The following is a 55,822-nucleotide window of genomic DNA, read 5'->3' on the forward strand; positions in this document are numbered from 1 at the left end:
CAGGAAGTCAGCCTGTCGGATTTCCGGGGCAAGAAGAACGTGCTCGTGGTGTTCTTCCCGCTGGCGTTCACCGGCATCTGCCAGGGCGAGCTGTGCAAGGTGCGCGACGAGCTGCCCAAGTTCCAGAACGACGACGCCGAGATCATCGCGATCTCGGTCGGCCCGCCGCCCACCCACAAGATCTGGGCCGCCGAACAGGGCTACACCTTCCCCCTGCTGTCCGATTTCTGGCCGCACGGCGCCGTCGCCCAGACCTACGGCGTGTTCAACGAGAAATCCGGCTACCCCAACCGCGGCACCTTCGTCGTCGACAAGGACGGCTACATCCGTTTCGCGGAGATGAACGCCCCCGGCGAGCCCCGTGACCAGGCAGCTTGGGAGAAAGCGCTCGCCGCGCTAGATTCATAACCCGTCGCCGCCGGTTACCCACCGGCAGCGCCCGGGCGTATAGCTCAGTGGTAGAGCTCTGGTTTTACACACCAGCGGTCGGGGGTTCGAACCCCTCTGCGCCCACCGGCACGCCCTCGGTCTCCCGCAGACCGGGGGCGTCTTGAATTGCGAAGCCCGCCGGCTAACGGTCCCTCACACGGGCGCGCCCCCGCTGGGTCCACGGCCGTGCACCGAACCCCTGACCGCGCCCACGCGAAAACCTGCGATAGATCTCCGTAACCGGACGCCGCAGCGCGGAAGTCGTTGCGCCGGGAGGCAATTGCGATAAGGATGGCGGAATGAGCACGGTGTCGGTGTCGACCGAGCTGCCGATTTCCGCCGAGGAGGCCTGGCGGCTGGCGCAGAAGCCGGAGATGTTCGAATACGTTCTGGCGCCGATCATTCGGATGACCGGACTGAACCTGCCGGAACGGCTGGAGGCGGGCGCGTCGGGGGTGGCGCGGATGTGGATGTTCGGCGTCATCCCCGCGTGGACCCACCACATGACCGTGGTACGGCTCGAACCCACCGAGATCTACACCAACGAGCACGGCGGCCCGGTGCGCGTCTGGAACCATCGCCTCACCTTCACCCCACTCGGCGGCAACCGCTGCCGCTACACCGACGAGATCGAGATCGAAGACGGCTGGCGCGCATTCGGCCTACGGCAGTTCGTCACGTTGCTGTTCCGGCACCGACAGCGCCGCTGGCGCACGTTCGCCGGGATCATCGCCGGCTGAGTGCAGCACCGCACGCGCGCCCACAGATTCAGCTGATCCGGTTTCCGCGCACGCCCTCCGCTCACCGCGGCGAGCGAACAACCTCCGCCACCCAATCGGCGTTGGGTTCGATCGCATACGGCTTGGTCGATCGACGATCGGTCCAGCTCGGTTCCAGAAAGGTTTCGGCGGCCCAGCAGGTGTGCCGGTAGAACCAGCAGTGATCGGCGGTGGTCTGGACCTCGGACCTGCGGACGATGACCCAGCCGCTGCCGTCGGCGCGCAGGCAATGGCTGCGGCCGTCGTCCGGACACTGCTGCGGGGTAAAACCGGCGGCCTTGTTCAGGACCTCGGGTTTGCCGTTGTTCTCGTTCTCACCGGCCAGCACCCGCAGGCGGTTCACCGGGAGAACCGAGCGCATGTCGCCGCCGTAGCCGGTGGTCCACACCGCGCGCACCCGCGGGTCGTGGTTGGGCGCCAGGTGAGCGACCGCACCGCCTTGGCTGTGTCCCCAGGTGGCGATACCGAGATCGCAGTCGACGGTGTCCAGCGCGCAGGCCGCGCGGAGCAGGCTGCGCGGTTCGTGCGGCGCGAACAGGCAGCGGGTCTGGTTTCCGTGATCGCCGGCCAGGGCGAGCACGGTGTTGTCGTAATCGACCATGAGGGCGACGAAGCCGCGGCGTGCCATCGCCGCGGTCACCGCGTTCGCGGCGGGGATATTGCCGAGCAGATCGGCCTGGGGGTCCTTGCCGAAATTGGTGCCGACGAAGTACAGGAACAGCGGATGGCGGTGGCCATCCGCCGACGCCGGCTCGAATCCGCGCGTCTGATATTCCCGTCGGCAGTCGGCGCTGTTGTCCACGGTCCCCGCGTATGTCGGCGGCAGCGCGATCTCCCGGATCGCCTCCCAGTCCTGCGCCGAAGCCACGCCCACCGGGCCGGAGCAGCCGAGCAGCAGGGCAACCAGGCCCAAGAGCGTCATCCGCCAGCACGAACGCCCAGCTGCGCGAGCGCGCGCGTCACCATTGAGCACCAGTTCGTTCGCCACGGCGCCGAGCCTAGTTGCGCCCCTGCGGAGTTCCGGTCCTACGCGCCGAGAGACGAGTCCTTTCTCGACAGCCGACACCCGATTCACCACGGCGGGCGGCCGACCCCACGGCACCACCACCTCGGCGCGAGCTTCTCGGTCGATCGTCCGCCCGGCCGAGCGCGGCGGCTCACCGTGTGGCCGGGCTCCGTTCGTCCGCGGGCGCTTCCTGCACCGCAGGCGAGGCGGGCTTCCCGCGTAGCTGTGCCGACCGCGCGAATGCGATCCACGCCAGCATCAGCAACGCCACCCACACGTAGGCGTCGCCGACCACGTGCTGCCCGATCGACCAGCCGAGCTCCCGATCCTCACCCTGCGGCACGTTCTCGTGCGGGGCGATGTAGAACACCCAGGCGGCGGCGATCACAGCCAGCGAGCAGGCGATCGCGGCCTGGCGTGGCAGCCGGCTCGCGTACGCGGCCATGATCAGCAGACCGGGCGCCACCCACACCCAGTGATGCGACCACGAGATCGGCGACACCAGCAGGGCGAGCAGCGCGTTGGCGAACAGCGCCAGCGGCGGCACATCGGCCACCTTGCGCATGATCGTGTACACCAGCACCAGCGCCAGCGCGGCCAGCACCAGCCACAGAGCGGTGAAGGCGATACCGGAGATCCCGAAGCGGGCGAGCACGCCCTGGATGGACTGGTTGGTGTGGAACACCGATCCGGACAGTCCGGACATGTTGCCGCCGCCGAACCAGTATTCGAACGATTCGCGCGGCAGCACCGCGAAGGCGAGGGCGGTGACCGTCGCGCCGGTGGCGGCGGCGGTAATCGCGGCCTTGTAGTCACGACGCACCAGGAAGTACAGCACGAACGCGGCCGGGGTCAGCTTGATCGCGGCGGCGATACCGACCAGCACACCGCGCGGCCACTTGGTCTTCTCGGGCAGGCAGTCGGCGGCGACCAGGCCCATCAGGATCAGGTTCACCTGACCGAAGTCCAGCGTGGACACCGTCGGCTCGAGCAGCAACGTCAACGGCAGCGCGGTCGCGGCCGCCCACCAGCCGAGGCCACGCTGGTGCGGCCACATCCGGCGGGCCACCAGGAACAGGGTCAGTGCGAGCGCGGCCACCGAGACCGTGAAGTAGCTGACGACGGCCACATTCCACGGCAGCAGCGCGAACGGTGACAGCGCGAGCGCCGCGAAGGGCGGGTAGATGAACGGCAGGCCGATGCCGAACGACGTTTCCGGCAGATCGCCGTACAGGTCGCCGCCATCGCGCAGGGTGTCGATGCCGATCCGGTAGACCTCGAGATCGATGAAGCCTCGGGAGATGTGATCCGACAGCCAGAAGGCGACGACGATCGCGAGCAGCACCGGAATACACCACGGCACTACCCGGACCCACCGTGTGGGCGATGTGAGCAGACTATGTGTCATAAGGAGGGGTGTGTGTTGTGTGGCCCCGGACTCGGCTGGGCGTCGTTCCCTGTCGATCCTGCTTCCCGGCGTGTTCGGATTCCGACCACCTCCCCACTGCTCGACGACCTCGGCAACCATACACAAACGTGGCCTGTCGATGGGAACGAGGTGCGTCCGGCCCGCGTCAGGTCAGCCCGTGCTCGTAGGCGAAGGCGGCGGCGGCGGTTCGCGAGGTGACACCGAGCTTGGTGAAGATATTGGACAGATGCCGCGCTACCGTCTTCTCGCTGAGCACGAGCGCGGACGCAATGTCGGTATTGCTGTGTCCGGCTGCCACCAAACGCAGCACCTCGAGCTCACGGGGCGACAGGCCGGCCGGCGCACGCGGGGTCAGCAGTGCGGTGACCTCGCGTTCGGCGGGCGCGGCGCCCAGTTCGGCGAAGACCCGACGCGCGGCGGCGAGTTCCGATCGGGCCGAATCCTCATCGCCGAGCGCTCGCAGCGCTCGACCGATATCGACCTGGCAGCGCGCCGTCTCGTACGGAGCCCCGAGCTCGGTCCAGATGCGGACCGCGCGACGCAGCTCCGGAACGGCCATGGCGCAGTCGCCGCGCGCTATCGCGACGCACCCGGCGGCCCGCGCCGCCATCGCATGCAATGGCGCGCAGCCGAAGTTCGCGGCGATCTCGGCCAGCTCGTGGCTCAGCGCCGCCGCTTCGTCCGTCTCCCCTGCCGCGAGCAGGATGTCTATCGCCGCGGGCAGTAGCCGGCAGCGGTGCACCGGGTCCGCCGCTTCGGCGACCAATCTGCGCACCGCTCCGAGCGCGGCGGCGGTACGGCCCCGGATCGACCAGAGCAGTGCCAGCCCGGGCTGTGGCTCATGCCCGTAATCGATCGCCCCGGTGTAAGCGTCGCCGGCCTCGTCGAACGCGCCGCGGATCCGCAAGACATCACCGCGCTCGGCCAGCGCAAGACCGGCTGCGGCCGGTGACTGGGCGATGAGGTAGCGGCGGACCGCCAGGGCGAACTCCTCGAGGGCTGCCTCGTAGGCGCCGTGCAGGCGCATCAGCTGCCCGCGGTGCACCGCGCATTGGCCGGTGAACAACACCAGGCCGGGTTGGTCGGCGCACCAGTTTGTCAACGCCACTGTCCATTGCTCCGCCCGGCCCAGGTCCGAGATCTCCTGGCAGGCCTCGATCATCGAGCAGTAGATGTGCCCGGCGAACATCGTCGAGACGCCGCCTGCCGCGATGCATGCCATCGCTTCGTCCATCAGCGCGAGCCCGCCCCGCACGTCCCCGCCGTACAGTGCCAGCCTGCCGTGCGCCGACAGGCCCATCGCGGTCAGGTCGGGGTCGCCGTAGCGGCGACCGTAGTCGATGATCTTGTCGGCGCATGCGGCCGCGGCCGGGTATTCACCGGCGAAGACGTTGCGCAGCATCACCGAAACCAGCACATAGCCATGTTCGACGACATCGTCGCCCACCTCGTCGAGTAGGCGCCGGGCCCGGCCCACCCAGCCGCCGGAGACCGCCGATTCGCCGGCCATCAGCAGGGTCTGTGCCAACCAGAACGCGCACCGGACGGCGGCGAGCCGATTGCCGTCGTCCACGTGCAGCTGATAGGCCCGCTGCATCGCCTGGATGCTGTCGTTGGTGTGGCCTGTGAGATAGGCGGCGGTGGCCAGCCGGGCGAAATCGTCGCCGCGCAAGGCCTCGGCGTCCGAGCCGGACAGCGCCTCGAAAGCCGCCACCCATTCCCGCCGCTCGTAGGCCTCACGAGCCTGCCGCAAACTGTCGACAACGCTCATAGCGCATCACCTGTTACAGGACGATACGCGCAGTTCGGCGCCGCGGTGGGCTCGCTGAGCGAGGCCCGGCCCGGCATCTCGTTGCCTGCCGGCGGGGCGGCGTTGCCGGATCGTCCGCTAGCGCCGCCGGACCGGCCCGCCCGGCCGGATGAACCTCAGGCCGCCGCCCGCACAGCGGTCTGCTCCCGTACCCGCGCATCGATCCGTCGCGCGACATACTCCGCGTCCCGACCGACTCCGGGAAGCACCATCGAGGAAAATGCGTACTGGAAACTCAAGCCGCAGAAGTACAGGCCGGGCATATCGTCGACCACACCGCGATATTCCTTCGGCCAGCCGTCCTCGCCGATGACGGGCAGATCGATCCAATCGAACACCTGACGGAACCCGGTCGCCCACACGACGTTCTGCACGTCGACGACCGTGCCGTCGTCCAGTTCCGGGAGCCCATCGCGGACTCCGCTCATCCGGGCGGTATTCCGGCGCACCCCGCGCTCGGCCAGGTCGGCCCGCTTGACCCGCAGCATGGGTCCGCCGTGCAAGCGCACCTCACGCATCGCCTTCCTGCCGATCGGGGTGCGCCGGGTGAGTACATGCCGCCATAGGAAAACCAGCACCGGCATGGCGAACCTGATGGCAGGGCGGTCCCACCGCACCGGGATCTGGCCGCAGTCGCGGCCGCAGAGGATGGTCCGGTGGGTGCCGGCCACTTCGTAGGCGATGTCGGTGCCGGAATGCGAGGCGCCAACCACCAGCACCGGCCCCGGCGCCAACTGCCCGGGCCTGCGGTACCGGCTCGAGTGCAGTTGGGTGATCGCCGGATCCAGTTCCGCGGCGAAGTCCGGGATGTAGGGCGTGCGGCCGAAGGTGCCGGTCGCGACGACGACGTTGTCGCAGGTGATGGTGTCGCCGCCGAGCCGCGCCACGAATCCTCCGCCTGGCCGGGCAGTCAAGCGATCGACACCGGTTCGCATACGCACCGGCAGATCCCAGTGCAGCGCGTACCGCTCCAAGTAGTCGGCCACGTCGTCCTTGCCCGGATAGCTCCACGGATCCGCGGACGGGAACGGCAGCCCGGGCAGCCCGTCGTACTTCGCGGGTGAGTACAGGCGCAGCGAATCGTAATGGCGCCGCCAGTTGTCGCCGATGCGGTCATTGCGGTCGACGATCAGCAATGGCCGGTGCCGTCGGCGCAGCGCGCTCCCGGTCGCCAGTCCGGCCTGTCCGGCCCCGATGATGAGTGTCTCGATGTGCTGGGTGGTCATGGTCGCCTCCTGAACCGATGGTTACGAGGCTCTCGACGCTATGGTTCGGCTGCGGGCGCATGCTTCGGGCGAATTGCCCATTCGAGTGGATGCGATCCTGCACGTAATCACCCATGTCCAGGCGCGCTGGATCCCGGGTACGGATCGGCTGCGGGTGCCGGCGACCGCTCGCGTTCTGCCGACGCGATATCGCTGTGGCGGTCCGCCCACGCCCGCTACGGCCCGGCTACCCCACGTCGCGACGCAGCCAGGTGATCTCCGCGCCCTCGCTGCCGCAGCGATAGACCTCGAGGTCTTCGTCCCAGGCCGTACCGAGGGCGCGGTCGAGTTCGGCGGCCAGGTCGTAACCGGAGTATTTGTCGAGTTCGCGTGCGGTTTGCAGCATCACGCGCAGGCGCATCTCACCGATGGTGACGTCGCCGTTGGCGCTGGTGGATCCGTGCCAGAGGCCGAGGGCCGGGACGAAGCTGTAGCGCTCGCCGTCCACGCCTTCGCTGGGGTCCTCGGTCACTTCGAATCTCAACACCGGCCAGGAGCGGAGGGCTTGGGCGATGCGCGCGGCGGTGCCGACAGGGCCGACCCAGTCGCTGGTTGCCCGCAGTTGGCCGGCGGCGGCCGGCTGGGCGGTCCAGCGGAGTTTGGCGGGGGCTCCGAGAGCAGAGGCGAGGGCCCACTCGATGTGCGGGCACAGCGCGGCAGGCGACGAGTGGATGTAGACCACACCCGCCGTCGCATCCGCGAACTGACTCGATGCGCGCACCACAGACACCTCCAGCTTCGACGAGGAACGTCTTCCCCAACGGTCCGTCGAACTGGCGTTGCCCGAGTGTACTCGAGTGTCCGGTGTTACACCTGTTACTTAGCCGACGAGTTGCTTCGGCGTGTCGCCTCCGCGATCACCGCATCGCTGAACGGCGGCCACACCGCCCGTGCCCAATCGCCGAAATTCTCGTCGCTCAAGGCGAGACACGCCAAACCGACTTCCGGGTCGACCCACAAAAAAGTTCCGGATTGGCCGAAATGGCCATAGGTTCGCGGCGAGTTCGCCGAGCCGGTCCAATGCGGGGTTTTCCCATCGCGGATTTCGAATCCGAGCCCCCAGTCGTTGGGACGTTGCGAGCCATAGCCGGGCAGAACGCCATTGCGTCCAGGGAACTGGACAGTCGTCGCCTCGGCGTGGGTCTCGGCCGAGATCAGCTGCGGACGCAGCAATTCCGCGGCGAAGCGCAGCAGGTCGGCGGCACTGGACCGGCAGGCGTGACCGGCCGATCCGTCCAGCACCGACGAGGTCATGCCCAGCGGTGCGAACACCGCGTCACGCAGGTATTCGTCGAACGCGATACCGGTCTGTCCGGCGACGAAATCGGCCAGCACGTCGAATCCCGAGCTGGAGTAGATGCGCCGCTGCCCTGGCTCGGCCATCACCTCGGTGGTGTCGAAGGCCAGCCCCGAGGTGTGCGCGAGCAGATGCCGCACGGTCGAGCCGGGCGGCCCGGCGGGCTGATCGAGTTCGATCGCGCCTTCCTCGATCGCGATCAGCACGGCGTAGGCGGCAAGGGGTTTGGTGACCGAGGCCAACCGGAAGACCCGGTCGGCGTCGCCCGCGACAGCGGTCTCGCCGTCGCCGAACACCACGCCGGCCGCCGCATGCCGGACCGGCCATTCGCTGATCTGCTCGAGTGCGCGCACGCAGCCGAGCCTACGAGACGAGCCCCGATACGATCGAGTAACCATGAGTGCGCAGCCCACGATCCACGGCGATGTGGCGGCCGGTTTCGGCCCCGTCGCCGACGCTTTCCGCCGCAATTTCACCCAGCACGGCGAGATCGGCGCCGCTGTGGCGATCTACGACGGTGCTCGGCCGGTGGTGGATCTGTGGGCCGGTCACCGTGATCGCGCACGGGCCGTGCCGTGGGAACGCGACACCATCGTGCCGGTGTTCTCCTCGACCAAGGGGATGGCGGCGTTCGCGCTCGCGACGGCGGTATCGCAGGGCCTGCTCGACTACGACCAGCCGGTGGCGAAGTACTGGCCGGAGTTCGCGGCGAAGGGCAAGGACGCGATCACGGTGCGGCAGTTGATCGATCATCAAGCCGGGCTGTCCGGGCTCGATCGTCCGGTGACGGCGGCCCAAGTCGCCGATCTCGATGGGCTGGCCGAGATCCTGGCCGCGCAGAAACCCGCGTGGCGGCCGGGCACCCGGCACGGCTATCACGCCTTGACTCTCGGCCTGTACCAGGGCGAATTGCTGCGCCGGGTGGATCCGAAGGGCCGCACGATCGGCCGCTTCTTCGCCGAGGAACTCGCGACGCCGCTGGGCTTGGACTTCTTCATCGGCCTGCCCGCCGAGCAGAGCCTCGACCGCGTCGCCGTCCTGTCCGCCACCAAGGGCCTGGACATCCTGCGCTATGAACGCGATATCCCGCTGCGCATCGGCGCCGAGGTCTACGCCAAACGCGGGTTGTCCTATGCGGCGCTGACCAATCCGCGCTTCGGCGCCCCCGCCCGTGCCGCGCGGCGGGAATTCCTCGACCTCGGCGTGGCCAGCCACGGCGGCGTCGGTTCGGCCCGTGCGCTCGCTGCCATCTACGGCGCCGCCGCCGGCCGCACCGGCACGCTTCCCATCGACGATGCGGTAATGGATCGACTGGCCGCCGACACCGCCGACGACGTCCCCGCCGACGATCTGGTGCTGCACACCAAGAGCCGCTACCACCTCGGCTTCCGGAAATCGCGCGGCGCGTTCCGATTCGGCTCCGATAAACGCGCCTACGGCACCACCGGCCTCGGCGGCTCCTTCGGATTCGCCGATCCCAGCACCGGATTCGGCTTCGGCTATGTCATGAACCGCCTCGGCATGGCCGTCCTCGACGACGTCCGCAGCCGCAATCTACGCGAGGCACTACTGCGTTGCGCCGGCTGATCCGACCGCCGATACCGCTCGGCGAGCCGATCCCGCGGAGTTGATCATTCGGATCGTCACGCTGCTCGCCGAGCGGTAATCGTCATCGATCAGCGTCGGTGTACTTGATGATGCCGCGGATGTTCTTGCCGTCCAGCATGTCCTGGTAGCCCTGGTTGATCTCCTCGAGGGAGTAGGTGCGGGTCACCATGTCGTCGAGGTTGAGCTGGCCGCTCTTGTAGAGCGAGAGCAGGCGCGGGGCGTCCTGGCGGGCATTACCGCCGCCGAAGATGCAGCCCTTGACCGTCTTCTGCAGCATGGACAGCAGGAAGCTGTTCATCTTCACCTCGCCGGCGTCCATGCGGCCCATCGAGGTGACGACGAGCGTGCCGGCCTTGGCGGTGAGGATCAGGCCTTCTTCGATGTAGTCGCCGTGCATTTCACCCATGGTGAGGATGACCTTCTCGGCCATCCGCCCTTCGGTGGCGTCCATCAGCGGCATGATGGCCTCGGCCATGCTGGCGTAGGTGTGGGTGGCGCCGAACTTCTGGGCCTGCTCCCGCTTCCACGGGTTGGGGTCGATGGCAACCACTTTGGAGGCGCCGGAGAGCACCGCGCCCTGCAGCGCGCTCATGCCGACGCCGCCGATGCCCGCGATGACCACGGTTTCACCCGGCATGACGTTGGCGACGTGGGTGGAGGAACCGAAGCCGGTGGGCACACCACAGCCGACCAGGCAGGCGACCTCGAACGGAATCGACGGATCGATCTTCACCACCGAGGTGTGGTGCACCGTCATGTACGGGGAGAACGTGCCGAGCAGGCACATCGGGATGACGTTCTCGCCCCTGGCCTGGATGCGGTAGGTGCCGTCGCTGATGGCCTGGCCGAGCAGCAGGCCCGCGCCGAGGTCGCACAGCGCCATGTTGCCCGCGACGCAGGCCGGACAGCGTCCGCAGGCCGGGATGAACGACAGGATGACGTGGTCGCCGACCTGGAGGTCGCTCGGCACGCCGGGGCCGAGTTTGGTGATCACGCCCGCGCCTTCGTGGCCGCCCATGACGGGGAAGCTCGGCATCGGCGTCGCGCCGGTGACGATGTGATGGTCCGAATGGCACATGCCCGCGGTCTCCATGCGGATCTGCACCTCGCCGGCGACCGGGTCGCCGATCTCGATTTCTTCCACCGACCACGGCTCATCGATCCCCCACAGGATCGCGCCCTTCGTCTTCATTCCTGTCGACCTCTCGCGTGCTTCAATGTGACTGCACCCACAGTACGAGAAAACTGTAACGCGTTCTAGTACCTGACAGAAAATTCATCTACTGCGCCCCGCGAGCAGCGCGAACACGTTCTATTATTGGAACCCGTTTTCAGCAGCGAGGCCGTCAACGGGCACGAGTGGGCACAGCGAAGCCACGCGATCGGCGCAGCACGGTTACTCCATCAAGCCGTGCGCCCGTTCGAACAGCTCGAGGGTGATGGCGTGCAGGAAATCGCCGACCTGTTTGGGCGCCTTACCTGCGAACGCCCTGGCGTGCGTGCCCTCGAGGACGATGCCGAGCTTGAAGCAGGCGAGCACGGTGTACCAGGTGACGGCGCTCAGATCGCGCTCGGAGAACTTCGCGTAATGGTCGACCATCTCCTGCGGCGTCGGCAGCCCGCCGACGGCGCCCAGCTTGCCCACCAGGGCCGCGCCGGTCGTGCCCGGCACCGGCCGGGTGGCGATCTGCCAGCCCAGGTCCAGCAGCGGATCGCCGATGGTCGACATCTCCCAGTCGACCATGGCGGCGACCTCAGGGCCGTCGTAGGAGAACATCATGTTGGCCAGGTGGCAGTCACCGTGCAGGATGCCGGGGGTCCACTGCGCGGGCCGGTTGCGGTCCAGCCACTCCCCCACCCGCTCGACACCGGGGATCTCCGGGCCCGGGTAGCCCTCGTTGGCCGAATAGGACTCGAGTTCGCCCATCCAGCGCGGAACCTGCCGCTCCAAAAAGCCTTCCGGCTTGCCGTAGTCGGCGAGCCCGAGTGCTCGGTAGTCCAGTGCGCCGAGGCGGGCGATCGCCTCGACGGCCGACAGGCCCATCTGCCGCCGGACCTCCGGATCGCCCGCGTGCAGTTCGGGCAGTTCGTTCTGGGGATTGAAGCCGGTGATCGGTTCCATCAGATAGAAGACGGCGCCGAGCACCGATTCGTCGGTACAGGCGGCGATCACCCGCGGCGCCTTCACCTCGGTCTCGCCCAGCGCGCCGAGCAGGCGGGCCTCCCGCCGGATGACCTCGTTGCTCTTGGCCCGCAGATGCTTCGGCCCGCGCCGCAGCACATAGTCGCGCCCACCGCGCCGGAACCGCAGCATGATGTTCTGGGTGCCGCCACCGAGTTCGGTGACCGCCTCGAACTCCCCCTCGGGCAGCCCCTGTTCGGTCATCCACTTCCCGACCACGGCGAAATCGACGACCTCGCGGTCCACACCTACCGGTTGCGCAACAGACATGCCCCACATTCTGCACCACCGCGCGCGCAAATCTGAAGGCAGCTGACAGCAGTTTCCTGATCGGGCCGGAGCGTAGGGTTCGGACCACCATGCGCACGCTGTTGATCGACAACTACGACTCGTTCACCTACAACCTGTATCAGCTGATCAGCGAGGTATACGGGATCGAGCCGACGGTCGTGCGCAACGATGAGGCGCGGGCGGTGCGGCAGCTGCGCCTCGACCGGTTCGACAACGTCGTCATCTCGCCGGGCCCGGGTCGGCCCGACGTCGCGCGCGATGTCGGCGTCTCGGCGGCGGTGATCCGCGAGACCGACCTGCCACTGCTCGGCGTGTGCCTCGGTCATCAGGCGATCGTGGTGGCCGAGGGCGGAATCGTCGACGCGGCGCCGGCCGCCCGGCACGGCTATCTCGATCGGATCGGCCACGACGGCACGGGATTGTTCGCCGGTCTGCCGCAGCGGTTCACCGCGGTGCGCTACCACTCGCTGTGCGCGGCCGGCCCGCTGCCCGCTGCGCTGGAGGTGACCGCGCGATCGTCGGACGGTGTGGTGATGGGCGTGCGGCATCGCCACCGTCCGCGATGGGGCGTTCAGTTTCACCCGGAGTCGATCGCGAGCGAGCACGGAGCCGCGATTCTCGCCAACTTCGCGAAGCTGACGGCGGGCCACCGGAGCCGCACGGCGAGTTCGCCGCCGAGCGCACTCGGGCCGCCATCCGCGCGGGTGACGGCCGACAACCCGATCACCTCGCCTGCCGGCCGTCGGTCGCCCTCTCCGATGGCCGAAGCCGAGCCCGCCGGCCGCGCCGCCGCGACCCCGGAACCGAACGGCGCTCACGGTGACTCGGCTACCAGAGCCGATCCACTCCGGCTCGAGCACCTCGTGATCGAGCGGGCGGTGGATACCGAAGCGATATTCCTGCGGCTGTACGCGAATTCCACGACGGCGTTCTGGCTCGACAGTGAGCACGTCGAGCCCGGCTTGGACCGGTTCTCGTTCCTCGGCGACGCGAGCGGTCCGCTGGCGGAGGTCGTGCGCTACCGGGTCGGCTCCGGGGTCGTGACGGTGACCGGGGCCGACGGTGAGCACACCGTACCGGGACGGATCCTCGACTATCTCGATGCGCGACTGCGGGAGCGGCGGATCGAGTTGCCCGATCTGCCCTTCGATTTCACCGGCGGCTACGTCGGCTATCTCGGCTATGAGGTGAAGGCCGAGTGCGGGGCCACGGCCGCGCATCGGGCGCGGACGCCGGACGCGCAGTGGATCTTCGCCGACCGGCTGGTGGTGGTCGACCACGAGGCGGGACGCACCCATCTGCTCGCCCTGACTGCTTCCGACGATTCCGCCGCCGTCGACTGGTTGCGCACCACAGCACAGGCGCTGGCATCCCTGCCCACCTGGGCCAATCCACCCGATCTCGCGATCGACGCCGATCCCGGTGCCGTCGCCGCCGCGCTCGAGCGGGGCCGGGAGCGCTACCTGATCGACATCGCCATCTGCCAGGACGCACTGCGGGCGGGCGAATCCTACGAGGTCTGCCTGACCGATACCGTCACCGTGCCCGCCACGGCCGAGGGCCTCGACGTCTACCGGACGCTGCGCCGCTGCAACCCCGCCCCCTACGCGGCCTACCTGCGCTTCGGCGACCTCGAGATCGCCTGCTCCTCCCCGGAGCGTTTCCTGAAGATCGATCGGCACCGCATCGTGGAGAGCAAGCCCATCAAGGGCACGGCGCCGCGCGGAGCCACTCCCGCCGAGGACGAACGACTGTGCCGGGAACTGGCCTCCAGTCCCAAGACCAGGGCCGAGAACCTGATGATCGTCGATCTGCTGCGCAACGATCTCGGCCGGGTCTGCGAGATCGGCAGCGTGCACGTGCCGAAGTTGATGGCGACCGAAACGTATTCGACACTGCACCAGCTGGTTTCGACGGTCCGCGGCACCCTGCGCCCCGGCGCCGGCGTGATCGATTGTGTGCGTGCGTGTTTCCCGGGCGGCTCGATGACAGGCGCGCCCAAGCTGCGCACCATGGAAATCATCGACGAACTGGAGACCCGGGCCCGCGGGGTCTATTCGGGCACCATCGGATTCCTCGGACTGGGCGGCACCGCCGACCTCAATATCGTGATCCGCACCGCCGTGCTGCACGAGGGCAGCTGGCAGATCGGCGCGGGCGGCGCCATCGTGCTGGACTCGGTACCGGAGGACGAGTACGCGGAGATGGTGCTGAAGGCGGCGGCCACCCATCGTGCCGTCAGCGCTACGGGTGCCGCCGGACGACACCGGAACCACTACTCCGTCCCCCGCGAAGCGGCTTCCGTGGAGTGAAACTCCCCGGTCCGCCCGTCGGGAGCGGCGAGGCATTTTTCGGACGAGGTGGTGCAGCCCTATCGACGCTTGGACCGCCCCTGCCCCTGATCCTTCGGATCCGGCGCCGGAGTGTCCTCGGCACGACCCGCCAGGCGCCCGAGGATGCTCACTCCCGGCAGCTTCGACAGCGCACCGAACAGGTCCTCGCCGAGGGAGATCATCGCTTCCAGGCGCGGCAGCAGCCGGTCGTAGGCGGCGAAGGCCGGATCGGCCAGCGCCAGCGTGCGATCGAGCCGATCGATGGTGGAGTTGAGCCGATCGATGGCGGTGGACAGGTTGTCCAGTAGGTCGGGCAGCTGCGCGGCGAGCTGCGCCGAGGCCGGTGGCAGGCGCACCGCGGCGTCGAAGGAGTAGCCGGCGGTCATCCGCGCGGCATCCAAGGCCTGGCCCGCAGCGGTCTGCGCCGCCTCCACCGCCGACTGGGCCGCGGCCAGGACGTCGCCCGGGTTGGGCACCTTCCGTGATCCGGGCGCCCGCCCCGGCGGCTGCTTGCCCGCATCCTTCGGATTCGTCATAGCACTACTGTGCCCCAACCTGCGCCGATGCGACAGGATTGGGTACGCAGGGCCCGAGGGTGTCGGTGGCCGCGCGGCCACCGTTTCACGGACGGCGATCGGCTGCCCCGGCTGTCCGCCGGGCCTGTCGGAGGGCCGTGGCATAGTTCGACAACGATGAAACTCAGCAAGGGCGCGAACGCGCCGGTACCGACTTCGCTTCTAGCCGTGGTTGTTTCATGGCGTTCGGAGCATGCGGTGGACGCGCACGCGCTGCTGCTCACGGATTCGGGCACGGTGCGCAACGATCGTGATCTGGTGTTCTACAACGCGCCCAGGCACATCTCCCAGGCTGTCACCCTCGATCAGGCGGCACCGGCGGGCACGGCACGGCTGAGTGTGTCGTTGCCGCGCACCGAAGCCGAGATCGCGCGCATCGTGGTGTCCGGCTCGATGGACGACGGCAGCTTCGCCGACGTCGCCGGCCTCACCGTGACGGTGCACGATGCCGACGGCGCGGTGGCGGTGTTCGAGATCGAGGGTTCGGAGCCGGTGGCGGCGATGATGTTCGGCGAGTTCTACCGGCGCGCGGGGCAGTGGCGATTCCGGGCCGTGGCGCAGGGCTGGGAGTCCGGAATGGCCGGGCTGGTCACCGAGTTCGGTGTGGTCGTCGACGAGCCCGGCGGCCAGACCACCCCACCGGCGGCCCACGAGCGCGCACAACGTGCGCCGGGGGGCGTGCTCACCCAGGAGTCGCGCACCGCGCCGACGCTGACGTTGCGTCGCGAGGTCATCGCGGAACAACCCGCCGAGCCGGCACCGCCACCGCACCCCGAACGCGCCGACTGGCATGTCGACCCGCACGACGGCACCCGGCTGCGCTGGTGGGACGGCTCTCACTGGACCGGCGACACCCGCCCGCGCCTGCCGGTGCCTCCGCACAGCTGCGACCGGTGCGGTAACCGCAGGCGGCGCAAGATCTTCGGCGGCTTCCACCCGTGCCGGGCCTGCGCCGAGGAGATCGAGGAGTACCTGACCCACTGGCACACCCAGGTCTGGCGGGTGCTGTCCGGTCCGGGGCCACAGGGGCCCGAATGGGAACAGTTGTGGGCCTCGTTGCGGTATCAGCGCATCGACGAGCGCGTCGGGCGCGCTTCCCTGCAACCGCTCGCCCTCGACCATATGGAGCGGATGGTGGCCTTCGCGATGGCCGACGGCCAGATCGAGGGCCCGGAATTCGAACGCTTCAAAGAGACCATCGCCGAGCTCGGGCTGAGCGGACCGGCCATCGACGACCTGTACCGCCGGATGCATCGCGGCCGTACCCTCACCCGGTTGCGCGCGGGCGATCTGCCGACGGTGCGCGGCCACGGCCTGCACCTGGACCCCGAGGAACGGGTGCATTTCGACGCGGGCGCCACTCAGATCCGGGCACTGGCCAAGGGACCCAAGTACACCGACGGGCGGTTGATCGTCAGCAACAAGAAGCTGCGTTTCGTCGGCTCCGACTCCGGCATCGAGCTGCCGTGGTCACGGATCGTCTCGGTCGCCATCGAGCGCGAGGAAAGCTCGGGCGCCGACACCGTGGTGATCGCCGCGACGTCGGCGCGCGGCGGTGCCCGATTCGCGGTCGACGATCCGCATTTCCTCGCCGCGGCCGTCGAGGGTGCGCTCCGGGTCGCCAAACGCCTGGCCCTCACCCCAGGGCAGCGCGATACCCGCAGCATTCCGCAGGAGGTGAAAGCCGAGGTGTGGCAACGCGACGGCGGGCGATGCGTCGAATGCGGCGACGGCCATTACCTCGAGTTCGACCACATCATTCCGCTCAGCCGAGGCGGGGCCACCAGCGCCACCAACCTGCAGATCCTGTGCCGGGCCTGCAACCGAGCCAAGGGCGCGCGGATCTGAGCGCTCAGCCGGGGATGAACCCCGCCGAGCGGCCGAGGTCGGCCAGCATGGTGTCGAACAGGACCTCCGGATTCGACAGCGGCACCGGATAGTTGCCGAACACCTCGAGGGTGACGTGCCCGTACAGGCGCGCCCAGATCTGGATCATCAGATAGGTGACGCCGAGGTCGATGCGATCGGCGGCGGCGGGCTGGCCCGCCTCGGCGAGCGCGGCCAGCAGCTCGGCCTGGAAATGTTGCAGGTCGGCCCGCAGCTCATCTGGGATGTCGTCGGCGGGTGGGGTGATGACGTCGTAGGTGGCCAGCAGCCTGCCCGCCGCCGCGAGGAAGATCCGGCCGAACGGCTCGTCGAAGCCGCGCACGCCGCGTCCGGCGCCCGGTGAGGCGAACACGAGCGTGAACTCCCTGGTGTGGGCCAGTGCCCAGTGCCGGAACCCCTGGCAGATGGCTAAGAACTGGACCGCACCGTCGTCGGGCAGTTCGGCGATCCGGTCCGACAGTTCGGCGGCCAGGTCGGCGCAGATCTCCAGGCGCAGGGCTTCCATCAGGTCGTCGAGCGACTTGTAGTACCGGTACAGCGCGGGGGCGGTGACGCCGAGCGAGCGGGCGATGGCGCGCAGGGTGACCGCGTCCGCGCCGTGCTCGACCAGCAGAGCGCGGGCGGCGCGCCGGATATCGGCGTCGGTGATCACCGGCGCGCGCCCCCGCGGCACGGGTTGGCTGATCCGGAGGTTCACGCCGGGCCCACCTCCCGGCGCACACCGGCGGCATGCGATGTGGTCACGGCTGATCTCCTGCGGGTCCCGGGCGTGCACCCTCGAGTAGGTCCGATAGGAGATGTAACCACAACCGGCCGACGAGTAAACGCCGTTTAGTAATGTCGGTTAACTCACCCTGGCCGGTCGACGCCGCCACATGTCCGATCGACTCAGACCTGGTCAGGTGACCGGTTCGAGTGGTGGCGGCACCCACGCACCGGCCGTGGCAGCTTCCTTCGGCGCATACATGCGCAACACCAGCGAAAACTGCCCCGCGGGCGGGATCGGCAGCCAGTTGCCCGCGGGCACTCCGGTACCGGGATCGGCGTATTGGACCGCGAGTTCGAGCGATCCGTCGGGCTGGAATACCACCGGCATCTGATGGCCGATGGAGTAGATCCCGGCCGGGTTGGCGACCAGATGCCCTTCGGGACCGTAGGCCGTCAGCGACCAGAAGGCATCCACCGGCGGCGTCTGGCCGGGCGCGAACCGCAGCCGGAACGGGACCGGCAGCCCTTGGTCGCCCGCGTCGCCGAACAGCGTCGGGTACATCACGTCCTCGGCGAGATTCGCGCCGAGGCCGCGATCGGCGGTCGAGGCCCGCAGCAAATAGTTGGTCCCGTAGCGGCCGATGGCGGTATTGATCACCCAGCCGTTGACCGTCCTGGTCCCGGGGTCGAGATATACCGCGATCTGCCGTTGCGCGGTATCCGCCCCGGCGGTCGATTCTTCGGCGCTGATGCCGCGGGGGTGCCCGCCCGGGGTGATGCCGATCGTCGCGAAACGGTCGAGCGCGGGCGCGTCCTCTGGGGCGGGCGGATTGTCGTCCATCAACCGGCACAGGCGGTGGAAGAAGTCGCCGGCGGGCATGCGCGCCACCACGTCGACCGGCGGTTCCGGCAGTTCCACCGGCCCGTCCGGAGCGGGCGGCGCCGGCTCGCCGTCGCTGGGCGGCCACGCGCTCAACGGCAGCAATCTCAGCTGTGCCTGGATCGCGCGGACCGCGGGCACATCGTCGGGACCGTTCACCTGAATCCGGCCGAGCAGCCACACCATCCTGGTCGGCATCGGCAGGTGCCGCATCCCCTCCGGCACCTCGCCCGACCACTCGGGCCCGGAGATCAAATACGTGTAGGGCGCCCGCGGGCTCTCGGCCTGCGGGCGCACGCTGCTCGGGTTGTGCACGCTATTGGTCCAGGCATCCAGCAGCGGCATGATCCAGTAGCGGCGCGGGTCGATCGCGGGCACCCGCAACACCATGGGCTCGGCGCGCAGATCGAGCCACGCCGACGAGTACAGCGAATCCAGGCCCACCCGGCGCGCGCCCCGACTACTCGGCACCGGCAGCGCGGTGCCGTGCACGAACCGGTTGTTCCCGATGCCTGCGGTCATGGCTTCGCGGCTGGCGTCCATGAGCACCAGCGGATAGCCGAAGACGTAGGCCTCGGTCGCGACGTCGATGCGATCCTCGGGGGTGCCCGATGGCGTGGCCGAACCGTCGTCGGCGGATTCGCCGCAGGCCGCGAGACCGGCCGCGGCGACCATCGCCCCGAGCACGGCGCGGCGGGAAAACGCCGGTCGCTCATCGGATGCCGAGTCCGGCGCCGTCGGCCCGGCGTACTTCGGTGCGGTGCGACTCATCGCCGAACTCCCTGCTTTCCGAGATCGCCGGAGGTGGAGAGATACGCGAGGAAGTATAGCCACCGATTTGCCGGCTCAGGCCGGCATCGCGACCGCGGGGATTCAGGTGCCGAGCACGGCATTCATTATGGTGCCCGCACTGGTGGCGACCGTGCCGCCGATCATCGCGCCGGCGACCATCTTCGGCGACTGCAACGAACCGCCGCTCCACTTCTCCCAGGCGAACCGGCCGCCCGCGTAGACGATGCTGATGATGCCCGACAGCATGGCGAGCCAGGTGGCGTACCGGACGAACTGCTGCGCCTTGTCGGCCAGCGGCGGCGGCTCGGGTGTGGGGTCGCTCATCTGCGCGAGCGTCGTGACCGTGTCCACCAGTGACGTCGAGATACTCACGTCCCTACCCTCTCCGTGCAACCGAACCGATATCCACTGCTCAGGGGCGTAAAACGTTCCGCACCAAGCGAATCGACGCGTTCGGTGGTGTCCCCCGCACGCTCCATCATCCCGGACCCTCATCGGATACCGCAAGTGTTGGCACACAGCGGTTTTGACCGCAGCGGCGACGCGGAAACACCAGTTCAGGGCCACGTGACTGCGATCGGCGGAATGACCGGATACGATTTGTTCGAAGAGTTCCCGCCCACCCCGAACCAGAGTGAGCAGCGAGATGATCCTGGCCGCCGTTTACGACACCGTCGCGCAAATCGGCAACCCCACTCCCGAAGCGCCGCCGATGTCGGAGAAGATTCTCCAACTCGTCCGCTACCTGACCTGGTTCGTGCTGCTGTCCGGGGTCTGCGGCATCATCTACGCGGGCGGCAAGTTCGCCTGGGAGAAGTGGACCGGCGGCGGCCTGGAGTCGCCGAAGATGGTGGCCGGCGCGATGATCGGTGGTGTGGTCGCCACCAGTGCGGGCACCATCATGAACGCCGTCATCGGCTGATCGCGTTCGCCTGCCCGCCGGCGTAGCCGGGTGAGCTTGACCTTCGAGTTGGTTGAAGCCCGATGATGGCCGGGTGACTGCGGACAGGCAACTGATCACCATCGGGGTGCTGGCGCGCGCGTGCGGGCTGACGCCGAGCGCGCTGCGCTTCTACGACGACTGCGGCCTACTGGTGCCCGCCGAGGTCGACGCCACCACCGGCTACCGGTACTACACCGACGACCAGCGCGAACGCGCGATACTCATTCGCAAGCTGCGCGATATCGGCATCGGGCTCGATACCGTCGCCACGATTCTGTCCGCCGAGACGGACCAGGCCGCGCGGCTCCTGGACGAGCATGTGGACGCGATGGCGCGCCGGGCCGAGGAAGCCGCGGCGACGGCTGCCGCGATCAAATCCGAGCTCGCGGCCCTACCCCGGGTGACGCTGCCGGGTGCGCTGCTGGCCGAGGCGATCGGCCAGGTCGGATCGGCGGTCGCGCGCGACGGCGAGTTCCGGGTGCTCACCGGCATTTTCATCGAAGCCGGGCACGAGGCCGTCGTGCTCACCGCCACCGATCGCTATCGGCTGACCACCCGCACCCTGGTACCGCACTCATGGAAGGGTGCGAGCTGGTCACGGGTGGTGGACGCGGGTGAGCTGGCGCGGACGGTGCCCTGGTTGATGGAACAGACCGACATCGCGCTGCGCCCGCGCGCCGGTGTCGTGCAGCTGACCGGCGGTGGAACCGAGCACCACTGCGCCACGATCGAGGAGCAGTTCCCGGACCATCAGGCGCTGCTGTCGGAGCTCGCGCCGGTGCGGACCCGGGTGATCGTGGGACGCGGTGAGCTGGCCGACGCCCTGGAATCCGGTGGGGACGTGCTCCGCATGTCGATCCGTGGGAGCGCCCTGACCGTCGGTGCGGCCGGCGTCCTCCCGGCGACGGTGAGCGGCCCGGATACCGCGCTGGCATTCGCTCGCTCCACCCTGCTCCCCGCGCTCACCGCCGCCGTCGGCCCCGACATCATGCTCGACATCGCCGCACCCGACCTGCCCGTCGTCATCCGCTCGGCCACCGACGGCGATCTGACCACGCTCGCCATGCCGACCCGGCTACCCACCGACTCCGAGGAGAATCCCGCATGACCGATCCGACCATGGCCGCCATCACCGAGGCAGTCACTCGTGGCCGCGCCGGCGACGGTGACGGCGCCCGCACGGCGCTCACCGAACTGTGGGCCGACCTCGGCCCGCACGGCGACCCGCTGCACCGCTGCACCCTCGCCCACTATCTCGCGGACCTCCATGACGATCCCGCCGAGGCATTGACCTGGAACATTCGCGCGCTGGATGCCGCCGAAGCGCTCACCGACACCCGCACACAGCAATTCGACGCTGCCCTCGAGGTCCGCGGGTTCTTCCCGTCGCTGCATCTCAATCTGGCCGACGATTACCGCCGCCTCGCCTCCTTCGACGCCGCCCGCGCTCACGTCGCGGCGGCCCGCCGCCATGTGGATGCGCTGCGCGCGGACGGATACGGCGCCATGATCCGCACCGCGCTCGACGAGGTCGAGGCCGCCATCGAGGCCGGTGTCACCATGCGCCGCGAATCCGCCCCCACGGGCAGGCCGGGCGACCGCGGCTGATGCGGGGCGGCCGCTGATGCAGCGAACACGCCGCGAGCGATCCGGGTGCGCTGGGGATCGCCCGCGGCGAAGCCGATCAGCGTCGCTGCAACGTCACCCCGGCCAGCGGATACGGCGCGGCGACCGGGGTGTCCGCGATATTGATGGTCCCGATCCAATGCCCTTGGCGTGGGTCGATATCGCGCAGATCCAGCCCGATCGGCACGAAGTCGAAGCTCACATAGGTTTCGTCGGTACCGACCGGACGCTGGTGGCCCGCCCGGCTGAAGGTCGGGCAGACCAGTACGACGGTCCTGCCATCCACGAACACTTGCAGATCGCAGTTCTCCAGCGGAGATCCGATGACGTTCGAGGGGTGGCGGATCACGTGGTAGGTGCCCGGCGGGATGACTCCGTTGCGCGGGAATTCCGGATCTTGCGCGGAAGCGACGGCAGGCGCGAGGCCGAGCGCCGCCGCGGCGAGCACGGCACCGGCCACGAAATGACGAGGTTTCACTGCGGCTCCTTCGGGTTTTCGTCCACCGTAGGTGGCTTCGTCCGCGCGGACCTACCGCGAGTGCTGCGTGTCGCGGCGGGAGTCGGCCGCCGGTCTCCGAACCTGCCGAGGCGCTGCTCGAGCACGGCCTGCTCGGCGGGGTTGCGGGTGAGTGCGAGGGCGCGCTGGTCGGCGGCGACGGCTTCCTCGGCGCGGCCGAGTTCGCGCAGGAGTTCGGCGCGGGTGGCGTGCAGCAGGTGATAGTTCGCCAGCGGGCCGGCCAGCTCATCCAGTTCGGCCAGGGCCGCGCGCGGCCCGTCGGTGTGGGCGAGTGCGATGGCGCGGTGCACGCGGATCACCGGTGACGGCGTCAGCCGCAGCAGCATGTCGTAGAGCACGACGATCTGCGGCCAATCGGTGTCCGCCCAGCTCGGGGCCTCGGCATGGCAGGCGACGATCGCCGCTTGCAGCTGGTACGGGCCGGGACGTTTCTGGCGGCCTGCCTCGGTGAGCAGCCGGATCGCCCGGTCGATGGCCGGATGGTCCCATGCCGCGCGATCCTGATCACGTAGCAGCACGATCCGCCCTTCGGCGTCGAATCGCGCACTGGCCCTGGCGCGGTGCAGCCGGATCAACGCGAGCAGGCCCATGACCTCCGGCTCGCCCGGGAGCAGCCGGTCGGTCAGGGTGGCGAGCCATTCGGCGTCGGCGGCCAGATCACGTCCGCCGGCGTCTTCGGTGGCGAGGTAGCCCTCGTTGAAGAGCAGGTAGATGACGGCGAGCACCTCACCCACGCGGGCGCCGAGCTCGTCGTCGGCGGGGATGCGGTACGGAATGCCGGCCTGGCTGATTTTGCGTTTGGCGCGGGTGATGCGTTGGGCCACCGTCGATTCCGACACCAGGAACGCCTTCGCCAGCTGGGCCGTACTCAGCCCGCACACCATGCGCGAGGTCAACGCCACCTGGGCTTCGCGGGACAGGGCCGGGTGGCAGCAGGTGAACATCAGCCGCAGCCGGTCGTCGGGTTCGTCGTACACCGGCCACTGCAATTGGCGCAGCTTGTCGCGGTAGTTCGCCTCCCGTCGCAGTACATCCAACCCGCGCCGGCGGGCGACGGTGAACAGCCAGGCCTGCGGTTGCTCGGGAATCCCGTCCACCGGCCAGGTGCGCAGCGCCTTCTCCACCGCGTCCGACACCAGGTCTTCGGCGGCGGAGAAATCACCGAGCAACGACACCAGCGCCGATGCCAGCCTGCTGCCGTGCTCGCGCACCACGTCCGCGAGCACGGCAGCCGCGCGCGGCTCGGTCACATCAGGACCGGCCGGATCTCTACCAGCGGGCATCCGGGCCAGGTTCGTGCCATCGCCAGCGCCTCGTCCAGGTCGGCCACATCGACCTCGACATACCCGCTGACCACCTCCTTGCCCTCGACGAACGGACCATCGGTGATCAACGGTTCACCGTCGGTGTCGAGCCGAACCGTCGTCGCCGTATCGGGCTCGGCCAGCTTGCGATTGTGCAGAATCCTGTCCGCATACCGCGCCAACCACTCCTGAACCTCCCCGAACCCCCGATCCCGTTCCTCCTGATCCATCGCCTCCCACTTCTTCTCCCACTGCTCGGTCTCGCAGAACATCAGCACGTATTTCATGCCGGTTCACCTCCTTCTACCCATTAGACGATCGGGGACCGCAGGAATCCGACAACCGGCCCGAGTCATTGCCGGACGCCGGTGGGAACGGTTCATCGAGATGCGTGCGCGACGTCGACCACGAGAGCCGGGCGACGCTCGGCCGCTGTCGTGGCCGGGCTCTGCTCGCTACACTCGTCTACCGGCTCGATACGGCCGTTCGTGGTTGGGGCCGGGTGGTCCGGAGGGTGGGATGCCGGGCGCTCGTGAATCGAGCACCACACCGATCGAGCTCGTCTAGGGTGTGGGTGCGGTTAGGCCGCACAGTCAGTGAATGCGTGATCAGCGGGATGTTCGTGGTGCTCCATCGAATTGAAAGGCGCTGCATGGCAAGGGACTTGACGCAACTCGAGCTGCTCACCGAGCTGGAACCGGTGGTGGCGACCAATATCGACCGGCACTTGGCCACGGCCAAGGACTGGCATCCGCACGACTATGTGCCGTGGGACGAGGGCCGCAACTTCGCGGCCATGGGCGGACAGGATTGGCATCCGGAGCAATCGCGGCTGTCGGAGGTCGCCAAGGTCGCGATGGTGACCAATCTGCTCACCGAGGACAACCTGCCCTCCTACCACCGGGTGATCTCGGAGAACTTCTCGCAGGACGGCGCCTGGGGCACCTGGGTGGGCCGGTGGACAGCCGAGGAGAACCGGCACGCCATCGCCATGCGCGACTATCTGATCTGCACCAGGGCCGTCGATCCCGTCGCTCTGGAAAACGACCGGATGGTGCACATGACCCGTGGTGTACACGCACCCGAGGGCTTCAGCGGCGTGCTCGACCAGGTCGCCTACGTGACCATTCAGGAGCTGGCCACCCGGATCAGCCATCGCAGCACCGGACGGGTCTGCGAGGATCCGATCGCCGATCGCATGCTGCAACGCATCGCCGCCGACGAGAACCTGCACATGATGTTCTACCGCAACGTCACCGCGGCGGCCTTCGACATCGCCCCGGATCAGACGATGGAGTCGGTGACCCACATCGTGAAGACATTCTCCATGCCGGGCACCGGCATGCCGAACTGGCGCCGCAACGGCGTGCTGATGGTCAAGCACGGCATCTACGACCTGCGCCAGCACCTCGACGAGGTCGTGCTGCCCGTGCTGCGCATCTGGAATGTGTTCAAGCGCAACGATTTCGGGCCACGCGGCGAGCGCAGCCGGGAAGAGCTCGGCGAGTACATGGAAAAGCTGACCCGGGACGTGATCAAGTTCGAGGAGCAGCGCGAGCGCATTCTCGCCCGGGAAGCGGCCCGCGTGGGATAGCGGATCCGGACCTCACACCACCGGGAGTTCGACGACGAAGCGGGCGCCACCCTGCGGCGCCCCTTCGACGCGGATCACGCCCTCATGGCGTTCGACGACGTCGCGGACGATGGCGAGGCCGAGTCCGGCACCGCCATCGTCGCGGCTGCGGGCCTCGTCCAGGCGGACGAAACGCTGAAAGATCCGTTCCCGATCGGCCTCGGGGACGCCGGAGCCGTCGTCGACGACGTCGATGACAGCGGTGCCCGCCGTGCGCGTGAGACCCACCCGCACCGACGTTTCCGCGTGCCGCTGGGCATTATCGACGAGATTGCCGAGTACCCGGGCGAGCTGCGAGCGGCTTCCGGCCACCTCGATCGCCTCGTCGGGCAGCGTGCACGCCACCGGTATGCGGTCACCGATCCGGTGTGCGATCTCCTGCTCGATCAATGTCCGCAGATCCACCCGGTCGGTCCGCCGTTGCTCACCCGCGTCGAGCCGGGCCAGCAACAGCAGATCGGCCGCGAGCTGCTGGATCCGGACGGTGTCGCCGAGCACACCGTCCATTTCGAGCAGATCCGGATGCGCTTGCGCCACCTCGAGTTGGGTGCGCAGGCTGGCGATCGGACTGCGCAATTCATGAGCGGCGTCGGCGATGAAGCGCCGCTGGCGTTCCGAGGATTTCTCCAGTGCGGCGAGCGTCTCGTTGGTGGTGGCGGCCAGCCTGCCGATCTCGTCGCGCGAGCGTGGTTCGGGGACCCGGCGGGAGAGATCACCGTGCATGATCTCGGCGAGCTCACGGCGGATCGCTTCCACCGGCCGCAAGGCTCGCCTGGTGACCAGCCAGGTCACGGCGGCGACCACGGCCAGCAGCAACGGCAGCCCGATCAGCATGGCGCGTCGCGCGTCGGCGACGGCGCTGTCGGCGGTTTCCAGCGAGGCGGCCGCGTAGACGATGACCGGTTGGCCGTTGGCAAGGGTGGCCGGTAGTGCGGCTACCCGGAAGTTTTCGGGAGTGTCGGCGTCGGGTGGGGTCAGCGCGACGTCGCTGAAGGTGACCTCCCCGGAGCCCGCGCCGGCCAGGCCTCCGCTGCCCATCGTCCCCGCGCCCGCGCGCTCAGCGGCCGCGCCACCATTCGAGCCGGTGGCCGATCCTTCGGCCGGCTCGTCCCCGGAGCTTCCCTCTTCGGAGTCCTCGTCCTCCTCATCGTCGTCATCGTCGTCTTCTTCTTCACCTTCGTCGCCTTCGCCACCGCCTGTACCGGAAGCACTGTGGTCTCCGCCGGTCGTCTTCGGCGTGATGTCGGTCAGCGGCGCGGTGACGGTCAGTTCCTCGTCGGCGGCGAGCACGGCGCCGTCGATCGAAACAACTTGTGCCGGTTCGTCATCGGGGTCCGGGAAGCGCAGGCGGGCGAGATCGGTACCGGCGTCGAGCTGGGCGACGATATCGTGCGCGGTTCCCTCCGCCTGCATACTCGCGCTCTCGACCAGGTTGTTGCGGAGCGCTGCGAGCACCAGTAGGCCGGTGGCCGTCAGCGCCAGCGCCACCACGACCGTCGCGGCGGTCGTGGTGCGCGCTCGTACCGAGCTCCACGGCGAGCTGCGGCGTCGCATCGGTTCACGCACGGTCGGCCGTCAGGCGATAGCCGGCGCCGCGGACGGTCAGGATGGTGCGGCAGGCGAAGGGCGCGTCGATCTTGCGGCGCAGCGCGCTGATGTACACCTCGACGATATTCGGGTCCCCGTCATAGGCGAAGTCCCAGACATGTTCCAGAATATCGGCTTTCGACACGACCTCACCGGCGCGGACGGCCAGGTGCTCCAGGACCGCGAATTCCTTGGCGGTGAGTGAGACCTCCTGTTCGCCGCGACGGCACAACCGGGTGGCAGGATCCAAGACGAGCTGTCCGACGCGCAGCACTGTGGCGCCCGCCCGGGTCCGTCTGCGCAGCAGGGCCCGGATGCGGGCGACGAGCACCACGTACGAGAACGGTTTGCTGAGATAGTCGTCGGCGCCGGTGTCCAGCCCCTCGGCCTCGTCGTACTCACCGTCTTTCGCGGTGAGCATCAGCACGGGCGTCTCGTGGCCCGCGGCCCGCAGCGTCGCGCACACCTGGTAACCGTTCATTCCGGGCAGCATGATGTCGAGAATGATCAGGTCGTAGTCGGCGGTGATGGCCCGGTGCAGCCCTTCGGCACCGTCGTGCACGACGTCGACGGCGAAACCCTCGGCGGACAAACCCTTTGCCAGTGCGAGGGCGAGACGTTTCTCGTCCTCCACGATCAGCAGACGCATGCGCCAAGAGTGGCAGATTCTTGCTGAAACGTCCTTCAGGTTGGTTCAGGTCGGCTTCAGCATTGCCCTGCCACAGTGGTCACCACATTCGCACCGCACACTCCCACAGGAGGTTTCATCATGGTCAGCATCCTGCGCCGGGCCACCGCCGGACTTCGCTGGGTCGTCGTCGGCGCCGTGGTCCTCGCGGCCGCCGGCATCGGCGTCGCCGCTCTGGTTCTCGGCAACGATTCCCAGCACACCATCGCCCTCGACCGGCCGATCACCGAATGGTCGCTGATGGCGAACCCGAGCATCGACCGCCAGGAGGCCATGAACACCGCCGCCGCGCAGGTGCCGGACGGCGTCGCGACCTCCGCCGAGTTCGATATCGAACTGGGTACCCCGGTGTGGGAGGTCGATGTTCGCACACCGGCGGGCGTCGAATACGACGTGACCATCGACGCCAACACCGGCAAGGTGCTCGGCACCGTCGACCACGACTGACGGTGCCGTAGCGATCGGCCCGGAGGCGGCGCCGGGCCGATCGTCATGCCGTTGCCGTGACGGGCCTCAGGCGAAGGCGGGCAGCTGCACCACCTGGCCCGCGTAGGCCAGTCCGGCGCCGAAACCCACCAGCAGTGCCGTATCACCCGGTTGCGATGCCCCGGTGCGCAGCAGCTGGTGCATGGCCATCGGAATCGAGGCGGCACTGGTGTTTCCGGTGTCGATGATGTCGCGGGCGATGGCCACCGAGTCGGGAATGTGCAGCGCACGGGTGAGGGCATCGGTGATGCGCATGTTCGCCTGGTGCGGGACGAAGGCGTCCAGCTCGTCGACGGTGACGCCCGCCTGTTCGAGCGCGTCGCGGCAGGCCTTCTCCAAGAAGGTGACCGCCCACCGGAAGACCGCCTGGCCGTTCATCCGGATATAGGGGCGCTCGGTGGTTCCTCCGGTGGCCTCGGCCTCCGCGACCTCGGCGAAATACTGCTGGAAATCCTTGTCCTGCTTGATCGCCGCGGTCTGGCTGCCGTCCGAACCCCAGGCAACGGGGCCGACGCCCTCTGTGTCCGATGGTCCGACGACGACCGCGCCCGCACCGTCGGCGAAGATGAACGCGCAGCTGCGGTCGGTCGGGTCGAGCAGATCCGACAGCCGCTCCACCCCGATCACCAGCACGTGCCGCGCCTGGCCCGCGCGCACCAGATTCGCGGCATTGGCCAATGCGTAGCAGAAGCCGGCGCATCCGGCCGACACGTCGAACGCCGCGGTGTCGTGCATGCCGAGTTCGGTGGCCACCACCGCACCCGCCGACGGTCCGAGCACCATCTGCGAGGACGTGGCCAGGATGACCGTGTCGATCTCGGCGGCGGCCAGGCCCGCCGCCTTCAGCGCGTCACCGGCGGCGGCGGTGCTCATGCCGACGATGGTCTCGTCGGCATCGGCCCAGTGCCTGGCGGCGATGCCGGACCGGGTGCGGATCCACTCGTCGGAGGAATCGATGCGGTCGACGATCTCGGCGTTGGGGACGACGCGGCGGGGGCGATAGACCCCGAGGCCGAGTAGGGCGGCATGGGCGACGGGGGTGGCGGTGGCGATATGCGCGGGCACGGGGTTCCTCTCCCTGTGAACCGATCGGTTCACGTCGTCGAAGTTCTAACATGGACCGATCGGTTCAATCAAGGCTTGGAGGACATCAGTGGCAGCCGGACCCCGCGCCCGACTGATCGCCGCGACCATCAGCACCGTGCAAGAACACGGTGTGCACGCCGCAGGCCTGAGCGAACTGCTCAAACGCGGCAACGCCTCGCGCAACTCGCTGTACCAACACTTCCCCGCGGGCAAGACCGAGCTGGTGGAGACGGCGGCCAGGATCGTCTCGCGGCTGGTGTATTCGCACGTCAGCGCCAGGGCCGAGGCATTACCGACGGCAGCGTCGGTCGAAGGCTGGCTCGACGAACTCTTCGCCTTCTGGCGCGAGGCCCTCGAAACCAGCGACTATCGGGCCGGATCGTTCATGATGGCGGCCGCACTGGACGAACTGACCCCGCCCGTGCAATCAGCGGCCGGGCAGGCGTTCGCGGAATGGACCGCCCGGCTCGCCGACGGGCTCGTCGCCGCGGGCGTCGAACGCGCCACCGCCTGCTCGGTGGCCGGTCTGTTGTTGTCGGTGATCGAGGGCGCCATCGTGCAGAGCCGCGCCCTGAAGTCGGCGCATCCGTTCGACGACGCACGCAACCAGCTCGCGGTGCTGCTGAGGACCTATCTGCCGCCGAGTTGACCGCGGGTGTTTGCCGAGGCCGTTGCCGGGCATCCGGCCGATGTCGGGGCCGTGCGGCAAGCAACGCGTGCGCGGCCGGTGCGACGAAAGGACCAGACCCGTGCCGAACAACACCACAGTCACAGCGCGCACGCCGATCCAGCTCGCGGCGATGGCCGTGGGCGCGGCGTTTCTCCTGGTAGGAGTCCTGGGATTCATTCCGGGCATCACCACGAACTACGACACTCTGGAATGGGCGGGCCATCATTCCGAAGCCCAGTTGCTCGGCCTGTTCAACGTGTCGATTCTGCACAACCTCGTGCACCTGGCCTTCGGTGTCGTCGGCCTGATCGCAGGCGCGAATCCGCCCGCTGCCCGCAGCTTCCTGATCGGCGGCGGCGCGATCTATCTCGTGCTGTGGATCTACGGCCTCGTCATCGATCAGAACAGCGACGCCAACTTCGTTCCCCTCGACACCGCCGACAACTGGCTGCACTTCGGCCTCGGCCTGGCCATGATCGCGCTCGGTGTGATCCTGCCCCGCAAGACCAGCACCGGTCAGCACCTGACGGGACGGCAACCGGGAATCATCGAATAGCGCGGGAGACGAACAGGCGAGGAGGGATTCACCATGGCAGAGACCTATCACGCGCCGTCGCCGCAGACGCGCTCGATCAGCGAACTCGTCGACGACGCCACCACTCAGCTCTCGCGGCTGGTTCGTGACGAGATCCGGCTGGCCCGTATCGAAATGCAAGACCGCACCAAGGGACTCGCCGCAGGCCTGGGTCTCGCCGGCGCCGCTGGCGTGCTGGCCTTCTACGGCGGCGCCGCCTTGATCGCCGCAGCGGTGATGGCGCTGGCCCTGGTGCTGCCGGGGTGGGCGGCGGCCCTCATCGTCGGTGGGGCGTTGCTCGTGGTGGCAGCGGTACTCGGACTGCTCGGCAAGAAGAACGTGTCCGAGGCGGCCCCGCCCATTCCGCGTGAAGCGGTACAGGGTGTGCGCGAGGACCTCGATGTGGTCAAGGAATGGAGGCGATGATGGGCGAGCTCGAACCCGACGAAGCCGAACTGCTGCGCATGGACCGCGATCTGACCCGGCGTGAGCTCGGTGAAACCGTCGCCGAGCTGAGCGGCAAATTCGACGTCCGCTCCCGGGCCGAGGACAAGATGCACGATGTCGCGCAAGCCGGCCGGCATCGCGTGAGCGAGGCGAAGTCGGCCGTGCTCGAAACCACCGATCGGGCTCGCAGCAAGGCCGGGCATCTCGCGCCAGCCCCGGTCGTCGACCGCACCGGACGCGTGGTCGAGAGCGCGCGCCGCAGACCCGCTTATGTCGCGGTCGGCGCCGTCTCCGCGCTTGCCGTGATCTGGTTGATCGTGCGCTGGAGGCGGGCATGAAGGTGCTCTACAAGCCGCTGGGCGCCCTCGTCGGCGTCCTCGGCGGTATCGCGGCCAGCGCCGTCTTCGCCCAGGTGTGGCGCCGATTGAGCGGCGAGGACAACGCCCCCGATGCCACCTCCCGCGATTACGGCTGGCGCGAAGTCCTGCTCGCCGCGGCCCTGCAGGGTGCGATCTTCGGCGTGGTGAAGGCCGCCGTCGACCGCGCGGGCGCCACCGGCTACCAGCGCGTCACGGGCACCTGGCCGGGGAACTGACACCGGGTAGCCACCGCGCGAAGCTGTGCTGCCGCGCAGTCTCCTGCTTGCTCATGCCGGCCGGACCAGACCACCGGTCAACGACCGGTTTCCGGCATCTGCCCGCACCGGACGGTCCGAGGTGACGCCGCGACGGTCATGATCGAGCGGCATTACACTTCTCTATCGCACGCCGAATTGTTGTATTATCTTGTGGCGGGCCGACCAGGCGCACCGCGAACAGTCCCCGGCTACGCAGACGCCGACAACGGACCGCTTCCTGTCCTGCGGAACCCCGGCCGAGAATGGTCATGCGACCTGCATGCCCGAGATTATGAGACGACTGGGATGTCAGGAACGATGACCTTCGAAACCTTCCGCGCCGCCGCGCTACGCTACGTCGACGCCGTGCTGGCCACGCCGATGCAGTTCTTCGTCTTCGCCGTCGGCGCGTGGTTCACCCTCAATGGCATCATCGCGTTCGGGATCTACCCCGACATGGCCTTCGGCAGCCACATGCACGCCTGCACCATCCAGTTCCTCGGCTTCATTCCCGGTGACGGTCAACGGCTGGCACGCTCTATTCCACCTGATCACCGGAATCGCCGGCCTCGTCCTCGCCCCGAAGCACCTCCGCGCTCTCGGATACACCGTGGCCTGCGGTCCCTTCTACCTGCTCGTGGCGGCACTTGGACTCGCGGGCGGGGACAATGTGCTGCACACGATGGCGGTGGACACCTTCGGCAACATCGTCCACGCGATCGAAGGCACCCTGATCTCCGTGGTCGCCGCGATCGGCGCCTACTCCGCCTATGCACGCAAGTCCCTGCCCGCCCGCTGACCAAGGCACCCCGCCGGCTGCGCCCCATCGGTCCGAAGCTCCGCCACTGGCTGCCAGAGCCAGGACTCCGGTGACAGCGCCGGGGCCGCCGGCGAAGTCGACCAGCCCCTGCGTGGCTGCGGGCGATCATCTTGGCTGCCAGCGGTTTTGCTCGATCGCCGAGACGCCGTCCGCGCAGATCTTCCAGTCGAGTATCGAATACATTGCCGACGGAGCGCTGTTCTGCGCAAAGACAGCTGGAGCTTCGGGCGTTTCCGCTGGTGGAAGGTTGTTTGTGGGGCGGGCGGGGCTCGAACCCGCGACCAATGGATTATGAGTCCACGGCTCTAACCGACTGAGCTACCGCCCCCGGATGCGGTGGGTCCGCAGGTGCTGGGAATGGTACCGGGTCGGGCGCGGCGCGGGCCAATCGGGATGGGGCGTGGTTAGGGTGGGGCGTTGGCGCTATTGCTGAGGGGTTGGTATGGCCGGGGTTTTCACGAAAGTGTTGCAGGCACACCAGTGGATCTACGAGCACAGTGGCGGATGGGTGGGGCATCGGCTGCTGTTCGGGAATCCCACATTGTTGTTGCGCACGGTGGGGCGTAAAACGGGGAAACCGCGAACCTCGGCGCTCACATACGCAAAGGATGGGCGCGAATATCTGGTGACGGCGTCGAATGGCGGTTCGCCGCGCCCGCCGGGCTGGCTGGCGAACCTGAAGGCGCGGCCGGAATGCGAGATCCAGATCGGGCGGCGCACACTGCGCGTCACGGCCCGGCCGACGCTGCCGGACGACCCGGAGTACGCGCGGCGTTGGGAGCTGGTGGATCGGGTGAATCAGGGCCGCTACAGCGAATATCAGGCGCGCACACGGCGACCCATCGCGGTGGTGGTGCTCACCCCGGCCGAATGACCGGGGCGAGCACCACCGTCTAGGCGGAGGTGGACGGTCAGTACTGACGTTCCCGTTCTCGTTCCGTGCCGGACCCGGCACTTCGTCCGCGTTCCGATAGCGCCGCGCCGCGTGGTGGACGGCTGGCGATATGCACTACGGACGCAACGAGAATGAGGATCATGACAACTATTGCTGCGGTAAGCACGCAGGCACCATAGCCCCAGAATTCGCTACCCGCTGGTATTCATTTCGGTCGGTTTGTGTTACTCAACAGTGTGCGTCCGATGGCACCGCGCGAATCGATCGCCGCATGCGCCCGATCGGCTTCCGCCAGCGGAAAAGTCTGTCCGATCACCACTTCCCAACGCCCGGAGGCGACCTCCGCCAACGCACGCTCGGCCAGGGCAGACCAATCGGTAGCGTCGGACGCGATGTCGAACAGACCGAGCACCGTGAGACCCCGCTGCTGTGCGGCATCGGTATCGACCGCGGCGAAATCGCCTGCCGCGGACCCGTACCCGATGAACCGGCCGCCGTCGGCGAGTGCTTCGACTGCCGCGCCTCCGAGTTCACCACCGGCGCCGTCGAGTACCACCTGTGCGCCGGGCCCACCGGTCGCGGCCCGAACCTCGTCCACCCACCCGGGTTCGGAGTAGTCGACCAGCACGTCGGCGCCGAGCCGACGGGCCACTTCGAGTTTGGCCGCGCCGCGCGCCGCCGCGATCACTTTCGCGCCGGCGGTGCGCGCGCGTTGGGTGAGCAGGGTGCCGAGCCCGCCTGCCGCCGCGGTGATGAGCACCCACTCGCCGGATTCGATCGCGGCCCGGTCGAAGACCGCCAGCGCGGTCTTGCCGTCGTGGGTCAGCGCGACCGCCTGTTCCAGCGTGACGTCGTCGGGTACCGGAGTGAGCGTTTCAGCCCTGGCCAGTGCCTTCTCCGCGTATCCACCGATCGGCAGGCCACCGCCGATCCCGCTGCGCACGGTCGCCGTACTGACCCGCGTGCCGACCCAGGAGGGGTCGACGTCCGGGCCGACCGCGGCGACCACCCCGCCGATCGCGCCGCCCGGCACGTAAGGCGGCTCGACGGGGAAGAAGTCGGTCCCCCACCCGGAGCGCAGCCGGGTGTCGAGGAACATGACGTCGGCCGCGACCACATCGACCAGGACTTCTCCCGCCCCGGGGACGGGTTCGGGCACATCACGCACCTCGAGAACCTCTGGACCGCCGAACTTCGTGACGTACACCGCTCGCATGACCAACCTCCATCGTCTCCGGATCTTCGGATACGACGAGCCTCGACCCTGAAGCATGGTTCAGGTCAAGCACCGAGGGGCCGTCACTCGATCCGTCCGGCTCAGCCACCACCCCCACAGCCACCACCCCCACAGCCGCCGCCCCCGCCGCCTCCTCCCCCACCGCATCCGCCACCGGTTCCGCCGGAGTCGCCACCGCCCGAGTCACCGGATCCCGCGATCCACCATCCACCGCCCGCGGCGGCCGCAGATCCGCCGCTGGTGCGACGCCTACCCGTCCGGCGATCGGCGCGCGTCCGCTGCGAACCCCGGGTACGCTCGGACCTGGCTGTTTCTGCCAAACGTCGCTGCTTCACGAGGAAGACGATCGCCACTGCCGCCGCGACCGCGACCAGCAGCAGCGCCAGCGCGATGAGAAATTCCGTCATCAGCTCTGGTTACCCGATCACGCAGGGCCGGAACCGCATTCGCAACGGGCCCGCCGAGGGTGGCGGCGGCGGTTCTCGGTCAGGGATGCGCTCAGCCGCCACCACCGCAGCTGGAACCGCCTCCGCCACAACTCGATCCCCCACCACAGCTCGCACCGCTTCCACTGTGATGGCCACCCCCATCCGGATACCCCGAACCGCCTGCCGCCCAGTAGGGTCCCGGCGGCCGACCTCGGTGCCGGGGCCGGCCCGCGCGCTGCACGGCGACCACGAACGCCACGATCCCACCGACCGCCGCGGTCACCAGCACGATCAGCACCAGCGAGAACATGATGAGCCCCATACATCGCAGCGTAGGGCTTCCGGTCCTACAGTGAACTGTGTTCGGATTCAGCAGACGAAGCCGCCGGGAAGTCGAGCTCGCTCGGGTCGATCGGGCGGTCCGGGACCTCGAGCTGCCGGACGCGATCTACAAGACCTGCCCGTGGCAGCCGCGCGAGCTGGTGGAAACCGGTCTGCGGCAGTGGCTTCGGTGTTGCGGAGCGGCCATGCGGGACGGGCAGGTGATCGGGATGCCGTCCCGCGCGGTGGACGAGGCATGGCACGGGTTGATCCTGTGCACCGAGCTCTACGCCCGCTTCTGCGAGCAGGCCTACGGTAGGTTCCTGCACCACTATCCAGAAGGGGTCGCTGCCCGCGCCGGCTCGCACGGCTCGATGAGCGCCCAGCTCGGGCGCACCGTTGTCGCCTGGGCGATGGTGGGCGCCCCCGGTGAGCCGTGCGTGTTGTGGGACCTCGACACCCGCGTCGGCGTCGACGCCCCGTGGGGTATCGACGCCGCGCGCGTGGCGGCCATCGAAGCCGAACTGCGGCGCGCAGAACTCAGGTGAGCTTCACCCGCGCCGCCACGAACCTGCCGATGGCGGGCGCCAACCGGCTCAGGTGATAGTTCACCCGAGCTTCCGGCGTCACCGGGACGATGCTGCGTCCGCGCGAGACCGCCGTCACGATCTGTTCGGCGACCTTGTCCGGGCCGTAACGACGCATCCGGTAGAGGTTGTCGTAGTGCTGCTGCTTGCGCTTTTCCTCGTCAGCGTCGACACCCGAAAAAGTAGTGGTGGCAACGATATTGGTGTGCACGATGCCGGGGCAGATGGTGTGCACCCCGATTCCGCGCCCGGCGAGTTCGGCACGCAGGCAATCGGAGAACATGAAGACCGCCGATTTGCTGGTGGCGTATGCGCTGAACCCCTGCTGTGGTGAGTACGCGGCCATGCTGGACAGGTTCACGATATGCCCCGTACCGCGTTCTGCCATCGCGGGCCCGAATGCCCGGCATCCGTTGACTACTCCGCCGAGATTGATCCGCATCACCCGGTCGAACTCCGCCGACGGGGTATCGAAGAAATCGCCCGCCTGACCCACTCCCGCGTTGTTGACCAGAATGTCGGGCACACCGTGGGTTTCCAGCACGGCCCGAGCATGATCGTTCACCGCGGTTTCGTCGGAAACATCGAGCTGGTAGGCATGGGCGAGCCCACCGGCGGCGGCCACCAGTTCGGCCGTCTCCTTGGCCGCGGCCAGGTTGATATCCGACAGCACGATCTCGGCGCCCCGGCGCGCGAATGCCAATGCCGTCTCGCGTCCGATCCCACTGCCGCCGCCGGTGATCACCACCAGCTGATCGCCGAATTCGCCTCGGCTGCGGCCGATCTCGGCGCGACGCAAGCCACGCGGCGTGGGCCGTCCCGCGAGCGTGTCGATGAGTTCGGTCGTCGCGCTCGCCAGTAGCTCCGGGTGGGAAAACGGCATCCAATGCCCGGCGGGCACATCCCGGCGCCACAGCCGCGTCGCCCAGGTCCGTTCGTCGTCGTAGCCCGCGGGCCGGACCGCGACATCGCGTCCGGCGACGATCAACTGCACCGGCACATCGGTGTGTCGTTCCCGGGGAGCCAGCAGCCGCGGCAGGATATTCGCCCGGTAGATCAGCAGCCCGTCGACGATGTCCTGGCGGAAGGTGCTGCCGAGCGACACATTCGACGCCGAGGTCGCGTTCATCAATCCCACCAGCTGCCGCCAGCGTCCCTCGGTGGCCACCTGACCGAACACGACGCGCGGCAGCACCGGGGTCATGAAGAAGAAGGTGTAGGCCGAGGAGGCCAGCTGGGTGAGCGGCTGCCACACATTGCGCGGCGTCGGCCGCGACAGCCGCGCGCGCACCCATTTGCCGAGATGGTCCAGATTGGGCCCGGAAACCGAGGTGAACGAGGCGACGCGCCGGGATGCGCCCGGTTCGCAGACCGCTTCCCAGATGTGCACCGATCCCCAGTCGTGGGCCAGTACATGCACCGGCCGATCAGGGCTGACCGCGTCGGCGACGGCGAAGAAGTCCGAGGCCAGCTCGTCGAGCCGGAAGTCGGCGGTGCGCCGGGTGCGGGTGGACTCACCGTGGCCGCGGGTGTCGTAGCTGACGACGTGGAACCGGCGCGCCAGCAGCGGCACCACCTTGTCCCACAGGTGATGGGTGTCGGGCCAGCCGTGCACCAGTACCACGGTCTCGGCGGCTGGGTCGCCGTACTCGTGCACCGCGAGCGCGAACTCGCCGTTGTGCACGGTGCGCCGAAGGTGCTCCGGTTCGGATGATCGGGTGGTCACAGGTGGTCTCCTCTACAGGTCCAGCGTCAAACGTCCACCCGCCGAACGGGATACGCAGATGAGCATGTCCCCCGCGGCGCGGTCGGCCTCGGTGAGCACGGTGTCGCGGTGATCGGGCTGCCCGGCCAGCACCCGCACCGTGCAGGTGCGGCAGAAGCCCTGACGGCACGAATACGGCCGGTCCGGCCGGGTTTCCAGGACGACGTCGAGAGCCGTCCGGTCGGCGGGCACCTCGAGCACCTCACCCGTGGCGGCCAGCTCGATCTCGAAGGGCACGCCGTCGACGATCGGCGGCGGCGAGAACCGCTCGGAATGCAGTTCCACGCCGGGCAGGTGCCGGATCGCGTCGGCGACCATCCCGGTCATCGGCACCGGCCCGCAGCAGTAGACGGCGGTGCCGCTGGTGACGGCGGGCAGCAAGGCGGCCGCGTCGGGCAGCCCGTGCTCGTCGTCGGTGCGCACGGTGACCCGGCTGCCGAAGCGCCGCACCTCGTCCAGGAACGGGATGGTGTCGCGGCTTCGGCCGGTGTAGACCATGGACCAGTCGACGCCGAGCCGGTCGGCCAGCCGCATCATCGGCAGGATCGGGGTGATGCCGATTCCGCCGGCGACGAAATGCAGTCGCGTGGCGGGCGATCCGTAGCCGGGCACCGCGAACGGGAAGGCGTTACGTGGCCCGCGCACCGTGATCGGCGTGCCGACGACGAGGTCGCGGTGCACTTCGAGGGAGCCGCCACCACCGTCAGGGATGCGCCGCACGGCGACCCGATAGGCGCGCGTATCGGCCGGATCGCCGCACAGTGAGTATTGCCGCAGCCTGCCCGACGGCAGTTCCAGGTCCAGATGCGCACCCGGACGCCAGGCCGGGAGTTCGCGGCCGTCGGGTGCGCGCAGCACCAGACTGATCACATCGGTGTCGCTGGCCTCGATCCGGCGTTCGGCGACCACCACCCGGATCCGGCCGTCATCGGCACGCGGCGCGCGCGGCCTGCGATTCACCCATGCGGCCCAGCGCAATCGAGCCTCGACGACCGCGTCGAGCACCCGCATCGTGCGATCAGTCGACCGTTTGCCGTACAGGTCGGCGGGCGGGGTGGCGATCACGACGCGGCTGCCCGGGCCGCCGGGGACGCGGCCAGATACGCGATGGCCTGCGCGGTGGAACCGACGGATTCCGGGTGGTAGCCAGGCTTGAAGGTCGACATCGCACTTCGCAGCAGCGATGGCACGCCGGGCAACGCTCCCCGCCACATCGCGGCGAAGATCGCCGGCACCAAGCGCGGGTACCCGTAGTCGGGCAGTGCCGGATCCTGGCGGACGAGGAACTTGGTGCCGCGCGCGACGAGCCCGATGAAGGCGGGGAAAACCAGCGTCATGATCGCCGCCCGCCGCAGGTACCCCGCACCGAAATACACCGCGACATCGTGCGCGACGTGCCGATGCTCGACCTCTTCGGCGCCGTGCCACCGGAACAGGTCGGCCACGCGAGGATCGGCGCCGAACTTCTCCAGCTCGGCATTGAGCACCCAGTCGCCGAGGTAGGCGAAGAAGTGTTCCAGGCAGGCGATGATGGTCAGCCGCTCCACGAGCTGCTGATGGCGCGCATTGCCGGTGTCGTCACGCGGTCCGAGCGAGATGCGGAACAGATACTCGGCCTGGCGCAGAAAAGGCTCCGGATCGATCCCGTGCGCGGCCAGCACCTCATGCAGCACCTTGTCGTGGGTCTGGGCGTGCATTGCTTCCTGGCCGATGAAGCCGAGCATGGCTTCACGCAGCTTCTCGTCCCGCACCAACGGCAGCGCCTCGGTGTAGGTGGCGCAGAACATGCGCTCGCCTTCGGGAAGCAGCAGGTTCAGGGAGTTGATCAGATGCGAGGCGATCGGCTCGGCTGCCATCCAGTGCAACGGTGTGCCGGACCAGTCGAACCGCACATTGCGGGCATGCAGCGCCACCGGCCCCGGATCGGTATCCGGGCGCGGCCGGCCCCGGCGAAGTAGCTTCATCGATACTCCTCAGCGTGTCACAGCACCGTCGGCGGCGATCATCGTCGATCTTCCTTCACGACCGTAGCAATAGCATCCACATAGATGCAACCATGGGTTACATACAGATTCCGGACCGAGACACCTCGGTCACGATCTGGCAATACCGGCCGCTACTGTGATGGACTTCGCGCCGAACGGGCGAATTTCTAGAACACGTTCTAGTAGGCTTTTGCTATGGAACAACTCACCGGCCTGGACGCCAGTTTCCTCTATCTGGAGACCGGAACCCAGCATCTGCACGTCTGCGCCCTGCTGATACTCGACCCCGTCGAAGGCACCTACTCCTTCGACGAACTGAAGACCGAACTCGGCCGCCGGCTGCCACTCATTCCGCATATGCGGCGGAAAGTGCACGAGGTGCCGTTCAATCTCGACCATCCGGTTTGGGTCGACGACCCGAATTTCGACCTGGACTATCACATCCGCCGGGTCGGGCTGCCAAGGCCCGCCGGGCGCGCCGAGCTCGCCGAGCTCATCGGCGATATCGCCAGCCGCCCGATGGACCGGGACCGGCCGCTGTGGGAGATGTCGGTGGTGGAGGGCCTCGAGGACGGCAAGATCGCGGTGATCTGCAAATACCATCACGCCGCCGTCGACGGCATCACGGGCACCAACATGATGATGCACCTGTGCGATCTGGAGCCGGGCGCGTCGCGTCCCGATCCACAGCCATGGCAGCCCGAACCGGAGCCGAGCGATCTCGAACTGGCCGCCCGCGCGCTGGTGCGGTTCCCCGGCAAGGTAGGTGTGCTCGGGATGGTGCCCAAGACCCTCGGGATGGTCGCCGGATTCGCGCAGCGGCGACGAAAGAACCAGGCGGGCATGGCGTTACCGTTCTCCGCACCGCGCACCCCGTTCAACAAGGCCATCACCTCGCACCGCGCCGTCGCGTTCACCAAGGCCGATCTTGGCGCGATCAAGGAGATCAAGGCGGCCTTCGGCGTCAAGGTCAACGATGTGGTGCTCACGATCGTCGGCGGAGTACTACGCACCTACCTCGACAGCCATGGCGAGCTGCCCGATCGCTCGCTGATCGCCTCGGTGCCGGTCTCGGTGCACGATTCCACCCGGCACACCGAGGGCATCAACAAGGTCTCGACGCTGTTCTGCCGGCTCGGCACCGATATCGCCGATCCGGAGCAACGGCTGAAGATGCTCGCCGCCACGAACGAGGAAGCGAAGAAGGAACACGATCTGATCGGCGCCGACTTCTTGCAGGACTGGTCGAAGTACGCACCGCCCAACACCTTTCAGCTCGCCTCGCGGGTCTATTCGTCGCTGAAACTGGCGCAGGCGCATCCGGTGGTGCACAACCTGGTGGTGTCCAATGTTCCCGGGCCGCCGATGCCGCTGTATTTCCTCGGCGTGCGGGTGGACGGCATGTATCCGTTCGGGCCGGTCTTCCACGGCGCGGGGCTCACCGTCACCGTGCTGTCCAATTGCGGCGATCTGGACTTCGGGTTCATCGCCTGCCGTGAATTGGTCCCCGATATCGGCGAGCTCGCCGATGCGGTACCCGCGGTGATCGCCGATCTGCTGGCCGCGGCGCGAGCTCGGGGCTGATCACGCTCCGACCGACCGCCCTGTTCGCCACCGGCGTCGAACAGGGTCGTCCTTCACAAACGTGCCGCCACCGCCGCGCAGGCCTCGTCGAGCACCGGAACGAACCGGTCCGCGGCGAACGCGCAGGCCGTATGCCCCGCAGGAACCGGATGGATGCTCGCCCCCGGTATCGCGGCCGCCATGTCGATCTGCCGGTACACCGGAATCGCCCTGTCCTTGGTCGTGATGACCACCGCCGTCGGCATCCGCAGGCTCGACAGCCATTCGGTCGCGTCGAACCGGCCGATCTCGGCCAATATCGGCGTCAACGCCCACCCGCTGGTACTGCGGAACTCCCCCATCGCCCATCGGCGCAGCTGTCCGGGAATCAATGCCACCGGCAGCTCCGGTAGCGCTTCGGCCAGCCGCTCGGCCCGCCGATACGGGTAATCGCCCAGCGCACCCGCCATGGCCGCGAAGCTGCGATGAAAGGCCCGCTCGCGCCATTTGTCCTGGAAGCGATACGGAGTCGCGCACAATACGAGCCCGGTCACCCGCTCCGGATGACGGTGCGCGGTCAGCAGCGAGACCACGCCGCCCAGCGAATAGCCCACGCAGACAAAGCGTTCCAGCCCCAGCGCGTCGGCCACCGCGACCACGTCATCGGCGCAATCATCGAGCCGGAAGCGCTGCGAGCGGATGCCGCGCCCGTGCCAGCGTTGATCGAAGAGCACGATCCGGTAGCGCCGCGAGAGCGTCTCCAGCGCGGGAAACCAATTGAGCATCGCGGTGCACGCCGTGCCGTGCAGCAGGATCAACGTCGGCGCGTCCGGCGGGCCGGGAAGGTCGACGACGTAGGTGCGTCCGCGGCCGGGCAGTTCGAGCAGGCGCCCGCCCGGGATCTCATCGATCTCGGGCACCACGAACGGACCGGTCCGCACCGATCGGCCTGTTCCCATCGCGAACCTCCATGGGCTCATCCGCGCACAATTTCTAGAACTCGTTCTACTCAATGATGCCACACCGCGGCCGGGCCGCCGACCCCACGCCACCGCGAATGTTCCACCAATTCCCACGGTCCACACCCGATGGCAAACTTCCGCAGCGAAACCGCGCGGCATTTCTGTAACGTGTTTCACCAGCAGTCAGGGATTACCGAAGAGGAGATCGGCAATGGCACGGTTGACCGGCAAGGTGGCATTGATCAGCGGCGGATCGCGCGGGATGGGCGCCGCGCACGCGCGCGCGATGCTGGCCGAGGACGCCAAGGTGGTGATCGGTGACGTCCTCGACGAGGAGGGCAAAGCACTGGCCGAGGAACTGGGCCCCGATATCGCCTACGTCCACCTCGATGTGCGCGAACCCGAGGATTGGCGCGCCGCCGTCGCGGCCGCCGTCGACCGGTTCGGCTCACTGAACGTGCTGGTCAACAATGCCGGCATCGTCAACGGCAATCTCATCGCCGACTTCGAATACGCCGAATGGCGGCGGATCATCGATATCAACCTGACCGGCACCTTCCTCGGCATGCAGGCCGCCACCCCGGCCATGATCGCGGCCGGTGGCGGCTCGATGATCAACGTCTCCTCCGTGGAGGGCCTGCGCGGCAGCCCGGGTCTGCACGGTTACACCGCCAGCAAGTTCGGCGTGCGCGGGCTCACCAAGTCGGTCGCGCTGGAGCTGGCGCCTCACGGCATCCGGGTGAACTCCATCCACCCCGGCCTCATCCGCACCCCGATGACCGAGGGCATCCCGGAAGACTTCCTGCAGATCCCGCTCGGCCGCGGCGCCGACCCCGAGGAGGTCTCGGCGCTGGTCACCTACCTCGCCAGCGACGAGTCCTCGTATTCGACCGGCGCGGAGTTCGTGGTGGACGGCGGGTTGACGGTCGGCGTGCCGCACAAATCGTTCTGAACCCGCCCCCCGTCAGGACATGAGCTTGCGGGCGATGGAGCTACCGAATGCCAGGTCGATCATCCGCTCCAGCGTCCGCACGGTCTTGTCGGTGTAGGGGTACCAGATGTTCTCCTTCTTCAATCCCCACCGATCCAGTAGCACCGGCTGGGCGTGGGTGAAGCCACGCAGGGCGTCCCGGCCGTTGACGTGGCCCAGTCCACTGTCCTTGCGTCCGCCGAACGGCGCCTCGGGCACCCCGTAGATCACCGAGGCGTCGTTGTGCACCACCGACCCGGTGCGCAGCTGTTTGGCGAGCCGGACCACGGTGTCCGGGTTCTTACTGAACACGCTGCCGCTGAGTCCGTAGGCGCAGTCGTTGGCCATGCGGACCGCCTCGTCCTCGTCGGCGACCCGCATGATCGCCACGACCGGGCCGAAGGTCTCCTCGCGCATCAGGTCCATGTCGTGGGTGACGTCGACGATCAGCGTCGGCTGGAAGAACACCCCGTCCGCGGTGTCGCTCTTGCCGCCGACCAGCACCTTGGCGCCCTTGGCCACCGCGTCGTCGACATGCCTGGTGACGATGTCGAGCTGGCGATCCCAGAACAGCGGACCGACATCCTTGCCGGTGCCGGGACCATAAGTGACGGCTCGGGCCTTCTCCTGGACCTTGGCGATGAACTCGTCGGCGACGCTGTCCACCACGTAGATCCGCTCGACGCCGACGCAGACCTGCCCGGTATTGAACATCGACAGATACACCGCACCCGCCGCGGCGCGCTCCAGATCGGCGTCGGCGCACACGATCATCGCGTCCTTACCGCCGAGCTCCATGGTGCACGGGATCAGCCGGGCCGCGCAGGCGGCGGCGATCTTCTTGCCGGTGGGCACGCTGCCGGTGAAGGAGATCTTGTCGATATCGCTGTCCACCAGCGCGGCCCCGGTCTCGCCGTCACCGTGCAGCACCTGCACGACGTCGTCGGGAACACCGGCCTCACGCAGGATCTGCACCGCCCATTCGGCCGAATGCGGCGTCACCTCGGAGGGTTTGAGCACCACCGAGTTGCCCGCGAGCAGCGCCTGCGCGACCGGGTTGAGCGAGAGCACGAACGGACCGTTCCACGGCGTTATCACACCGACAACGCCCAGCGGCTGATAGTTGATGCGGAGCTTCTTCAGCGGGGCGAGGTACCCGTGCAGCCGTCGCTTCTCGTCGGCCAGGTCCTTGCGCGCCCGCCCGCTCCAGTAGTTGAGGAAATCGCAGGAGGGCACGATCTCCACCGCCAGCGCCTCCACCCGCGGCTTACCGGTTTCCGCCTGCACGGTGGCCACGATCTCGTCGCGCCGCGCGACCAGCACCCCGACCGCGCGACGGATGATGTCCGCGCGTTCTTCGACCGGGCGGGCGGCCCATCCCGGCTGCGCCGCACGGGCCCGGCGTACCGCCTCGGCGACCTCGTCCGCGGTGCTCACCACGATCTCACCGACCTCGTCGCGGGTCGCCGGGTTACTCAGGCCGAGCCTGCGGTGGCCGTCGGCCGTTGCGGGCAGCGAGTGGACTATGGCCATGGGAATCTCCTCACCCGAGGAACGCTTCTGAAACAAGTTCTACTTCGGCGCCAGACTACGACATCGCCGACCGGCTGTACATGACCCTCAATCACCTGTTTAAAACGACTGATTGACACGCGGTACGGCACTGGGTCACGATCGACTCGCCGCCCGCTCCCCCCACCGGGCCCGGCCGCCACTCTCGGTACCAGTCGGCAGGAGCCTCATGACAGCCGAAACACCCCACGACAGCTTGAATGCGCCCTACAGCCTGCAATTCCCGTTCAACCGCACGGTCGGCCCGACGATCGGGGCCTTCCTCGGTGGCCTGCGCGAGGGCAGGCTCTTCGGTACCCGCACCGATCGTGGCACCGTGCTGTGCCCGGCCGCCGAGTTCGATCCGGAGACCGCCCGGGCGACCGGCGAGCTGGTCGAACTCGCCGAGACCGGAACGGTGCGGCACTGGACCTGGGTACCGCGCCGCGCCGGCGACGACATTCCGCACGACTACGCCTGGGCGTTGATCAGCATCGACGGCGCCGAGGGCGGGCTGTTCCATGCCGTCGACACCGGCGGCGACCCCGCACGCATGACACCGGGCCTGCGAGTCACCGCGCGCTGGCGCGACGAGCGAGTGGGCAGCATCCGCGACATCGTCTGCTTCGAGCCGGTGGCCTCATGAGCACCCGGCTGCCCGAACCCGTCACCGAGTTCACCAATCCATTCCGGATGGACTACACCTACGTCGCGGGGGTGGGCCGATCGGTGTTCCTGCGCGGACTGGCGAAACGGCACCTGCTGGCCCGCCGCTGCCCGAGCTGCGCCCAGGTGTACCTGCCGCCGCCCGAGTTCTGCTCGCGCTGTCTGACCGAGCTGTCCGAGCCGTTCGAACTGCCCGGCGACGGCATCATCTCGACCTTCTGCGTGGTGAATTTCCCGTTCCCCGGCCAGGTCTTCACCCCGCCCTACGTGGCGGCCCACATCCAGGTGCGCGGCGCCGACACGCGGCTGATGCATCTGATCCAGGAGATCGAGCCCGGCCGGGTGCGCATCGGCATGGCCGTCGAACCGGTCTGGTGCGCCGACGACGCGCTCGAGACATCGATGAACGCCATCCGTTACTACCGGCCCCTCACTGCCGGCGAAATCCGCACCGAGGCAGGAGGTTCCGATGCGTGAGGTGGGTATCGTCGCCTTCGCCCAGTCGCCGTGCGCGGCCGCCGACCGGCGCCACGATATGGCCGAGATCCTGCTGCCGGTGATCCGCCGCGCCCTCGACACCGCAGGCATCACCCGCGACGACGTGGATTTCTTCGCCTCTGGCAGCCACGACTTCTTCGAGGGCCGGACCTTCGCCTATATCGAATCCCTCGATGCGGTGGGGGCGTGGCCGCCGATCTCGGAATCGCATGTCGAGATGGACGCGGCCTGGGCCTTGTACGAGGCATGGAGCTGGTTGCAGCTCGGTGAGGGCGATATCGCGGTGGTGTACGGCATCGGCCGCGGGTCCTTGCCGCAGGATCTGGATCAGGTGATGGCCGCGCAGCTGGATCCGTATTTCCTCGCACCCTTGCGCCCGCATCGCGATGCCATCGCAGCGTTGCAGGCGTCGGCGCTCATCGAGTCCGGCGCGGTGAGCGAACGTCAACTGGCCGAAGTTGTTTCGCGCAGCCTCGCGGCGGCCGCCGGTAACCCCGCCGCACAGATATCCGGCGAGTATCCGGTAGATCAGCTACTGGAAGCGCCCTACATCGCATCGCCGCTGCGCGCCCACGACGTGGGGCCGGCCGGGGACGCGGCGGCTGTCGTGGTGCTCGCCGCGGGCGATGCCGCGCGCAGGCTCGCCGCCCGGCCCGCGTGGGTGCGCGGCGCCGATCACCGGATGGACAGCCACTATCCGGGCACCCGCGATCTCACCCGCGCCGACACCGTCGATGCCGCCGCCGCACGGGCCACCGAGCTCGCGGGCTTCGGCCCGGCCGAGGTAGACATCGCCGAATTACATTGCGAATACAGCTATCAGGAACCGCTGCTGGCGCGCACGCTCGGCCTCGACGGCGCTCGCATCAATCCCGGAGGCGGACCGCTGGCCGGGCGGCCCGCGACCGCCACCGGCCTGATCCGGATCGGCGAGGCCGCCGCGCACATCCTCGACGGCCGCGCCGACCGCACCCTCGCCCACGCCACCAACGGCCCCGCACTCCAGCAGAACCTGATCTGCCTGATGGAGGGAGATCGATGAGAACCGCGGTCATCGGCATCGGCCAGAGCAAGCAGGCCAAGAAACGCGAGGTCACCATCGGCGGGCTGGTCCGCGAATCGGTCGACGCCGCGCTCGCCGACGCCGGACTCGAACACCGCGACATCGACGCCATCGTGCTGTCGAAGACCCCGGACCTGTTCGACGGGGTGATGAATCCGGAGCTGTATCTGGCCGATGCCATGGGCGCGCGCGGATTGCCGGTCACCCGGGTGTTCACCGGCGGCAGCGTCGGCGGGCACGCGGCGATCTACGGGGCCCACCTGGTCCAGGCAGGGCTGGCGCGCCGGGTGCTCGTGGTCGCCTATTCCAAGGAATCCGAAGGCGATTTCACCTGGGCGCTCTCGCGCGGCCTGCCCTTCAGCGCCAATCTCGGCGCCGGGGCGGGCGGTCATTTCGCACCGGTCATCCGTGAATACATCCGCCGGTCCGGCGCACCCGAGCACATCGGCTGGCAGGTCGCGGTCAATCATCGGCTCAACGCGACGCGCAATCCGTACGCGCACATCCAGCGTCCTGATATCACCGTCGAAGAGGTGCGGGATTCGCGGATGCTGTGGGATCCGATCCGGTACCTCGAGTCGTGCCCGTCCTCGGACGGCTCGTGCGCGGTGGTGCTCGCGGGCGAAGCCGACGCCGAGCACAACCCGCAGCCGCCCGCCTGGATCCACGGCATGGCCTGGCGCACCGAGACCGGCCATTTCGCCGGGCGCGACGAGGTGAATCCGGAAGCGGGCAGGCAATGCGCCGCCGAGGCCTATCGGCAGGCAGGCATCACCGATCCGGCCCGGGAGATCGACACCGCCGAGCTCTACATCCCCTACAGCTGGTACGAGCCGATGTGGCTGGAGAACATCGGGCTGGCCGAGGTCGGGGCGGGCTGGAAGATGGTCGATTCCGGTCGCACGGCCTTCGGCGGAGAACTGCCGATCAACCCGTCGGGCGGGGTGCTGTCCGGCAACCCCACCGGCGCCACCGGCCTGCTGCGGTTCGCCGAGGCCGCGCTCCAAGTGCGCGGCACCGCGGGCGCCCATCAGGTGCCCGACGCGAAACTCGCCATCGGCCACGCGATGGGCGGCGCCTCGCAATTCCATGCCCTGTGGGTCGTCGGCAGCGACCGGCCCGAGCACTGATCACCAGCACACATCAACGCGCACAGCGCTTTCGAGGAGAAACACCGTGAACCAGCGAGCCTTCGTCATCGGCGTCGGGATGACGAAATTCGAGAAGATCGCCAGCCGGGACTGGCAGTACCCGGATATGGTCGCCGAGGCGGTGGGCGCGGCGCTGGCCGACGCGGGCATCGAGTACGGCCAGGTGCAGCGGGCGGCCGTCGGCTACGTCTTCCAGCCGTCGACGGCGGGTCAGCGCGCCCTCTACGACGTGGGTCTCACCGGCATTCCGATGGTGAACGTGAACAACAACTGCGCCACCGGTTCCACCGCGCTGATGCTGGCCCGCGAATGGGTGCAGGCCGGGCTGGTGGACGTGGCGCTGGCCGTCGGCTTCGAGCAGATGACCAAGGAGGCCATGGCCGGTTCGGGCACACCCGCGGTCAGCACCATCGACCGGCATATCGCGGTTCTGAAGTCCACCAACGGTTTCGGTACGGCGCCGCTGACCGCTCAGTTCTTCGGCGCCGCGGCCGCCGAGCACATGCGCCGCTACGGCACCAGCCGTGAGCAACTCGCCGGCGTCGCGGTGAAGAACCACGAACATTCGACCCGCAACCCGTACGCGCAGTTCCAGGACGCCTACACCCTGGACCAGGTGCTCGGTGACAAGCCGGTGCACGATCCGCTCACCCGCTCGCAGTGCTCGCCCATGTCCGATGGTTCGGCGGCCGCGGTCGTCGTCAGCGAGGCGTTCGTCCGGGCTCACGGTCTCGCCGACCGCGCGGTGGAGATCCTCGGGCAGGCGCTGGCCACCGACGACACCTCCTCCTTCGGCACCGAATCCATGATCGATGTCGTCGGCGCTCCGATGACGCACAAGGCCGCCGCCGAGGTCTTCACCGCCACCGGAAGCACCATCGACGAGGTCGATGTGATCGAGCTGCACGACTGCTTCTCGATCAACGAACTCATCACCTACGAGGCACTCGGCATGTGCGCGCCCGGCGAATCGGGCGCGCTGATCGACTCCGGCGCGACCACCTACGGCGGACGCTGGGTGGTCAACCCGTCCGGCGGGCTGATCTCCAAGGGGCATCCGCTCGGCGCGACCGGCCTGGCCCAGTGCGCCGAGCTGACCTGGCAGCTGCGCGGCGAGGCCGGGCCGCGTCAGGTCGAGGGCGCCCGCCGCGCGCTCGCACACAACCTCGGGCTCGGTGGCGCGGTGGTCGTGACGCTCTACGGTGCACCCGGCCCGCTCGATTAGGGTGCGCACGTGAGCCGAGGACTTTCGACGGAACCCGCGCAGGCGGGGCCGGATGACACCGCCCTGCCCACCGACAAGCGCCTGATCCGCGCCGCCGAACGGCTGTTCGCCGAGCGCGGGATCGACGCGGTGTCGCTGCGGGCGGTGATGTCGGCGGCCGGCGCGAACGTCGCCTCGGTGCACTACCACTTCGGTTCCAAGGACGCGCTGGTCGAGGCCCTGCTCGAACAGCGAGGCGGGCAGGTGTCGCAACGGCGGTCCGAATTGCTGGACCACATCGAGGCTTCCGGCGACGCCACGGCCCGCTCCTTGGCCGAGGCGTTCGTCCGTCCGGTGGCCGAGCAGATCGCCGCGGGCGGTACCGCGTGGGTCACCATCGTCGCGGGCATCATCGGCAGCAGGCATCCCGCGCTGTCGCGGATCACCGAGGGTTTCGCCCCGCAGGCACGCCGGTTCACCTCGCTGCTCGGCGCGATCTATCCCGACGTCCCGGCCCGCACCATCCGGTTCCGGCTGACCCAGGCCATGAGCCTGACCTTCCAGGCCCTCGGCGATCTCGACGGACTGCGCGACATGCTGGCACTGAGCGGAACCCGGCTCACGCCGGAGGAAGTACTCGAGGAGCTGATCGATCTGGTGACCGCGATTCTCGCCGGTCCGCCGGATCGCTGATTCCGCCATCTGTTTCGCCGCGCAGCCGCGATCGAATCCGTTCGCGGGGGCGTGCGTTCGTGCCTACTTCGAGAGCATTCCGCCCGCATCTGAGCGACAACGAATGTCGTTTGTCGCTCAGATGCGGGCGGAAAGTACTTGGCCCCTGCTGCTGACCTCCACAAGGCCGCGCCGGCGGAACACGTCGCCCCGCCGGCGCCCGCGAGAGCTCAGTTCACCTGGCGGGCACCGTCGCTCCAATACTGCGCGCGCAGAGCCTTCTTGTCCGGCTTGCCCAGCGGGCTGAGCGGGATGCTGTCGGCGACATCGATGGACTTGGGCGTGTATACGGCGCCCTTACGTTCCTTCACCAGCGCCTGCAACTCCTCCACCGTCACTTCGCGGCCCGCACGCAGCACCACGACGGCCTTCACGGCCTCGCCCCATTTGTCATCGGGCACACCGATCACCGCGGCGGCACTGACGGCGGGATGCGCGGACAGCACATCCTCCACTTCCCGTGGATAGACGTTGAAGCCGCCGGTGACGATCATGTCCTTCTTGCGGTCGACGATGTAGAGGAAACCGTCGGCGTCGCGTCGGGCGATATCGCCGGTGTGCAGCCAGTCGTGTTCGGTGGCCTCGGCGGTCTGCTCGGGCTTGTTCAGATAGCCCTTCATCACCAGCGGGCCGCGCACACAGATCTCGCCCGGCTCACCCGTCGGCACCTCGTTGCCCTCGTCGTCGAGCAACGCGACGTGCAGCCACGGCACCGGGCGGCCACAGCTGGCCAGCCGCTCGGGCACGGCCGGATCGTGATCTTCCTTGCGCAGCACCGAGATCGTCATCGGGCATTCGGCCTGGCCGTAGAACTGGAAGAAGATCGGGCCGAACTTCTCGATCGCCTCGGCCAGCCGGGTCGGTGAGATGGCCGAGGCGCCGTAGAAGACCGTCTCCAGGCTCGACAGGTCGTATTTGTCGAGATCGGGGTAATCGAGCAGGGCGTAGAGCATGGTCGGGACCAGCATCGTCGAGGTGATGCGGTACTTCTCGATGGTGGCGAGCACGGTCGCCGGATCGAAACCGGGCAGCACCACGATGGAACCGCCTTGCAGGCTGGTCGGGTTCCAGAACGCGCCACCGGCGTGGCTGAGCGGCGTGCAGACCAGGAAGCGCACCTCCTGCGGCCACTGCCATTCGGTCATCTGGATGCGCAGCAGCGTCGCGCCACCGCGGAAGCTGAGCATCACGCCCTTGGATTTGCCGGTGGTGCCGCCGGTGTAGGCGAGGCTGACGGTGTCGCCGGGGGCGACGTCCGGGGCCACCAGCGGGGCAGGTGCGAAGGCGTCGGCGGCGGCCAGCAGATCGGTGCCCGCTTCGGTGGGGCCGAAGGCCAGCAGATTCTTCAGCCCGGGGACCCGCTCGGCGAGCTGGGCGGCGCGCTGTTCGTATTTGTCCGGATCGTAGACGAGGGTTTCGATGCCCGCGTCCTCCAGCACGTAGGCGTGATCGTCGAGCGAACCCATCGGGTGCAGTGCGGCGAACCGGACCCCGGTGACGGCATTGGCGCCCTGGGTGAACAGCACCTCCGGCCGATTGGCCGACAGGATCGCCACCGGGCTACCGACCCCGAGGCCGAGCGAGGTGTATGCCTGGGCGAACTTGCTGATCTGGTCGCGCACCTGCCGGTAGGTCAGCTGCTCGTCGCCGATATGCACCGCGGTCCGGTCGGCATACAGCTCGAGCGAGCGGATGAGCATATCGACCGCCAACGGCTCCCGATGGAGGAGATCGACCTCGGTGATCTGCGGATCAGTGTTCATTCATGCGCCTTCCGGGCCCGCGTCGTCGACAGATGCACCCTCAAAGTTAGAACGCGTTCTAGTTCGGGGCAAGGGGTGCGCGCAGATCCGTTCCGGTCCGCGCCCTCGGCCGACACTCCCGGCCACGACACTCCGATAGCCGAGAAGATGCGCGCCGTGAATCCCGAGCTGTCGTCGGTGACCGCTGATAACCTCTGGGGCACAAGCGATTCACGTTCGTCAGGGGGCGAGGGATGAGCACACCGGCCACGCATCGGGATCGGTCGCCGAGGCCGCGATGAGCACACCCACCGACGAGCCGACGCGCTTCCTGGCGGCCGCGGTTCACCTCGACGACGCGCTGGCCGATGCACTGGTCGAGGAATATCTGGCGGAGCCGAAACGGGCCGTTCCGCCCTCGCCGGGAGTGGACGCCGTCACCGTGCTTCGCGAGGCGGCGGCAGCCCAGTGGCGGCGGCGCACCATCAACCTCGTGCTGGTGGCCACGCTCATCCTGACCACCGTGTTCTCGCCGATTCTGGTGCTCGTCTGGCTGATCGCCGGGCTCACGTGGCGGCTGTGCGCGGCGATCGTGGCCCGGTTGGCGCAGGGCAGGGGCGGGTCCAACTGGTTCCTCGCCGAGCGGCACCGGCGATGGTGGGTCACCGCGCTCGCCTGGTCGGCGCTCAGCGCGTTGTCGACCGCGCTGCCCTCGCTGGCCATGGAATCGATCGGCGAGCCGATCCTCACCACCCCTGATTCCGCCCTGTCCACCGTGTTCATGCTGATCACCCTCGCCCTGGTGACCGCGATGCTGTGCCTGCTGATCGCCCGGCACTATCTGCCGTGGCAGGTCGCCACCACCTGGTACGGCTACGGGCGATATCAACCGGACAGTCCACCGCGAGAGGCCGCCATCACCGCGAGCGCGCCGTACGCCGACCGGCTGCACCGCATCTCCCAGGATCAGCTGCGGCGCGCGCAGGACAGCTCGGGCGAGGTCGTGGTGTATCGCGGCCACAAACCGTTCGTCGGCGCGGGCGTCCGGGTCCGGTCCTGGTCGTCGGCGCTGGAACTGTATGCGAGCTCGGAGACCGCCGAGTCGGCCGATCCCACGCGCGCCACCGACCCGGTGCCGAGGTTCGAGCCCCGTGAGCTCCAGGAGTTCGTCACCGCAGATCTGAAAACACTGCGCAGATCGCCGACCCTCACCCCGGGCCGGCGCTTCGCCGAACTCGGCGTCACCAGCTGGGCCCTGCTCTCGCCGGCAGACCTGTTGCACAATCCGTCCGGGCGCGCGCTGCTCGGCCGGCTCGATGCCGGCGCGGAACCGGAGTTGAACGCCGAAGATTGGGCGGCACTGAGCAACGAATCACCGGAGTGGTTACGCTATTACCGCTGCTACCGGCTGGACGGCTGGGCGCGGCAACTCGCGGTATCGGGCTTTCTGCACGTCGGCTGCGAGGAGCGGATGCTCGTGCTCGAATGGCATGGATTCGTCCTTGCCCCGATCGCGCCCGAATTCCGCCGCGTCGATTCCCCGCCGAGCATGCTCGAACTACGCACACTGTGGGCCGCCGCGGGCGATCTGGCGTTGTTGCCCACCTCCGTGCCCGGCCGGATCGCCGATGTGATCCGTGGCGTGTCGGCGCGCCGCCGCGCCGGTGGCTCGTGGACCACGCCGGATCAGGCGGAGCAGGTCTTCGGAGCCGCCGCGAGCATCCGGGAACTCGGCGCGGGCGACGAACTCGCCAACCTGTTCCAGGAAACCGACTGCGACCGCTACCTCAAGATCCTCGAGCAGCGCACGCTGGATTCCGTGCATCGGTTCCTGCGGGAAAAAGGCATTGCCGCCAAGGGATTCGCCGACATGGTCCAGCAGATCAACAACTCGACCGTCATCAACAACTCGAACGTCATCGCCGGGAATATCGGCGGCATGGGCAATTCCGGCTCGGTGGGAGCCGGCGCCGGCGCTGCGACGAACTAGGAGGCCCTCATGTCAGATTCCTCGGTCAACATCACCGGCGGGCGGGTGGCCGCCGGAAACATCGGCGGCTCGGGCAACAACGGGCAGATCACCGGCCCGGTCGATCTGTCGGCAGGCGCGGAGACCGATCAGCTCGCCACCGCTCTCGCCGAACTTCGCGAGGAACTCGCCCGGCTGCGCGCCCAGCTGGCCGCGGCCCCGGATTCGGCCGCCGATGTCGACGATGTTCTCCAAGACCTCGCCGACCCGGAACCGGATATCCCGGCCGCCACCACCCGATGGGAGCGATTGCGCCGGCGCATCCCCGAGCCGTTGCAGAATCTCGACACCATTCAGCAGATCGTCGGCCTCCTGGAACAGGTGCGCGGACTGGCATCCTGATGCGGCCGTGACCTTTTCACCAGCCGGCCGCCAGTTGCATCCACACCAGCATCACCACCACGCTCAGCAGGCAGACCGGGCCGAGGGAGCGCTGCATCTTCACGCGGGTGGGACCGGGGGCCGCCCACACCACCCAGAGCGAGGTGGTTCCGAGTGCGGCGAAGGTCAACCAGGTCACCACTATGCCTGCGAGGTACATCCGGCTTCGCCCTCCTGTCCGGGCCCGGTGCTGCGCACGGCATTGCTCACGCGCCGTTGATATCTCGGCGCCGAGATGCGTCCGATTCCTCGCTCCGACGCGGCGGCGCGGACGCGTTCGCACCCTGACGATTTCACCGGGATGATCACCGTATCCGGTGCGATTCGCGGAAACGCGGGTAGCGATGAGCAATTGGACAGCTCACAGCGTGTGCTCTTCGAGAATTGTTTCCACACACATTGATCAGGCGAACCCGAGGCACGATCTATTTCATACAGTTCAGCAGAACCGCTGCTCAACGCCGGGAACAGCTGATACTCCGATGTTCTCGGACGACATCACACAAGATCCCGCCGCTGTGACTGTCCCCTGTGCCGAATGCCGGTGAACGTTTTTCGTGAAGTTTCCAGAGACCACGCTTCTTCCCGAGATGGCGCCGATTCCGCAAATACCGTTGGCGCAGTTTCGATGCCGTTGAATTCGCGGCGGCAGCGTTGTTCAGGAAGGCATGTGATGAGACGTAGTACCTCTGGCCGGTTGTGGCGTTCGGTGCTGGTGGCGGGCGCGGTGGCGCTGGCGTTGACGTCGGTGGGTGGTCGGGCTGCGGCTGCGCCGACGGAGCAGGATTTGGCCGATTATATTGCGGCGGGTCGGTCGGTGGCGGGGCCGGTGGCTGATTCGGGGTCGAGTTCGGGGTCGGCGTGTGATTCGGGGTCGGGTGCGGGTTCGGGTAATGGTTCTGGTGATTGTTACGGCGGGTCCGGGAGTAGTTCGGGGTCGGCGGGTGGGTATGCCTCCGACACGGTGGGGTGGGGTCCGGCGCAGACGTCGTGGCTGGCGGCATTCGCCTATGGGCTGGCCAATGGTGATGCGGCGCCGCCGGGGGCCAATGACTGGAATTGCAAGCCGACGCCCGAGCATCCGCGGCCGGTGTTGTTGATCCACGGCACGTGGATGAACGCCTACAACGGCTACGCCTATATGGGGCAGCCGATCAAGGATGCCGGGTTTTGCACCTTCACCTTCAACTACGGTCGCTCCAACCTGCTCGAGGGCGGTGGCCTGGGGTCGGTGCTGCCCGGGGTGATGGGCACCGGGTATATCCAGGATTCGGCCAAGCAGTTGGCGGTGTTCGTGGATCGGGTGCTGGCCGCCACCGGTGCCTCCGAGGTCGATATCGTGGCGCACTCGCAGGGTGGGTCGATGTCGAACTGGTACACCAAGTTCGAAGGCGGCGCGGCGAAGGTGAAGAACCTGATCACCTACGGCGCCACCCATCACGGCACCAGCCTGGACGGGATCGGCGCGCTGGGGCGTGCGATCAACAACCTGGGCATCGACATCCTCGGGTTCATCGAGATCTTCGTCGGGCATGCCGGGATCCAGCAGACCATCGGCTCGGACTTCGTCAACCAGCTCAACGCCAATGGGGACACCGTGGCGGGGGTGGATTACACGATCGTGGGTTCCCGCTACGACGAGATCACCAATCCCTACGACCTGACCTTTTTGAAGCCGGGTCCGGGGGCTACCGTCCGCAACATCACCCTGCAGGACGGTTGCGAACAAGACATCTCCGACCACCTGACCATGATGTATTCCCCCCGCGCGCTGTCGATCGCGTTGAATGCCCTGGATCCGGTGCAGTTCCCGCAACTGCAATG

56 protein-coding genes and 2 tRNA genes (2 of these 58 running past the window's edge) are annotated in these 55,822 nt (G+C 68.2%); 30 read left to right on the forward strand and 28 right to left on the reverse strand.

What is annotated here, in order from left to right; translation table 11 throughout:
- The 3 genes from AC4HOU_RS21330 to AC4HOU_RS21340 all read left to right on the forward strand — a co-directional run.
- A protein-coding gene (locus AC4HOU_RS21330; RefSeq protein ID WP_014349919.1) for a peroxiredoxin crosses the window boundary here: on the forward strand, positions 1-408 show its 3' portion. It extends 57 nt beyond the left edge of the window; 408 of the gene's 465 nt are visible here — the last part of the coding sequence; its start codon lies beyond the left edge, outside the window; its stop codon occupies positions 406-408.
- Between the two features lie 33 nt (positions 409-441).
- Positions 442-513: transfer RNA gene (locus AC4HOU_RS21335), tRNA-Val, on the forward strand.
- A gap of 215 nt (positions 514-728) precedes the next feature.
- Positions 729-1,169, forward strand: a complete 441-nt coding sequence (locus tag AC4HOU_RS21340; RefSeq protein ID WP_163814149.1) for an Rv1443c family protein — start codon at positions 729-731, stop codon at positions 1,167-1,169.
- A 61-nt stretch (positions 1,170-1,230) separates the two neighbouring features.
- Here the strand turns inward: AC4HOU_RS21340 and AC4HOU_RS21345 are convergent, their stop codons facing one another.
- From AC4HOU_RS21345 to AC4HOU_RS21370, 6 genes are all read right to left on the reverse strand, one after another.
- Complete coding sequence (locus AC4HOU_RS21345) at positions 1,231-2,196, reverse strand: hypothetical protein (protein ID WP_490725034.1); 966 nt, start codon at positions 2,194-2,196, stop codon at positions 1,231-1,233.
- 169 nt (positions 2,197-2,365) lie between these two features.
- Positions 2,366-3,559, reverse strand: a complete 1,194-nt coding sequence (locus AC4HOU_RS21350) for a glycosyltransferase family 87 protein (RefSeq protein WP_280499784.1) — start codon at positions 3,557-3,559, stop codon at positions 2,366-2,368.
- Between the two features lie 229 nt (positions 3,560-3,788).
- The gene (locus tag AC4HOU_RS21355; RefSeq protein WP_490725035.1) at positions 3,789-5,414 is read right to left on the reverse strand and encodes a LuxR C-terminal-related transcriptional regulator; all 1,626 of its coding nucleotides are present in this window, start codon (positions 5,412-5,414) and stop codon (positions 3,789-3,791) included.
- A gap of 155 nt (positions 5,415-5,569) precedes the next feature.
- On the reverse strand, positions 5,570-6,679 hold the full coding sequence (locus AC4HOU_RS21360) for a flavin-containing monooxygenase (protein WP_490725036.1): 1,110 nt from the start codon (positions 6,677-6,679) through the stop codon (positions 5,570-5,572).
- Positions 6,680-6,905: 226 nt separating this feature from the next.
- Positions 6,906-7,439: a DUF3145 domain-containing protein gene (locus AC4HOU_RS21365; RefSeq protein ID WP_036534963.1), complete on the reverse strand. Its 534-nt coding sequence runs from the start codon at positions 7,437-7,439 to the stop codon at positions 6,906-6,908.
- A 95-nt stretch (positions 7,440-7,534) separates the two neighbouring features.
- A complete protein-coding gene (locus tag AC4HOU_RS21370) occupies positions 7,535-8,368 on the reverse strand; it encodes a serine hydrolase domain-containing protein (RefSeq protein WP_163814145.1) in 834 nt (277 codons plus the stop codon).
- A gap of 43 nt (positions 8,369-8,411) precedes the next feature.
- On the opposite strand from AC4HOU_RS21370, the gene AC4HOU_RS21375 reads away from it, so the two are divergent.
- The gene (locus AC4HOU_RS21375) at positions 8,412-9,602 is read left to right on the forward strand and encodes a serine hydrolase domain-containing protein (RefSeq protein WP_490725037.1); all 1,191 of its coding nucleotides are present in this window, start codon (positions 8,412-8,414) and stop codon (positions 9,600-9,602) included.
- Between the two features lie 82 nt (positions 9,603-9,684).
- On the opposite strand, the gene AC4HOU_RS21380 is transcribed toward AC4HOU_RS21375, so the two are convergent.
- Both AC4HOU_RS21380 and AC4HOU_RS21385 read right to left on the reverse strand, forming a co-directional pair.
- Positions 9,685-10,815 (reverse strand): NDMA-dependent alcohol dehydrogenase, encoded by a 1,131-nt coding sequence (locus AC4HOU_RS21380; RefSeq protein WP_130915644.1) that lies wholly within the window; start codon positions 10,813-10,815, stop codon positions 9,685-9,687.
- Between the two features lie 204 nt (positions 10,816-11,019).
- Positions 11,020-12,084: a phosphotransferase family protein gene (locus AC4HOU_RS21385; RefSeq protein WP_490725038.1), complete on the reverse strand. Its 1,065-nt coding sequence runs from the start codon at positions 12,082-12,084 to the stop codon at positions 11,020-11,022.
- Positions 12,085-12,164: 80 nt separating this feature from the next.
- On the opposite strand from AC4HOU_RS21385, the gene pabB reads away from it, so the two are divergent.
- Positions 12,165-14,408, forward strand: a complete 2,244-nt coding sequence (pabB, locus tag AC4HOU_RS21390; protein ID WP_490725039.1) for an aminodeoxychorismate synthase component I — start codon at positions 12,165-12,167, stop codon at positions 14,406-14,408.
- A 59-nt stretch (positions 14,409-14,467) separates the two neighbouring features.
- Here the strand turns inward: pabB and AC4HOU_RS21395 are convergent, their stop codons facing one another.
- Positions 14,468-14,965, reverse strand: a complete 498-nt coding sequence (locus AC4HOU_RS21395) for a hypothetical protein (RefSeq protein ID WP_163814141.1) — start codon at positions 14,963-14,965, stop codon at positions 14,468-14,470.
- Between the two features lie 156 nt (positions 14,966-15,121).
- On the opposite strand from AC4HOU_RS21395, the gene AC4HOU_RS21400 reads away from it, so the two are divergent.
- Positions 15,122-16,852: a TerD family protein gene (locus AC4HOU_RS21400; protein WP_490725040.1), complete on the forward strand. Its 1,731-nt coding sequence runs from the start codon at positions 15,122-15,124 to the stop codon at positions 16,850-16,852.
- A 4-nt stretch (positions 16,853-16,856) separates the two neighbouring features.
- On the opposite strand, the gene AC4HOU_RS21405 is transcribed toward AC4HOU_RS21400, so the two are convergent.
- From AC4HOU_RS21405 to AC4HOU_RS21415, 3 genes are all read right to left on the reverse strand, one after another.
- Positions 16,857-17,588 carry a TetR/AcrR family transcriptional regulator gene (locus AC4HOU_RS21405; RefSeq protein ID WP_309139005.1) on the reverse strand — a complete coding sequence of 244 codons (732 nt, stop codon included), beginning with the start codon at positions 17,586-17,588 and terminating at the stop codon, positions 16,857-16,859.
- A gap of 201 nt (positions 17,589-17,789) precedes the next feature.
- Complete coding sequence (locus tag AC4HOU_RS21410) at positions 17,790-19,250, reverse strand: DUF1254 domain-containing protein (protein WP_490725041.1); 1,461 nt, start codon at positions 19,248-19,250, stop codon at positions 17,790-17,792.
- 102 nt (positions 19,251-19,352) lie between these two features.
- The gene (locus AC4HOU_RS21415) at positions 19,353-19,595 is read right to left on the reverse strand and encodes a hypothetical protein (protein WP_174343912.1); all 243 of its coding nucleotides are present in this window, start codon (positions 19,593-19,595) and stop codon (positions 19,353-19,355) included.
- 322 nt (positions 19,596-19,917) lie between these two features.
- On the opposite strand from AC4HOU_RS21415, the gene AC4HOU_RS21420 reads away from it, so the two are divergent.
- From AC4HOU_RS21420 to AC4HOU_RS21430, 3 genes are all read left to right on the forward strand, one after another.
- Positions 19,918-20,193, forward strand: coding sequence for a hypothetical protein (locus AC4HOU_RS21420; protein ID WP_138446920.1), 276 nt, complete (start codon positions 19,918-19,920; stop codon positions 20,191-20,193).
- A gap of 73 nt (positions 20,194-20,266) precedes the next feature.
- Positions 20,267-21,322 (forward strand): DNA polymerase III subunit beta family protein, encoded by a 1,056-nt coding sequence (locus AC4HOU_RS21425; RefSeq protein ID WP_490725042.1) that lies wholly within the window; start codon positions 20,267-20,269, stop codon positions 21,320-21,322.
- Positions 21,319-21,822 carry a hypothetical protein gene (locus tag AC4HOU_RS21430; protein WP_490725043.1) on the forward strand — a complete coding sequence of 168 codons (504 nt, stop codon included), beginning with the start codon at positions 21,319-21,321 and terminating at the stop codon, positions 21,820-21,822. The genes AC4HOU_RS21425 and AC4HOU_RS21430 overlap by 4 nt, the downstream gene beginning before the upstream one ends.
- Before the next feature lie 76 nt (positions 21,823-21,898).
- Here AC4HOU_RS21430 and AC4HOU_RS21435 read toward each other — a convergent pair whose 3' ends face one another.
- Genes AC4HOU_RS21435 through AC4HOU_RS21445 form a run of 3 tightly spaced genes read right to left on the reverse strand, consistent with a single transcriptional unit; the run spans position 21,899 to position 23,948 of the window.
- Entirely contained in the window at positions 21,899-22,318 is a 420-nt protein-coding gene (locus AC4HOU_RS21435; protein ID WP_163817752.1) for a hypothetical protein, read from the reverse strand.
- The gene (locus AC4HOU_RS21440) at positions 22,315-23,640 is read right to left on the reverse strand and encodes an RNA polymerase sigma factor (protein WP_490725044.1); all 1,326 of its coding nucleotides are present in this window, start codon (positions 23,638-23,640) and stop codon (positions 22,315-22,317) included. The genes AC4HOU_RS21435 and AC4HOU_RS21440 overlap by 4 nt, the downstream gene beginning before the upstream one ends.
- Positions 23,604-23,948 (reverse strand): YciI family protein, encoded by a 345-nt coding sequence (locus AC4HOU_RS21445; RefSeq protein WP_163817754.1) that lies wholly within the window; start codon positions 23,946-23,948, stop codon positions 23,604-23,606. Before AC4HOU_RS21445 ends, AC4HOU_RS21440 begins: the two co-directional genes overlap by 37 nt.
- A 365-nt stretch (positions 23,949-24,313) precedes the next feature.
- Between AC4HOU_RS21445 and AC4HOU_RS21450 the strand changes: the two genes are divergently transcribed.
- Complete coding sequence (locus AC4HOU_RS21450; protein WP_490725045.1) at positions 24,314-25,255, forward strand: acyl-ACP desaturase; 942 nt, start codon at positions 24,314-24,316, stop codon at positions 25,253-25,255.
- 12 nt (positions 25,256-25,267) lie between these two features.
- Here AC4HOU_RS21450 and AC4HOU_RS21455 read toward each other — a convergent pair whose 3' ends face one another.
- Both AC4HOU_RS21455 and AC4HOU_RS21460 read right to left on the reverse strand, forming a co-directional pair.
- The gene (locus tag AC4HOU_RS21455; protein ID WP_490725046.1) at positions 25,268-26,848 is read right to left on the reverse strand and encodes a sensor histidine kinase; all 1,581 of its coding nucleotides are present in this window, start codon (positions 26,846-26,848) and stop codon (positions 25,268-25,270) included.
- 4 nt (positions 26,849-26,852) lie between these two features.
- Positions 26,853-27,530: a response regulator gene (locus tag AC4HOU_RS21460; RefSeq protein ID WP_163817760.1), complete on the reverse strand. Its 678-nt coding sequence runs from the start codon at positions 27,528-27,530 to the stop codon at positions 26,853-26,855.
- A 120-nt stretch (positions 27,531-27,650) separates the two neighbouring features.
- On the opposite strand from AC4HOU_RS21460, the gene AC4HOU_RS21465 reads away from it, so the two are divergent.
- The gene (locus AC4HOU_RS21465) at positions 27,651-28,016 is read left to right on the forward strand and encodes a PepSY domain-containing protein (RefSeq protein ID WP_490725047.1); all 366 of its coding nucleotides are present in this window, start codon (positions 27,651-27,653) and stop codon (positions 28,014-28,016) included.
- A gap of 66 nt (positions 28,017-28,082) precedes the next feature.
- Here the strand turns inward: AC4HOU_RS21465 and AC4HOU_RS21470 are convergent, their stop codons facing one another.
- Complete coding sequence (locus AC4HOU_RS21470) at positions 28,083-29,120, reverse strand: beta-ketoacyl-ACP synthase III (RefSeq protein WP_490725048.1); 1,038 nt, start codon at positions 29,118-29,120, stop codon at positions 28,083-28,085.
- 88 nt (positions 29,121-29,208) lie between these two features.
- On the opposite strand from AC4HOU_RS21470, the gene AC4HOU_RS21475 reads away from it, so the two are divergent.
- From AC4HOU_RS21475 to AC4HOU_RS21495, 5 genes are all read left to right on the forward strand, one after another.
- Positions 29,209-29,790 (forward strand): TetR/AcrR family transcriptional regulator, encoded by a 582-nt coding sequence (locus tag AC4HOU_RS21475; protein ID WP_490725049.1) that lies wholly within the window; start codon positions 29,209-29,211, stop codon positions 29,788-29,790.
- A 151-nt stretch (positions 29,791-29,941) separates the two neighbouring features.
- Positions 29,942-30,367, forward strand: coding sequence for a DUF4383 domain-containing protein (locus tag AC4HOU_RS21480; protein ID WP_163817781.1), 426 nt, complete (start codon positions 29,942-29,944; stop codon positions 30,365-30,367).
- Positions 30,368-30,400: 33 nt separating this feature from the next.
- Positions 30,401-30,811, forward strand: a complete 411-nt coding sequence (locus AC4HOU_RS21485; RefSeq protein WP_163817769.1) for a phage holin family protein — start codon at positions 30,401-30,403, stop codon at positions 30,809-30,811.
- Entirely contained in the window at positions 30,811-31,170 is a 360-nt protein-coding gene (locus AC4HOU_RS21490) for a DUF3618 domain-containing protein (protein WP_228816030.1), read from the forward strand. The genes AC4HOU_RS21485 and AC4HOU_RS21490 overlap by 1 nt, the downstream gene beginning before the upstream one ends.
- Positions 31,167-31,427 (forward strand): DUF4235 domain-containing protein, encoded by a 261-nt coding sequence (locus AC4HOU_RS21495; protein WP_490725050.1) that lies wholly within the window; start codon positions 31,167-31,169, stop codon positions 31,425-31,427. Before AC4HOU_RS21490 ends, AC4HOU_RS21495 begins: the two co-directional genes overlap by 4 nt.
- 369 nt (positions 31,428-31,796) lie before the next feature.
- Here AC4HOU_RS21495 and AC4HOU_RS21500 read toward each other — a convergent pair whose 3' ends face one another.
- Entirely contained in the window at positions 31,797-31,973 is a 177-nt protein-coding gene (locus AC4HOU_RS21500) for a hypothetical protein (RefSeq protein WP_490725051.1), read from the reverse strand.
- On the opposite strand from AC4HOU_RS21500, the gene AC4HOU_RS21505 reads away from it, so the two are divergent.
- The gene (locus AC4HOU_RS21505; RefSeq protein ID WP_490725052.1) at positions 31,963-32,247 is read left to right on the forward strand and encodes a DUF4383 domain-containing protein; all 285 of its coding nucleotides are present in this window, start codon (positions 31,963-31,965) and stop codon (positions 32,245-32,247) included. The genes AC4HOU_RS21500 and AC4HOU_RS21505 overlap by 11 nt on opposite strands.
- Before the next feature lie 275 nt (positions 32,248-32,522).
- Here AC4HOU_RS21505 and AC4HOU_RS21510 read toward each other — a convergent pair.
- Positions 32,523-32,596, reverse strand: a tRNA-Ile gene (locus AC4HOU_RS21510).
- Between the two features lie 114 nt (positions 32,597-32,710).
- On the opposite strand from AC4HOU_RS21510, the gene AC4HOU_RS21515 reads away from it, so the two are divergent.
- Positions 32,711-33,142: a nitroreductase family deazaflavin-dependent oxidoreductase gene (locus AC4HOU_RS21515; protein ID WP_195021165.1), complete on the forward strand. Its 432-nt coding sequence runs from the start codon at positions 32,711-32,713 to the stop codon at positions 33,140-33,142.
- Positions 33,143-33,368: 226 nt separating this feature from the next.
- On the opposite strand, the gene AC4HOU_RS21520 is transcribed toward AC4HOU_RS21515, so the two are convergent.
- Complete coding sequence (locus tag AC4HOU_RS21520; RefSeq protein WP_194991527.1) at positions 33,369-34,379, reverse strand: zinc-binding dehydrogenase; 1,011 nt, start codon at positions 34,377-34,379, stop codon at positions 33,369-33,371.
- Between the two features lie 808 nt (positions 34,380-35,187).
- Here AC4HOU_RS21520 and AC4HOU_RS21525 point away from each other — a divergent pair.
- The gene (locus AC4HOU_RS21525) at positions 35,188-35,697 is read left to right on the forward strand and encodes a UCP032817 domain-containing protein (protein WP_163814733.1); all 510 of its coding nucleotides are present in this window, start codon (positions 35,188-35,190) and stop codon (positions 35,695-35,697) included.
- On the opposite strand, the gene AC4HOU_RS21530 is transcribed toward AC4HOU_RS21525, so the two are convergent.
- Genes AC4HOU_RS21530 through AC4HOU_RS21540 form a run of 3 tightly spaced genes read right to left on the reverse strand, consistent with a single transcriptional unit; the run spans position 35,690 to position 39,465 of the window.
- Positions 35,690-37,462, reverse strand: coding sequence for an SDR family oxidoreductase (locus tag AC4HOU_RS21530; protein ID WP_490725053.1), 1,773 nt, complete (start codon positions 37,460-37,462; stop codon positions 35,690-35,692). The genes AC4HOU_RS21525 and AC4HOU_RS21530 overlap by 8 nt on opposite strands.
- A 12-nt stretch (positions 37,463-37,474) precedes the next feature.
- A complete protein-coding gene (locus tag AC4HOU_RS21535; RefSeq protein ID WP_228816136.1) occupies positions 37,475-38,512 on the reverse strand; it encodes a PDR/VanB family oxidoreductase in 1,038 nt (345 codons plus the stop codon).
- A gap of 50 nt (positions 38,513-38,562) precedes the next feature.
- A complete protein-coding gene (locus AC4HOU_RS21540) occupies positions 38,563-39,465 on the reverse strand; it encodes a metal-dependent hydrolase (protein WP_163814735.1) in 903 nt (300 codons plus the stop codon).
- 216 nt (positions 39,466-39,681) lie between these two features.
- On the opposite strand from AC4HOU_RS21540, the gene AC4HOU_RS21545 reads away from it, so the two are divergent.
- Complete coding sequence (locus AC4HOU_RS21545; protein WP_280212122.1) at positions 39,682-41,070, forward strand: WS/DGAT/MGAT family O-acyltransferase; 1,389 nt, start codon at positions 39,682-39,684, stop codon at positions 41,068-41,070.
- Between the two features lie 53 nt (positions 41,071-41,123).
- Here the strand turns inward: AC4HOU_RS21545 and AC4HOU_RS21550 are convergent, their stop codons facing one another.
- On the reverse strand, positions 41,124-42,008 hold the full coding sequence (locus AC4HOU_RS21550; protein ID WP_490725054.1) for an alpha/beta fold hydrolase: 885 nt from the start codon (positions 42,006-42,008) through the stop codon (positions 41,124-41,126).
- Positions 42,009-42,222: 214 nt separating this feature from the next.
- Here AC4HOU_RS21550 and AC4HOU_RS21555 point away from each other — a divergent pair, with 214 nt between their 5' ends.
- Complete coding sequence (locus tag AC4HOU_RS21555; RefSeq protein WP_163814738.1) at positions 42,223-42,963, forward strand: glucose 1-dehydrogenase; 741 nt, start codon at positions 42,223-42,225, stop codon at positions 42,961-42,963.
- Between the two features lie 12 nt (positions 42,964-42,975).
- Here AC4HOU_RS21555 and AC4HOU_RS21560 read toward each other — a convergent pair whose 3' ends face one another.
- Positions 42,976-44,514 carry an aldehyde dehydrogenase family protein gene (locus AC4HOU_RS21560; protein ID WP_163814739.1) on the reverse strand — a complete coding sequence of 513 codons (1,539 nt, stop codon included), beginning with the start codon at positions 44,512-44,514 and terminating at the stop codon, positions 42,976-42,978.
- 208 nt (positions 44,515-44,722) lie between these two features.
- On the opposite strand from AC4HOU_RS21560, the gene AC4HOU_RS21565 reads away from it, so the two are divergent.
- Genes AC4HOU_RS21565 through AC4HOU_RS21590 form a run of 6 tightly spaced genes read left to right on the forward strand, consistent with a single transcriptional unit; the run spans position 44,723 to position 49,807 of the window.
- Positions 44,723-45,178, forward strand: coding sequence for a Zn-ribbon domain-containing OB-fold protein (locus tag AC4HOU_RS21565; protein WP_195021170.1), 456 nt, complete (start codon positions 44,723-44,725; stop codon positions 45,176-45,178).
- Positions 45,175-45,675 (forward strand): Zn-ribbon domain-containing OB-fold protein, encoded by a 501-nt coding sequence (locus AC4HOU_RS21570; protein ID WP_490725055.1) that lies wholly within the window; start codon positions 45,175-45,177, stop codon positions 45,673-45,675. Before AC4HOU_RS21565 ends, AC4HOU_RS21570 begins: the two co-directional genes overlap by 4 nt.
- Complete coding sequence (locus AC4HOU_RS21575; RefSeq protein WP_490725056.1) at positions 45,668-46,738, forward strand: thiolase family protein; 1,071 nt, start codon at positions 45,668-45,670, stop codon at positions 46,736-46,738. Before AC4HOU_RS21570 ends, AC4HOU_RS21575 begins: the two co-directional genes overlap by 8 nt.
- Complete coding sequence (locus tag AC4HOU_RS21580) at positions 46,735-47,889, forward strand: thiolase family protein (RefSeq protein WP_163814743.1); 1,155 nt, start codon at positions 46,735-46,737, stop codon at positions 47,887-47,889. Before AC4HOU_RS21575 ends, AC4HOU_RS21580 begins: the two co-directional genes overlap by 4 nt.
- 46 nt (positions 47,890-47,935) lie before the next feature.
- The gene (locus AC4HOU_RS21585) at positions 47,936-49,135 is read left to right on the forward strand and encodes a thiolase C-terminal domain-containing protein (protein ID WP_163814744.1); all 1,200 of its coding nucleotides are present in this window, start codon (positions 47,936-47,938) and stop codon (positions 49,133-49,135) included.
- Positions 49,136-49,144: 9 nt separating this feature from the next.
- Complete coding sequence (locus tag AC4HOU_RS21590) at positions 49,145-49,807, forward strand: TetR/AcrR family transcriptional regulator (protein WP_163814745.1); 663 nt, start codon at positions 49,145-49,147, stop codon at positions 49,805-49,807.
- A gap of 209 nt (positions 49,808-50,016) precedes the next feature.
- Here AC4HOU_RS21590 and AC4HOU_RS21595 read toward each other — a convergent pair whose 3' ends face one another.
- Entirely contained in the window at positions 50,017-51,609 is a 1,593-nt protein-coding gene (locus AC4HOU_RS21595; RefSeq protein WP_490725057.1) for an AMP-binding protein, read from the reverse strand.
- Between the two features lie 277 nt (positions 51,610-51,886).
- On the opposite strand from AC4HOU_RS21595, the gene AC4HOU_RS21600 reads away from it, so the two are divergent.
- Positions 51,887-53,578 carry a MerC domain-containing protein gene (locus AC4HOU_RS21600; protein WP_490725058.1) on the forward strand — a complete coding sequence of 564 codons (1,692 nt, stop codon included), beginning with the start codon at positions 51,887-51,889 and terminating at the stop codon, positions 53,576-53,578.
- A gap of 9 nt (positions 53,579-53,587) precedes the next feature.
- Positions 53,588-53,959 (forward strand): hypothetical protein, encoded by a 372-nt coding sequence (locus tag AC4HOU_RS21605; RefSeq protein WP_195021175.1) that lies wholly within the window; start codon positions 53,588-53,590, stop codon positions 53,957-53,959.
- 16 nt (positions 53,960-53,975) lie between these two features.
- On the opposite strand, the gene AC4HOU_RS21610 is transcribed toward AC4HOU_RS21605, so the two are convergent.
- Positions 53,976-54,158, reverse strand: a complete 183-nt coding sequence (locus AC4HOU_RS21610) for a hypothetical protein (protein WP_163814749.1) — start codon at positions 54,156-54,158, stop codon at positions 53,976-53,978.
- A gap of 513 nt (positions 54,159-54,671) precedes the next feature.
- Between AC4HOU_RS21610 and AC4HOU_RS21615 the strand changes: the two genes are divergently transcribed.
- Positions 54,672-55,822: the 5' portion of an esterase/lipase family protein gene (locus AC4HOU_RS21615; protein ID WP_490725059.1), read on the forward strand. Its footprint extends 43 nt past the window's final position; 1,151 of the gene's 1,194 nt are visible here — the first part of the coding sequence; the start codon lies at positions 54,672-54,674; the stop codon falls past the right edge of the window.

Source organism: Nocardia sp. JCM 38205, from assembly GCF_058222935.1.

Bases quoted from the DNA above. Each gene is read 5' to 3' on its own strand.
- AC4HOU_RS21610 (WP_163814749.1), bottom strand. From the start codon at position 54,158: ATGTACCTCGCAGGCATAGTGGTGACCTGGTTGACCTTCGCCGCACTC.
- AC4HOU_RS21395 (WP_163814141.1), bottom strand. From the start codon at position 14,965: ATGACGAATCCGAAGGATGCGGGCAAGCAGCCGCCGGGGCGGGCGCCC.
- AC4HOU_RS21375 (WP_490725037.1), top strand. From the start codon at position 8,412: ATGAGTGCGCAGCCCACGATCCACGGCGATGTGGCGGCCGGTTTCGGC.
- AC4HOU_RS21415 (WP_174343912.1), bottom strand. From the start codon at position 19,595: ATGAGCGACCCCACACCCGAGCCGCCGCCGCTGGCCGACAAGGCGCAG.
- AC4HOU_RS21445 (WP_163817754.1), bottom strand. From the start codon at position 23,948: ATGAAATACGTGCTGATGTTCTGCGAGACCGAGCAGTGGGAGAAGAAG.
- AC4HOU_RS21355 (WP_490725035.1), bottom strand. From the start codon at position 5,414: ATGAGCGTTGTCGACAGTTTGCGGCAGGCTCGTGAGGCCTACGAGCGG.
- AC4HOU_RS21535 (WP_228816136.1), bottom strand. From the start codon at position 38,512: ATGCGGGTGCTCGACGCGGTCGTCGAGGCTCGATTGCGCTGGGCCGCA.
- pabB (WP_490725039.1), top strand. From the start codon at position 12,165: ATGCGCACGCTGTTGATCGACAACTACGACTCGTTCACCTACAACCTG.
- AC4HOU_RS21515 (WP_195021165.1), top strand. From the start codon at position 32,711: ATGGCCGGGGTTTTCACGAAAGTGTTGCAGGCACACCAGTGGATCTAC.
- AC4HOU_RS21450 (WP_490725045.1), top strand. From the start codon at position 24,314: ATGGCAAGGGACTTGACGCAACTCGAGCTGCTCACCGAGCTGGAACCG.
- AC4HOU_RS21570 (WP_490725055.1), top strand. From the start codon at position 45,175: ATGAGCACCCGGCTGCCCGAACCCGTCACCGAGTTCACCAATCCATTC.
- AC4HOU_RS21560 (WP_163814739.1), bottom strand. From the start codon at position 44,514: ATGGCCATAGTCCACTCGCTGCCCGCAACGGCCGACGGCCACCGCAGG.
- AC4HOU_RS21490 (WP_228816030.1), top strand. From the start codon at position 30,811: ATGGGCGAGCTCGAACCCGACGAAGCCGAACTGCTGCGCATGGACCGC.
- AC4HOU_RS21455 (WP_490725046.1), bottom strand. From the start codon at position 26,848: ATGCGACGCCGCAGCTCGCCGTGGAGCTCGGTACGAGCGCGCACCACG.
- AC4HOU_RS21410 (WP_490725041.1), bottom strand. From the start codon at position 19,250: ATGAGTCGCACCGCACCGAAGTACGCCGGGCCGACGGCGCCGGACTCG.
- AC4HOU_RS21550 (WP_490725054.1), bottom strand. From the start codon at position 42,008: ATGGGAACAGGCCGATCGGTGCGGACCGGTCCGTTCGTGGTGCCCGAG.
- AC4HOU_RS21575 (WP_490725056.1), top strand. From the start codon at position 45,668: ATGCGTGAGGTGGGTATCGTCGCCTTCGCCCAGTCGCCGTGCGCGGCC.
- AC4HOU_RS21385 (WP_490725038.1), bottom strand. From the start codon at position 12,084: ATGTGGGGCATGTCTGTTGCGCAACCGGTAGGTGTGGACCGCGAGGTC.
- AC4HOU_RS21495 (WP_490725050.1), top strand. From the start codon at position 31,167: ATGAAGGTGCTCTACAAGCCGCTGGGCGCCCTCGTCGGCGTCCTCGGC.
- AC4HOU_RS21595 (WP_490725057.1), bottom strand. From the start codon at position 51,609: ATGAACACTGATCCGCAGATCACCGAGGTCGATCTCCTCCATCGGGAG.
- AC4HOU_RS21400 (WP_490725040.1), top strand. From the start codon at position 15,122: ATGAAACTCAGCAAGGGCGCGAACGCGCCGGTACCGACTTCGCTTCTA.
- AC4HOU_RS21565 (WP_195021170.1), top strand. From the start codon at position 44,723: ATGACAGCCGAAACACCCCACGACAGCTTGAATGCGCCCTACAGCCTG.
- AC4HOU_RS21480 (WP_163817781.1), top strand. From the start codon at position 29,942: ATGGCCGTGGGCGCGGCGTTTCTCCTGGTAGGAGTCCTGGGATTCATT.
- AC4HOU_RS21485 (WP_163817769.1), top strand. From the start codon at position 30,401: ATGGCAGAGACCTATCACGCGCCGTCGCCGCAGACGCGCTCGATCAGC.
- AC4HOU_RS21600 (WP_490725058.1), top strand. From the start codon at position 51,887: ATGAGCACACCCACCGACGAGCCGACGCGCTTCCTGGCGGCCGCGGTT.
- AC4HOU_RS21460 (WP_163817760.1), bottom strand. From the start codon at position 27,530: ATGCGTCTGCTGATCGTGGAGGACGAGAAACGTCTCGCCCTCGCACTG.
- AC4HOU_RS21555 (WP_163814738.1), top strand. From the start codon at position 42,223: ATGGCACGGTTGACCGGCAAGGTGGCATTGATCAGCGGCGGATCGCGC.
- AC4HOU_RS21380 (WP_130915644.1), bottom strand. From the start codon at position 10,815: ATGAAGACGAAGGGCGCGATCCTGTGGGGGATCGATGAGCCGTGGTCG.
- AC4HOU_RS21540 (WP_163814735.1), bottom strand. From the start codon at position 39,465: ATGAAGCTACTTCGCCGGGGCCGGCCGCGCCCGGATACCGATCCGGGG.
- AC4HOU_RS21545 (WP_280212122.1), top strand. From the start codon at position 39,682: ATGGAACAACTCACCGGCCTGGACGCCAGTTTCCTCTATCTGGAGACC.
- AC4HOU_RS21430 (WP_490725043.1), top strand. From the start codon at position 21,319: ATGACCGATCCGACCATGGCCGCCATCACCGAGGCAGTCACTCGTGGC.
- AC4HOU_RS21605 (WP_195021175.1), top strand. From the start codon at position 53,588: ATGTCAGATTCCTCGGTCAACATCACCGGCGGGCGGGTGGCCGCCGGA.
- AC4HOU_RS21420 (WP_138446920.1), top strand. From the start codon at position 19,918: ATGATCCTGGCCGCCGTTTACGACACCGTCGCGCAAATCGGCAACCCC.
- AC4HOU_RS21520 (WP_194991527.1), bottom strand. From the start codon at position 34,379: ATGCGAGCGGTGTACGTCACGAAGTTCGGCGGTCCAGAGGTTCTCGAG.
- AC4HOU_RS21360 (WP_490725036.1), bottom strand. From the start codon at position 6,679: ATGACCACCCAGCACATCGAGACACTCATCATCGGGGCCGGACAGGCC.
- AC4HOU_RS21340 (WP_163814149.1), top strand. From the start codon at position 729: ATGAGCACGGTGTCGGTGTCGACCGAGCTGCCGATTTCCGCCGAGGAG.
- AC4HOU_RS21580 (WP_163814743.1), top strand. From the start codon at position 46,735: ATGAGAACCGCGGTCATCGGCATCGGCCAGAGCAAGCAGGCCAAGAAA.
- AC4HOU_RS21440 (WP_490725044.1), bottom strand. From the start codon at position 23,640: ATGCCCGCTGGTAGAGATCCGGCCGGTCCTGATGTGACCGAGCCGCGC.
- AC4HOU_RS21465 (WP_490725047.1), top strand. From the start codon at position 27,651: ATGGTCAGCATCCTGCGCCGGGCCACCGCCGGACTTCGCTGGGTCGTC.